This is a genomic window from Paenibacillus sp. Y859 (assembly GCF_056786405.1).
Genome location: NZ_JBXCIZ010000009.1, coordinates 1 through 57,671, shown reverse-complemented (window position 1 = coordinate 57,671; position 57,671 = coordinate 1). Strand labels below are relative to the sequence as shown.

The window sequence follows — 57,671 nt, the reverse complement described above, 5'->3', positions numbered from 1 at the left end:
ACCATTACTAGTATTGTATCTTGTTGTACAACGATACTTCGTTGAAAGTATTGAAAGAAGCGGTATTGTTGGATAAATAAAAAGTTTTAGGAGTGATGGTAATGGATACTAACAATAAATCAATGTATTATAATGTGCAGCCTACGCTTATTAATGATAAGGCTTCTGCATCTGCAAGAAGGTTAATGGATTATCTCTGTAGTGTATACGGTGAAAAGATACTTTCTGGTCAGCAGATCGGTGTTATTGGTCATCCTGAGATTGAAGTTATTCGGGAAACGACTGGTAAGTATCCCGCGGTGTATGGATTTGATTTTATGAATTACACACCTTCACGGGTTGAGCGTGGCTCAACCTGTGAAGATACCGATATTGCGATTCAGTGGTGGAGGGATGGAGGGATTGTCACTTTCTGTTGGCATTGGAATGCTCCAGTTGGCTTAATCGATTCTCCACCTGAACGGAGCTGGGATCGAGGATTTTATACCGAGGCTACGACCTTTAATTTTTCCGAAGCAATGGCAGATAAAGATTCTGAATTATTCCAACTCTTAGTTAGAGACATCGATGCGATAGCTCAGCAATTATTACGACTTCAAACTGAGGGCGTTCCTGTATTGTGGAGACCACTACATGAGGCGGTTGGTGGGTGGTTTTGGTGGGGAGCTCATGGAGCAGAGCCATGTATTGAATTATGGAAATATATGTACCATCGATTAACGGATTATTATGGATTGAATAATTTAATTTGGGTATGGAATGGTCAACATGGCGATTGGTATCCTGGTGATGAGTATGTAGATATTATTGGTGAAGATATCTATGCACCTGTACATGACTATAGCTCCCAGTTAGATCGCTTTCTTCAAGCCCGTTCTTATTCTAATAGTAATAAACTAATTACACTTTCGGAAAATGGCGTCATCCCCTCAATTTCAGAAATGATCAAGGACGATGCGTTATGGCTATGGAACTGTACATGGTATGGTGAATTTGTCTATCAACAGCAAGGTGATCAAATTAGCTATAGTGAAAAGTATACAGAGCGTAAGGATCTGATTGATTTTTATAATGATCCTAGAACAGTGACTCGAGATTTATTACCTAACTTTATAACCTTGTAAAGTAAATTGTTTATGAAAAGTTGAAGGAGATATAGAGATGATATTTCCATATTGGATAGAGAGAGAACCACTGACTGCTTTTCAACATCGTATTGCAGTCGGCACAGTTACTCTTGGATTTATAGGTGGATCAATTACAGATGCTAGACCACGCTCCAATTGGCCAGAATATGTCGTGCAATGGTTAGTTGCTCGGTATCCTAAAGTGAGATTTCGAATAGAGAATGCAGCAATAGGTGCTACAGGTAGTGATTTTAGTGTATTTAGAGTTCAACGCGATTTAATTGATCGTGGCTGTGATGTAGTCTTTATTGAATATGCTGTCAATGATGAGGAAATATCGACGGTGAAACGTAATCGAAGCAGAGAAGGACTCATTAGAAAACTGCTACAAGGGGATGTTAGGGATCTGATTCTAGTATATACATTTGATGATTCGATGATCATGCATATGGACAACGACAGCTATCCTCCATCAATTGAAGAGTTTGAGCAGCTAGCGAATTATTATCAATTACCATCCATTTGGGTAGGGAAGTACGGACTAGATCAAGTTAGATCAGGTAAACTATCAATGGAAGAATGGCTACCGGATGGAATTCATCCATCTAAAGTAGGTAGTCGTATGTATGCAGAGTGCGTTATTTCTTATTTACATGAGCAACTTCAAGCTAGCGACAAAATATCGAAGCTAACTAATCATGAAATTCCACATAATAGATTAATTGATCCAATGAATTCATTATGCTGGGAATGGGTTCATGAATTACCATTCTCACAAATAGTTACCAAGGGACGTTGGGTGGAACAACGCTGGCATGATTATGAATGGATTGATACTATTCTAGAAACTACGGAGATAGGTGCTACTCTAACCTTCGTATTTGAAGGAAGAGGACTAGTGCTTGCTTTTGATTTTGGTTATCAGTCTGCAGAATTCCATTATCGAATAGATAGTGGTGCATGGTTAGAGTCGAATCGTGATTGCCCAGATTGGGTAGGCGCAAGTGGATGGTATAGACTTTTTGATTGTGGAGATGATCTTCAGCCAGGGGAACATCGATTTGAGTTAGTCGTGCAGCACCGAGATACAGAAAGAACTCAAGAAACTTATTTTCGATTAGGAAAAGTAGGGATTATTACATGACTCAACCGAAAAATGTGAAGAAGCTAGGCATTGCTCTTATCGCGATATTATGTTTGACGTTAATACTTGTTATTATAACTGGGCAACGTCAACCAAAAGAGATCAAGGAAGTAGGATCAATCTTAATTTTTGAAGCGGAAAGAGGTGAAACAAGTGGCACTGAATTGATGACTTCTGCTTCGGGTTATTCGGGTGATGGCTATGTAACATCATTTACCGATGAGGATGATCACCTCGTCATACCGATTCATGTTGATCAAGAGCAAATGTATCAATTAGCGATTGGATACCGTGCTTCGGGTGGTTATAAAGAGTCTGAGCTTTATGTGAATGATGAACCGTTCGGTAAAGTTATTTTTGAAGAGAGCGCGGTGTTTACTGAAGTAAAGGCTACTCGTCTAGTTCTGAAAGCTGGCGATAATACGATAACGATACGCAGAGGCTGGGGATACTTTGATATTGATTACGTAGCTTTACAAACTATTGATATAGCAGACTTAGCAGCAGCTCCTCTTACCGAACAATTAAGTAATCCGAATGCTACACCAGAAGCTGTACAATTAATGGAATACATGAATGAACAAGCAGGCAAGTTCGTATTGTCTGGACAACAAAACTATACTCATATTATTGATATAGAAAATATGACTGGTAAACGTCCTGCTATTGTAGGTTTTGACTTTATTGAATATTCGCCTACTAGAGCTGCTTTTGGTTCACGATCATCAGAGGTTGAATCCGCTATTGCATGGCATAAGCAAGGGGGAATAGTTTCCTTCTTATGGCATTGGAATGCACCGACAGGTCTTATTAATGAACCAGGTAAAGAGTGGTGGAGAGGTTTCTATACTGACGCTGTTACTTTCAATTTGACAGATGCGTTAGCAGATAAGAATAGCGAGCAGTACCAATTATTGCTATCAGATATGGATGTTATCGCTGAGAAAATCAAAATTCTTAAAATTAATGATATACCGATACTATTTAGACCATTGCATGAAGCTGATGGAGGTTGGTTCTGGTGGGGAGCAAGTGGCCCAGAAGCAGCTGTTGAGTTGTATCGCATAATGTATGATCGCCTTGTCAATGTACATGAACTGGACAATCTTATCTGGGTATGGAATTCAGTAACTCCGAGCTGGTATCCTGGTGATGATGTCGTTGATATTGTTAGTTATGATAGTTATCCTGTAGCAGGTGATCATAGCGCCATTTCATCTTATTATGACAAACTTATCAAGCTAACAGGTGGTACGAAATATATTGCTATGATGGAAAATGGATCAATTCCTGATCCTGATGCCATGGTACAGTACGGAGCTAATTGGGGGTTGTTTATTACTTGGAACGGTGATTTCCTAATGGATGGTAAACATAACAGCAAGGATTTTCTCAATAAAGTATATAATGATCCTAGAGTAATAACGTTAGAGGATCTACCATGGTCTCCCTGAAAAAAAGGAGACTTTTTTTTGTGAATGTAATGGAAAAAAGATAGAGTTATTGACTATAAAGTTATGTGCTGTTATCATTTGTTATATAAAATGTTATAATAATTATAACAAAAATAACAAAAATACTTATGTGGTTTTATTCATTACATTAATTTCTGGACGACTATAATTGCACATTACTGGAGGATGTAACATGAGCCAAACAATGTTAATAGATTCATGGCGTTTTAAGTCAGAGAAGGATAATGAGTGGTTGCCTGCTAATGTTCCAGGTTGTGTGCACACTGATCTATTGCATAATGAACGTATTTCTAATCCATTCTATGGTACGAATGAGCATGATCTACAATGGATTGACAAACTCAACTGGGAATACGAGACGTATTTCACGCCATCAGCTGAATTTTTACAAGAAGAGCGTCAGGAGCTTCACTTCAAAGGCTTGGATACGTATGCAGATGTATTTGTGAATGAAAAGCTAGTGCTTTCAGCGGATAATATGTTCCGAGCTTGGAAAATTGATGTAACTGGCTTATTACATACGCAAGAGAATCATATTCGAATATTATTCCGTTCTCCGATTCAAGAGGATTTACCGAAATTACATGCGTTAGGCTATCCTTTACCTGCATCGAACGATCAATCTGAATTAGGTGGATTAGGTGAGGAGAAGGTGAGTATTTTTGCTCGTAAAGCTCCTTATCACTATGGTTGGGATTGGGGTCCGCGCTTTGTTACAAGCGGAATTTGGCGCGAAGTAGAATTAGTTAGTTGGTCAGGTGTTATTGTAAGAGATTTATTTATTGATCAACTATCGGTTACTGCGGAATCTGCTCTGCTGGCAGCAAAAGTAACGGTGTCCGTAGAACAGAGTGGCTCGTTACAATTGCAAGTTCAGTCAGATAATAACACTTGGGATTTACATATTGATGTCGAAGCAGGCGAGCATAATCTAACTCTTCCGATCGCAATTGATGAGCCGAAGCTATGGTGGAGTAATGGCTTAGGGGAACCTAATCGTTATCAGTTTAATGCTGTAGTCACTTTGCAAAGCGAAGGTAGTTCTCATTTGGCGCAAGAGACGGTTACTACAGGACTACGCACTGTCAAATTAATTCGTGATCGAGATGCGGTTGGCTCGGGCGCAACTTTCCACTTTGAGCTTAATGGAGTAGCTGTATTTGCCAAAGGAGCGAATCATATACCTAATGATAGCTTTATCTCGGAAGTTACTGAGGATCGTTACCGTGCCGAGATACAGTCTGCAGTAGAAGCGAATATGAATATGCTCCGTGTATGGGGCGGCGGCATTTACGAAGCGGATGCATTTTACGATTTATGTGATGAGTACGGCATTATGGTATGGCAGGACTTTATGTTTGCATGCAGTATGTACCCTGGCGATGAGGCATTTTTGCAAAGTGTTCGTGCAGAAGCAATTGATAATGTAAAGCGTCTACGTAATCACCCATCTATCGTACTATGGTGTGGGAACAATGAAATCGACTCTGCATGGGCGCATTATGATGAGGATGGAGGCTGGGGTTGGAAGAAGGATTATGAGCCAGCAATTCGTGAGAAAATATGGGCAGATTACGAGAAAATCTTCCATGAACTATTACCTGATGTTGTAGCAGAATTACACGCTACAATTGATTATTGGCCGTCATCTCCGATTGTATCTGTTAGTCACGATCAAGCGCAGCATGCACATCCGTTGACCAATGAAGGTGATGTACATTACTGGGGTGTATGGCATAATGTAGAACCATTCGAAAACTATCAAATTAAGCTTGGACGCTTTATGAGTGAATATGGATTCCAATCGTTCCCAGAGTATCGTACGATTCGTAGCTTTGCCGAAGAATCTGATCTAGCAATCGATACAAAAGTAATGATGGCTCATCAGAAAAATGGTGATGGAAATCGTCTCATTAAGGAATATATGGATATATATATGTCACAGCCTACTGATTTCAAAGGCTTCTTATACCTAAGTCAAGTACTTCAAGCAGATGCTATGCAAATGGCGATTGAAGCACATCGTAGAAAAATGCCATACTGCATGGGCTCCTTATACTGGCAAATGAATGACTGCTGGCCGGTTGCTTCATGGGCGGGAATTGACTACTATGGTCGCTGGAAAGCACTTAACTATTATGCTCGCCGCAGCTTTGCGAGTATACTACTATCGACACAGGTTGAGGATAGTGAGCTAGCGATCTACCTTGTATCTGATAAGCTCCAATCCGTTAGCGGAACATTACAAGTTCAATTACGTCATATGTCAGGTGAGGTATTGTACGAGGAGCAAGCTGTGGTCGCTCTTCCGGTAAATACATCACAAGTCGTTAAACGTCTAACGATCGCTGATTTACTGAAGGGATACAATGAAAATGAAGTATTTGTCGTTGCATCGTGGTCCGCTACTAGTGGAGAAGCGGCACAAGCAATCTACTATTTCGTGAAAAATCAAAAACTATTGCTGCAACAGCCAGAGATTAAAGTTAGCGAAACAGTAGAAGACGGGGCAACGATTATTACTTTACAATCAAAGGCATTAGCCAAACAAGTTGTTTTGACTTCGGAGGTTGATGGCATATGGTCTGATAATTATTTCGATCTTATTCCAGGTGTACCTTATACTGTAACGTTTACGACTTTGGATCGAACTGGTCATTTTGCTGGTAAAGTTGAAGTGAAATCAATGATCGATTTTATTGTGCAGGATGCTACAGTGTCTGCTCAGGTGTAACGATAAATAAAGTAGATTTTAATTTACAGCCCGTAAGCCCTGATTTGTTGGAGCTTACGGGCTTATTTGTGGAATTAACCTATCTTTTTACGGCCATCTAATCTGTCATATTCTGCTACAATTAAGTGAGAAACAGTGAATAGGAGATGATTATGACAAAAGCGATTTTTTTTGATGTAGACGACACACGTATTTCATATTTCATAAAGGACCGCGCAGCATGGATATCATGGGGCCTTAAACTTGCATCACTGATAGAAGAATACGATGAGGTTGATGTTCGTAGGATGGGATTCAACGAAAATTGGAATGATTTATTAATAAAGCGCTGATGGGGCTTTTTATTTCCTCCAAGATATTAAGGAGGCTAGTGAAGTGTTCAAAAATTGGTCTAACTAAAAGTAGTATGGTAAAGTTAGTTTTTTCGATGTTGAGCTGAAAACTAATGTTATATAACTATTTAGTAGTTACTTATTCACAAAACCCGTATTTTGTACATATGTCTGTGTCATTTTAAAAATAGTTCATCGTCCTTCTTGTTGTCTGCTGTCCAATGACATTATTGTTCCCATATTAATATCATTAATCTCCCTACAATGTTTGTTTCTAACCCTGATGGATTAGGACCTCTACTTCGGCTAAGGCACTATAAAGGGTAAAGTTACCGAGTGGATTTGAACCACTTAGATTGTGCGACTGTGAGGCGCACAATCTAAGAAGCCTGATTTCTCAGGCTTCTTTGGTTCTCCATCATTTTTTTGTCTATTCACGAGTGTGTATGTTCTCTTTTATAAATTTCTGCTTGTTCATCTAATTTCTTTAGCCCATACTTAATGGTGCCAAAAGATTGCCAGCCTTTGACCGCTCGTCCGCAAATCGCTAACATGGGGTCTTTACTATTGTCACTCCACTCATCATTGTACCAAAGATATAGTTTTTGGTTTACGATTGCGATTAGTGCACCATCTTCGCGAAGCGTAATGATGTTATACGCCCAGGTGTGATCGTCTTTCAGTGTTGGCGGACAAGCAATGGATCGCCATGCATCATCATCCACTCGCCAAATCGCCTTTCCCTTCGGGCTGTCGGCAGGAACCTCACTGTGCAATTTACTCAGCTCGACGATTCGCAGGTCCTGCCCGTCGTAGAAACAGAGTTGATTTCCACCAGTCGCAACAAACCCGCGTGCGGGACCCTTACCTTCTTGAAATTGCAAAGGCCCTTCATACTGGCCGTCACGCACGATCAGTTGAGGCTTGTCGCCTGATAGAAGGCCGTAGAATCGACCATTATCATCGACTGCGCTCACGATTCCAGTATGTTTAGCAAATATTTTTACATTACCTAAGAGGATCAGGCCCATTTGCGCAAAATCGGCTGTTGCACGAACAACCTCGGCCCCTCCTTCCATTGCGCGTCCATTCGAAAATGCGTTGACGGCATTGTAGATGGACTCGATTCCTCCCGTGAGGCCTTTCGTAAAAAGATCTGCGTTGGCGTACTCCGTGAGATCGCTGGTGTGGTCCTGAATGGTGTTTAACTGGCCTTCCGCTGTAACCATGGTCCCTTTGAGATTGGTTAGTATGGTTGACGTTGTCGAAGAAACCCAAAATGTCGATGTCTACCACATAATGAATCAACGCCTGATTGATGAGAAATTTAACTCTTGCAATGGCATGGCATGAATAGTTCTTCGCTTTCGCTCTTCATAAATCGGTTTAAGCCAATCCTTTTCCAGAGGGGTAAATTCATTTCCTTATTTTGTGAAAACGATGAAACCTACACTTAGGCATCTCGTTTACGGTAAAATACAATAGCTACTGTAATAAAGATCAGTGTCCATAACATTGAAATACCTGTCCCTTGCATTGGTGTAAGGACATTTATTTCATCAGAGGAAGGCGGCATATACATATAATATCCTGCCGTATCCGGAAAATAATTTAAATAATTTTTAATACTAGGTAGAAAAACTCTCGTCAATGGACTGACAATGAAATAATAACCAAGTAGTACCACTAAAGCAGGAGTGGTTCTTCTTAATAAAGCACCTATAGCTGCACTGAGAAGTGTAGTTAATGTTAGATAGCCTGTTGCACCTACTAATGTTACTATCATTGTGTCTATTTCAATCACTACTGCTGTGTCTCTCATCATAATAAAAGTATATAGTACACCTGATGCAGCAATAATAAACGCCACGGGAATGGTTATAATTGCCAATGCCAAATGCTTCGTGGATAATTGAAACCCACGCCAAGGTATCGTAGTTAAAGTAGTTCGAATCTGTCCACCTGTATACTCCGAACAAGTAGCTAAGATACCAAGAATAATGAACCCTGCTTGAAGATATACCATAGAAGCAAGTCCTATATTCAGTATATTTTGCATTTCTGCTGCCCCTTGAAGACCAACAGAAGTAAAAGCTGCGGCTAAAGCTAAGTTAAGAATGAATGTACCCATAAGAGTGAGCCAAATCAATGGTAATGTAACTAATTTATCCAGTTCAGAACCAAGGATTTGTGTTATCTTTCTACTAGATGAGACACTCATGATGCAACGTCCCTCCTATGGAATACAATAGCTGCAACAATGAAAATAACGACTACCCAGGCAAACATGACTAAACCGCCTGTGAACGGGGTGTGAAATCTGTCGAATAAACTGCCTGTGAACGTGTCGCTCGTAAACATAAACATATCAATGCCAGCCCTATCTGGTAAGTAAAACGCCAACTTTGTAACCCTATAAAGCAGGACACTAAATGATACAACGGATGAATTTATCATGAGCACAGTAAGCGGGATGATTCCATTCTTAGTTAGCAAAGTAATCCCAAATGCTAAAAGAGCAGTAAATGCCCAGTAACAAACCACGCCAATAAGTCTAGATGCTTCAAATGCAGGGGCGTACTCACCAAGAATAAGATGTGTTGCTGACGCAGTTGTCATCATAGCAACAATACAAAGCAGTATGCTGATCACTGTCACAGCGCCTGCTTTTGCCAGCAAAAAATGAAGTCGGGATGAAACAACAGTTAAACTTGTTGTAATCTGTTGTCCTCCACCAGATTCACTGCTCTCAGTCAAATACTCACTGCTGACAGCAAGCACACCAAGAATAATGACACCTTGTACACCAAAAGCTAATCCAGTATAGCCAACTTCCGATAGCCGTGTGCTAACTCCAGCTATAATTTCCTCTTTTTGTGCTATGATGTCCAAGGCAGCAAAGACCGCTGGGGCAAATGCTCCAATAAGAAAGGCAAGCCAAATGCTCGGCAGGGAGAACAGTTTAGATAATTCCGCGTTGAATGCTCTCATACAACATCACCTGCATGTTCAGAGGTCAGGGCAAAAAAGGCTTCCTCCAGCGTGGAATGGTTACCTATTACTTCTTCCAATGTTCCATCTGCAACGATTTTTCCATGCTTAATAATCACCACATCATCAACAGTCTCTGCAAGCTCTCCCATTAGATGACTGGATAGTAATACCGTGTTTCCAGACTCAGCACGTTCACGTAAAAATGTCCGAATCCAACGAATTCCTTCTGGGTCGAGCCCGTTTACGGGTTCATCTAAAACCAATATTTTTGGATCACCAAGAAGTGCAGCTGCTATTCCAAGTCTTCTCCCCATACCAAGGGAATAACTCCCAACACGTTTGCTAGCTACATTAGTAAGACCTACTATTTCCAGAACTTCCTCAACACGTGAGCGAGAGATTCCTGCGGCATGAGCAATCCAACGCAAATGCGCCCGTCCTGTTCGCATACGATGAGCTCCAAATCCATCAAGTGCGGCACCTACTGTTGCTAGAGGATTATGTAATTCTGCGAATGGCTTTCCATTAATTAGTGCACTTCCTGAGGTGGCACGATCTAATCCAAGCAGGATTCGAAGTGTAGAACTTTTACCTGCCCCATTTGGACCTAAAAAACCAGTTACTCTACCTGGTCTAGCTTTAAAACTAATACCTGATAAGATTTCTTGAGTTCCGCGATGTTTGACTAAGTTATTAATTGTAAGCAACCATAACACTTCCTTTCTGTTATGGTTCTAATTATATAGAAGCAAAGTTACATCTCGGTTATCATGTTGTTTAATTCTGGGTTACCTTTAGGTTAAGCTCTACCAATAGCTACTCTTGTGCCATTTTCATTTGATGTAAAGTCAGCTTTCAGCTTCATTTTTTTCAACATATAATTTGAAGTCGATAAACCAATCTCCGCCCCACGCGCATAGGAAGAGTTATCCATACCTGGACCTCTGTCTGTAACAATGATCAGTTCTTTTTCTACATCAACCACAATGTTTGCATATTTCCCCTCTGCTGCATGGCGAAGAATATTCTGAAATAAATTATCCAGAACCCGTGTCATCCATTTAGGATCTGCTTCCCAATAAAAAGTCTCCTCTGTCGGTAAATCAACATCGAGCTGAATTTCTTTTTCTTCAAATACAGGATACCACGCAGCAACAGAAGCTCTTACTAAACGTCCAATGTCTGTTGAAGTGGGCCCGAAAGGATGTTTCCCTGATGTAAGCAATGTATAGGAAAGTAAATCATCCATTAAATCTCCGACTCTTGTAATCGTATGGTTGATCTCTGTTAATGAGTCTTGTCCTTCTAAACTCATGGATTCTTTATTTAATCTGGTAACATGTCCTCTCAAAATGGTAAGTGGCGTTCGTAAGTCGTGAGATAAATTCGCAATGAGTCGATGTCGTAATAATTCCTCTTCACATTCTCGCTTGCGACTGTCTTCAAGCTGCTGAATCATCCAATTAAAAGAACTTCCTAACTGGTCAATTTCATCCATACGATCACTTTGAACAGATATTGGTTTAGGAAATGAATTATTATTAGCTGAAAATGACATGACTTCCTGTAAGCGGGTGAGACGATTACGAAGTCTCAAGAAGAAGAGCCAAGATATTACAACAAATGTGACAATAATAAAACCAAACAAAAGTAATGTAACGTAAAATTGATTTAACCTATTCGGATCTTCTTCATTGATACCGCCCGAAAAATCAATGAACGTAAAGATGAAAATAAGCACAATTGGAGGAAAAAAGATAAATAGAAAATGTCCTTTTAGGAAACGACGAAATAATGATCTAGTCTGTTTCATAGTTTCACCCGATAGCCTATTCCCTTCAACGTTTCAATAATCTCTGGGGAATCAGGATGACGTTCCAACTTTTGACGCAATCGATGGATATGCACCATTAATGTTTTATCACCAGTGATATAAGTTTCTTGCCAAATTGCTTCATAGATTTGTTCTTTTGGTAATACTTGATTAGGGTGGCGTAAGAAGTACATTAAAATTTGATGTTGTTTCCCTGTCAATATAATTTCTTCTCCTGTGATTTTGTCCAATACCATTTGGACTTCTGGATCTACTTCAATATGATTTCCTAATGAAATGCGTTCGGAATGTGTTCCACCACTTCGACGGAATAATACTTCTAATCTTGCAACTAATTCATCCGTATGGAATGGTTTCGTTAAATAGTCATCAGCAAATTGTAAACCATCTACCTTGTCATCTATCGATGTTCGAGCAGATAACAACAAAATGGGAACAGCAGGAGCTGCCTTTTTTAATCGTTTTCCCACAGTAAATCCGTCTAAACCGGGTAACATTATATCCAAAATAACGATTTCATACTGATGTACTTCTTTTTCGGCTCCTTCACCAGAAAGCAGCCACTGAACTGAAAATCCTCGCTGTTCCAATTCTTCTTTTACCCAACTACCTATTTTCTCATTATCTTCAATATATAATACGTTTCTTTTCAAGTAACATCCCTCTCTCTAAATTGATTGAGTTCACTATTAGTTTAAACTATGTCCTCAGTATCGTCCTGAAAACCCCATATTTTTAAAAATGAATATCTTTCTATAACATGACTAATCACTAATTGGCATATCTGAAATCGTTGCGTCATTGTTCAAAATATATAAGTGAACTTTATTATCTTCAAGGTTAACATAAGATATCGAATACATATATAATTCATTATTTTTCCATTCAATATATAAATAAGCTCCAATTTTTCTGTTAATCAGCCCATTTTTTCATTAAATAATGCTTGCACCTCTTCCTTTGTTAATCCCAACTTTAGTTTCTTTTTAATTTCTATCATTTTTTCAACTACTTTTCGATCTTTTATTTTAACTTCTTCAGCAATAGGATCAGCTACTACAGTCTCAGTAGCAGTTGTTATACCGATGGTTTTTAAAGCCTTATTCCACTGAACTTGTCCGCCAATTGCCTCCACAATTGCTTCTGCAGGTAATATAGTGGTGCCATTGATAATAACTGCAATCTGTTTCCATAATAAGTTTCCTAATAACATTATCTCTTTAAACAATCCTCATTTACTACTATTAAAGATAACTCCCTCTATGAAGAATCAATTTGGCACATTCGTTTTCTCTGCTAAATGTAAGCACCGCTACAATGTAGGTGACTTTATGTCAAAATCCCACAATGTGGGAAGATTAGTGCATTTTAGCGTGACATCAATTTGCCTACACAAAAATAAAAAAGCCTGATTTGGCAGGCTTCACAGATAATGCTTATGTAGGTAATTTAGTATCGTTGGACACTAAATTAATCATGTCGGAGGACAAGAACTTGGTCCCTTAGCTTAATGAAAACGGCAGCCGATTGTCTGGTCGGCTGCCGCAGTATCCTATGAACTCTATTATTTAACTAATCACTGGAAAACGAATCATAACGGTCGTACCACACCCTACCCCGCTGCTAATGTGGACAGAACCTTGATGTTGATCGACGATCCAACGCGCGATCGATAGCCCTAGACCCGCTCCATGATCCCCTCTATTTCTAGAGGAATCTCCCTTGTAAAAGCGACTAAATACGAGTGGCAATTCGTGTTCCGAAATACCCACTCCGTTATCCTTGACGGTTACGAGAACTGATTTCCCTTGCCTAAGACACTCAAGATCGATTTGCCCATCTGCCTGCGTAAATTTAATGGCATTGTCCAACAAAATCATGAACAACTGTATGAGACGATCCTCATCTCCATTCATGAGCAATTCCGAGCCTTCGACATGAAGCTGTAACCGCAACTGCTTGTAATCCATTATCGGTTCTATATTTTTTGCAATCTCTTTAATGATCCCGTCAACTCGCACAGGTTTGCATGAGATGACTTCCTCATGTGAATCGCCTCTTGCCAGAAGAAGTAGCCCGTCTACCATGTTGCTCATTCTTTTGGTTTCTTTCAGAATGGCTGAAATTGGAGCGCTTTCTTCCTCGATCCTATGATCGGGATGGCGTAACAATATTTGTGTTTGCCCTCGGACGACCGAAAGCGGACTCCTCAACTCGTGAGAGGCATCTGCAACGAATTGCTGCTGCTTGTCCCAAGCCTTCTGAATCGGAATGAGCGCCCGTCTAGCCAATGCGTAACCTACGATGATAGATATTAACGCACCGATACCGATTCCGATACTAATACTCCATAATAACCGATTCAAATAATACGCCTCGGCAGAAATTTCCGTATATATCTGAACTGTTTTCAAGGGCCTGTGTGACAGCTCCTCGGCGAATGGCAAATTTCCCTGATAGGGTCTGCTCACGAATCGATAGGTTTTCTTATCCACGCGTATTGACTCGGGTCCCATGTTGTTTTGTTTTTCCCGAAGCATCAAACTCAATTCGATAAATGGTCCTTTATAATAATAGCTTTGAATCAAGGTATCGTTGGAATTCCAATAAAATGGCATCATAAAACGTTCCGGTTCCTTCGAATCAATGTTAATAACTTGCTCCCCGCTACTTAGAGAAATTTGTTGCATATGGTCAATATTAAATACCAGCTGACGGTCAATGTCGGAATATATCCGATAATGCGCCAGCCCGTATAACGCTCCCCCCAGTATGATGAGCAAGCACAATACGACCGTGCTGTTCCATATCGTCATTCGTACTAACGTGCGTTTAATCATATCGGGGTCTGCTCTCCTTTTATTTGACGGACTTGATGTATTGATTCACTTGCTGCTCCAATATCGGAAATGGCATATTACCGTTTCGAAGAAGAACGGAATGAAAAGTTTTAATGTCGAAACGATCATTGAGCTCGCTTTCCGCTTTCTCTCGAAGGGATTGGAATTGATCATATCCGATGGCATAGCTCGTTAATAGTCCGGGAAAAGCAATGGTGCTGTCAATCAAGGGATCGTTCCCCGTTCCGATGACACTCACCAGATATTCATTAGCTTGTTCTCTTGTCCATCTCAGCCCATTAATACCCGTGTCGATAACGGTTCCAAGGTACAAAGAAAGCAAATGAATTTGTACCGTGTTCTGATCAAGCAAGCCCATCTCTACGCCTATAGATTCCGCATAGGTTGCCCATCCTTCTGTGAATCCGGGTAAATTAGTTATTTTACGGGCTAATGGAATTTCCGGTTGGTTGTATTGAATAGAAAATTGAAAATGATGTCCTGGAACGCCCTCATGCATCGCAAACATTTTAGCTTCCTCTTCGGAAAACCGTCCGGCGGGCGGGAAAAAAAATCTTCCATTCCTATCGCCATTAATAGAAGGGGGGAGATAAAACGCGCCTGCAATCGACAACGGAGCCGGATATAACCGCACATCCACGGGATTGTTGGGAATAAGCGCTTCTTCAAACCAATCGGACAATTGAGGCTTTATTTCCGACAAACTGCGGTTAACCGTTTGCAGTAATTCATCTCCTGCTACGTGTTGGTTTACAGCTGTAGTCTCTTGTGCTTTCCCCGGGACTGGGCTTCTTAGCTCCTTTACAATCTCTTCCGCTTTGCGTTTGGCGATCTCGTGAATTTCTAGAGGACTTAAGTCCGTGCCAGTGTAAAGTCTAAGCAGAGCAGAATAATACTCGCCGCCACCCGGCTGACTCCAAACCCCCTGACCCACGGATGCTTGCTTCAGAAGATCATTTTGGATCAAATCGGTAAGTTTGCCGTAAGAAGGTAGTACATGATCACTTAAAGTCTGTAGTAACGCCTTTTTCAGTTCCTGTTCTTTGGACGGTTTGAGCTTTATCTCCGATAATTTCTCTACATATGAAGTGTACAAATCCATTTTTTCCGGATTTTTTCTCTTCAAATTGTCATAACCCATGAGTATTTCATTCAAAAATTCAGAAGTGGGGAGGAGCCCTTTCTCTTGTTTGTCCTGAATTCTGTCTATGTAATGTGCGACCTTGTCCGAAAACCCATTCAGCGCAACAATATAATTTTCTGCATCTGCTTGGTTACGAATCGGATAGTTGTTAGTGAAAAACGACGAGAACCTGACTAGGGAAACATATCCGACTGTGTTCAAATCCGAATATTTGTTCAATTGTTGTGCCGCGCTTAGTTGCCATTTGACGATATCGTAGGTAAGCTTGTCTTCCGAGGAAAGCTTGGCAACGTCGTATGCATCCAACTTTTTCAAAAATTCTTCGGTATCATCGTTAATTTGTTGGTAATAGGCATCCGAGTAGTCGGAAAGCTTAGTGGGATCCCATCGAAGACCATTCACTTCTTCCGCACCATAATAAAGCTGAGACTCGGGGTCCTCATTCAGGGTGGCAACCGCCATCTTTTGAATTATGGTGCCGAAGTCCTCTGATTTATGTTGATCCGGCCATAACAAACCAGCTACAGTCAGCAAGACAAGTAATCCTGCTGCCAATAAAATAGTCAATCTGGTGTTCTTAAACATCTTTCTTACAAGGTTCATGTATTAATCTCCCCTTTGATAGATTATAGGAAGAGTATAAGAGATGAACCTTTGATTTTCCTTTGAAAAACTACTCGTTTATTTTTATTCTGAGTATGTAGCCCAAACCTCTTACGGTTTGGATATATTGATCGGCATGCCATGGAGACAGCTTCTTTCGAAGATAATGGACATAGAGCTCCACGATGCCAATTCCCGCTTCCGAATCGAGTCCCCAAATTCGGTAATAGATTTGCTCCTTCGTCACGATCTGCTCTTTATTCATGAGCAGGTACTCAAGCAACTCATATTCCTTTTCTGTTAACGTCAGCTCTTCTCCTGTGATCGTAATTGCTCGATTTCTAACTTGAATAGCAATCGGGCCATAGCTAATCTGCTCTTCTTGATTAATCTTGCCATAACGGCGCAGCAGCACTTTAACTCTGACGATCAGCTCTGGAATCTCGAATGGCTTCACCACATAATCGTCCGCTCCGATCGTTAACCCTTTTACCCGGTCGTGTAATCCGTCTTTTGCCGTCAGACAAAGAATCGGGGTATCCACTCTTTGCTTCCTCAGCTCTTGGATGATTGTAAAACCATCAACCTGAGGCAGCATAATATCCAAAATAATTAAATCGAACTCTCCGTTCAATGCGTGATGCAAGCCCTCTTCTCCGTTATGACACTCCGTAATCTTATGCCCTTCATCCTGCATAACTCTTGCAATTGTATACGAGATCCCAATATCGTCCTCTACGATCAACAGTTTCATAAGCTCCTCCATGGATGAACAAATATAGTGGTGTTGAACTAAACCGCTACGCGGTAGCTTTTTAAATCCTACAATCTCTCACTGCCAATTCCTAAACCTTCCTTTATCATCTAGTGAAAAAGGAGGTTATTTATTTATGCAAGATTTAATTCAATCTATGACATTTTCAATGGAGTTACGAGGGTTCGCCAAAGTCAATCTTGTAAGAACATAGTGTGATCCATCCTTTTGTTGAATTGTGAGAGAAATCTGCTTTAAGGAAATTATTCGATAGGGATATCAACATATCCTGCCTATACAAAAGTAAACAGGTTAATCCCGACTACCTTGTGAGAAGTATGCTTGTTTTTAGCAATCACTCGAAAGACGACTTGGTTCATTTCTCTTCTACTGGAAATAACTAAGTGACCCTTCTCAGCATGATCATACTCATCGTAGGGTACCCGAAATTCCCAGATGCAATTTACTGCTTTTTGCGCCAACCCATCAGTCGTTCCTTGGAAAAGAACTTGTCCGTTGTTTAGGACGGCTACCTTTTCACAGCTAGATTCGCTATCACTAATAATATGGGGAGATAGTATAATGGAATAATCCTTACTTAACCTCTCGATCACATTTTTCAACTTGCAGATCAATATCCTTTAATGCTTGAAAATTCCGATAGGATTTATTTAATCCTTCAATTTTTATATTAACCATATGCTTCTCTCCCTCAATAATCATGTGCATGTGTCTATGCTTAACACGAATAGAGGCAAGAAATTGTTTCATTCATAATTTTTTCTACTATAGAATAGGTCCCTTTCTCACATACGGGGTATCGCCCCCGTATACTGTGTTTTTTTCCATGTAACCTTCTAGCTACCTACCCGATCTAATATATGTAACGTTACAAACATTCTAATACTTTTAGTCAAGAAAGCAGGTGAACCCTTGTATAGAACTGCAAGGTCCATCGTCAACAAAGACGAAGATTGTGCAGATGCCCTGCAGGAGACGTTTGTGTTGAGATATATTTCACCTCAACCCGAATAACCTCACTTCGAACCTATCGATGGCTATTCGCTAATTCAATCTTTAACTCGTATAATCCCGCTGCTTGCCTATAATCTTGGTGTAAGCCGTCCACGGTTAGGAGTTATAACTCTCAGTTTCTGCGTATCTACAAGCTTACCATTTTCATAGAGTCTATAGATCGTCCCGTTATCTTAATATGAAAATCATGTCCCTCAGACAGGATATTTGACACAGACTTCCTTCAGATTCTACCTCACGATGATACCCTTGTCTTTACCGCCTTCTTCATTAGGGATTCATACTCTATAGATAGCTCCCATGTTGGATGCACTATAAAGCATAAGCTTGATAACTCAAGCTTATGCTTTCAGTTTGTTACCGTTGGCGGTTCACATCTCAAGTGTTCACACAGTTACATCTGTGTCACCCCATCACCCAACCACCAGTCGATACAATATATTATCTTGCCCTACATAGAGATTGAGTTCCCTAAGAGATTCACTATAGTTTCGACGCATTTGTGAGGAAATCCGATCTAACGACTGTCGAATATCACAATCTACTGCATCTGTCATGAATTATCCATCCCTGTCATCCGAATGGTATTTAGCAGACTAAAAGTATCACGGTGATATACAGGTGTCAATTCACCTTAGAGCTACCTCCTATTGGGGGCAGCTCTAAGGTTCAAAAAGTTTGAATTTGTCTGAAACTTATTTTTTGGCAAATCCTTGCTTGTTTAAATAGTCCATCATTTGAGGCTGAATACTTCTCTGGAGATGATCCTGGATGTGGGCACTCCATCCTTTTACTTTTTTTACGGTGAAAGGGGCACTCACCGGACGACTTTCATAATAGTTCAACATGGTTTCATCATAGATAGCTAATTTCTCTTGATCAAGTAATTGGTAATGATTTTCAAGTAACACCATGGATTGAGGCAGCTGAGGTCTCAACTCAGGTTTATCTCCAGCTGGATTACCGATGTATAACCCCACCAAAGGATCACATATTTCGGTAAATTCAATACGTCAGATAGTTCGTTAATTGCACCTGATCGCTGAGGAAACGATTTTTTAAGCATTAAAAATATTGACGTTCACCGGTCTGTGCTGATTTTTCGACGGCATCAAGTAACTGATGAAGCTTCACCGCATCCGCGAAAGTAGGTGTTAAGGCTGTGCCTTCTTGAATATCTTGGGCGAACTTACGATAAGCCTGAGCCATATTCAGAACAAAACCTGAATCACTTTTTAGAGAAGGTGGAGCCCAGTAATAGGAATCGGGAATAGTTAGTTCATGAAGCTCGTTGTCAGTAGTTCCTGCACCGCGTAATTGGTGTGATCCGAATTGAATGGATGCAGGCGCACTTAGCACGATTGTACCCTTATCTCCGAAAATTTCAAGCGTTAGTCCTGTCTGATGTTTGACTCCACCTTGAATATGAATACTGGCTACGGCACCACTCGTTAATTTTCCAGTAATCAGTATTTGATCATCTGTCGTCTTCTTGATGACTTTCTGAATATCCACCAATTCGACTTCAGGAAACTGCTGTGCTGTGAGGGCAGAAAGTTCGGTGAATTCCCCAAGCATGTAGGTAAATGCATCCAGATTATGTCCACCTACAATGGTCAGCAAGTTCCCTCCAATCTTCCGGTCAAACAAGTACGCAGTGGACTTGTCACCGACGCCACCCATACCATCAATGGAGATCTTTAGATTCGCAGACAATACGTTTCCAACATAACCTTCTGCCAATAAATCTTTCACATACTGAATGGCTGGGGCTTGTCTGGCCTGTAATCCAATCGCATTTGGCAATTGGCGGGACGTCACCCATTCCTGCATTTCAAGTGCTTCACCCGTATTTGATCCCAGTGGCCATTCACAATAGATCGGTTTTCCAGCAGGAGCAATGGCTTTAACGGCATTATAATGTTCCTTGACGTTAATACTGACGACGACCATGTCCACATCAGGATGTTGGGCCAAATCCTCCATGTTATCAAACCCGTGATCTGCGTGGAAGGCTTCTGCGCTCTTCATTGCACTCGCCATATTGCTTGTCCCCACTGCCGTAAGCTCAAACTCATCTAAATGCTCAATTGCTGGAATATGCGTGCCGCTTGCCCATCCGTTATTAATTGAAGCACCTATGACTCCTGTACGAATTTTTTTATTCATTGAAAAACATCTCCCTTATTTTGAATTTTAAATTCTGGTATGTTGAGCTTCCTCCTGTTTAAAAAGGAAGCCTCTCCTCTTGAGATCTTCATCCGATTGATTTAACAATTTCAACAATCACTTCTTGACACGTTAGAATTTGCTGAATGCAACCGGCTGATTCAGAAACACTTATGGTTCCATTGATCAGATCGCCATCTAACATTCCTATTTTGAACCCTTCTCCATAATATGTGTATGCTTCTTCATGCTTTCCTTGATTAATGAGTTCTAACGCTTTTTTGCCCGCTTCTGTTGGAATGGTTCTCAAATGTCCTATACCTGATTTAAATTCAATAAACTCTTCACTTTTCACCTTAATGATGGCTTTTTTTGTTTCTATACTAGCCGGATTTTCATTAGTCGCTATGAACCTTGTTCCCATATATACACCTTCTGCACCCATAGATAGTGCTGCTTTCGCTCCCCGGCCATCTATAATCCCTCCGGCAGCAATCACAGGTATTTTTACAAGTGAAGTTATCTGTGGAACAAGCGAAAGAGTACTAATTTTATAATCACTCATATGGCCACCAGCTTCATAACCTGTAACGATAAGTGCATCCACTCCTGATTTCTCAGCTTCTACAAGCTTTTCTACGGTTGGGCTTAAGTCTCTGTAGACTACCTTAATGTTATGTTCTTTAAGCCGTTTCAGTTCACGATCGACCACATGTTGTCCAATGGCAATAACGTATTTCACATCTTCTTTTATCAATACATCAAAAACTGCATTAGTAAATGGGTCTTCTATAGCCTCTCCCATTGGGAAAATGTAATTTACAGCAAATGGTTTATTCGTTAAGGCTTTAACCTTGCGAATTTCTTGGGTTAGTCGATCTGCCATATCTTCTGTACTCGTTGCTTTTTCGGTTTGGCCAGCATTTGGCCCCAATACGCCCATACCACCTGCATTGGATACTGCTGCAACAAATTCTGCAGAGGTTACCCATGTCATTGCTGCTGAAATAATAGGTGCTCAATTCCAAGTAGTTGTGTAATTCGGTTTTTCATAATAAAATCTCCTCTTGTTTGTTTTATTGTTTATTGCCTTTTATACCTGTTTTCAGGGTAAGGTAGCCCTAAATTCCCCCGAAGTGTATCCGCCTCATATTCCTTTCGAAATATGCCTTTATCTTGTAATATGGGAACAACCAATCGGATAAAGTCCTCAAATCCGGCTGGATGATCTTGTCTAATCAGCAAGATATCCATGATGCCTGCTCGATACCAATGTTCTATTGTTTCGGCAACCTTCTCCGCAGATCCCATTAATAGAGGTTTCGGCACTCGATAACCTTTAGGCATCCATGATTCGATTTCCCTTAGCTTGTCCAAGGCTTCTTTTTCCGTTTCACCAACGATGGGATTGTGAGAAGGCATCATCAGCAGGTCGTTTGGTGAACGCCCTTGATTTTGCACTTTACGTTTAAGGTCCGCAGTAAATCCCTTGAGATATTCAAAATCATCTCCAGGTGCCATGATGACTTCAGCATGCTGTGCAGCAATATTCATGAATTCCGGGGAGGTACCGGCTTGAAAGATGACCGGTCTGCCTTGTCGGGATCGACTAATATTTAAGGGTCCCTCCACTGAAAAGTAATTCCCGTTATAATGTAGCGGATGCATCTTATGCGGGTCATAGAATACCCCACTTTTCTTATCACGTATGAATGCATCGTCTTCGTACGAATCCCAGAGGCCTTCAACAATCTCTAGAAACTCTTTTTTCATGGGATAAAGATCTGCTTTCCTTAAATGGGACCGGCTGTAATTGGCTAATCCTCCGGGATTCGAGGTGATCGCATTCCACCCTGCTCTTCCCTTGCTAATCTTGTCGAGTGAGGCGATTTGTCTGGCAACCGTAAATGGATCAGCATATGAAGTCGCTATGGTTGCGGCCAAACCAATGGAGTGAGTTACCATACTCAATGCAGACAATATAGATACGCCCTCAAACATGCTTAGATAGTGAGGGATCATGCCAGGTCCAATATGACTTACGTCCGCTAAAAAGATGAGATCGAACTTTCCCTGTTCAAGTTGTATGGCTTTCTGTACGTAATACTCAATATTTTCACTGGCATCTGCTGGAATATCGGGGTGTCTCCAACCCGTGTAATTCCAACCAACGCCATCAATAATTCCTCCTAATTTAAGCTTTCTTTCTTCCATGGTTGAATGATCTCCTTTTCACGAGTTCACTTATTTCCCTGCGATAAACCTAATTCCTTAGCCAATAATTCATGCCCTTTCTTTCGGCTTTCTTGATTAGGATAAAAGTCTGCAATCATGATTTCATCCACTAGACTTGCTTTCGCAATTTGTTGAAGTTGCTCAGCAACCTGTCTAACACTTCCAATCACAAAGCGTTCTTTATTTCGTTCCCTAGCCAGCTCTTCTTGAGGAGTGTATTTGTGATATTTGGCTTCTTCAGGTGTAGGGAAAGTAAGTTTTCTCGTCCCTGTGCTCATCTGGGCCCACATAAACTCCGCCGGTCCTGCTATATATTTAGCCTCTTCTTCCGTCTCAGCTGTAATAACGATCGTCGCTAACATACTTTGGGGTTCACTTAAATAGGACGAAGGTTTAAAATTCGAACGGTAAGCTCTTAACATAGGAATAGCCAGTTGTGGTGCCAAATGAGCAGCAAAAACAAACCCTAATCCTTTTTCCAAGGCAAAATGTAATCCGCCCTCGCTAGATCCCAGCATAAACATATCTGGAACCATTGATTTATCTCCAGGAGGATTGATGTGACTAAACGGGTGGTTTTCTTTAAAGTTACGGTCAAAAAAGGAAAGCAGGTTATCTAATTGCTCTGGAAAATCATTAACCTCCATTAATTCCTGGGACCTTAGCAATGCCCACATGGTTCTGCCATCAGTACCTGAAGCCCTGCCAATCCCAAGGTCAACACGCCCTGGATATAATCCTTCGAGAAGAGTAAAGTTCTCCATAACTTTCAAGGGGCTGTGATTAGGCAACATGATCCCCCCGGAACCGACTCGTATGGTTTTGGTGTGAGCTGCTGCATGCAGGCTTAGCAAGTCTGGTGAAGTACTCATCAAGGTTGTTGTGTTATGGTGTTCAGTAAACCAATACCTGTTGAACCCCCACTGTTCTGCTAATTGAACCATTTCCGTTATATTTTGGAGACTTTGCCTAGCGTCAGATCCTTTATAAATATGAACAAAGTCTAGAATAGAAAGCTGTAGACTGTTTCCTGTATTCACTTATCAGCAACTCCTTTCTGTGTTAAATTTACTTAGCTTGCTAAATATATGTTTATAAAAATAGAGAGCCTATAATATATTACTCTCCATTTTTTGAATTAATTGTCTTAATATCAGCCGATCTTCCGTAGAAATGGAACGCAGTAATTTTTCCTGCTGCTCCCACCATTTAATCTCAACTGGTTTTTCTAATTCTTTGCCTTTATCTGTAAGGGAAATCCGCATAACCCGTGCATCTTGTTCATCTCGTTTACGGTATATGAATCCGTTCTGCTCCAGTGATTTAACCATATTGGTCACGGTAGGGGGTTCGCATTTTAAGTGTTCACATATTTGCATTTGTGTTACCCCATCGCCTAACCACAAACGATACAATAAATTATCTTGCCCGACATAAAGGTTAAGTTCCCTTAGAGATTCACCATAATTTCGACGCATTTGTGAGGAGATCCGATCTAACGACTGTCGAATATCACAATCCACTGCATGTGTCATGGACTAACCTCCACCATTCTAAATATATTTAGCCTACTAAATATGTCGCGGTAAAAAACGGATGTCAATTATAAATGGGAACTGCCCCTATTCAAGGGCAGTTTTTCCAGACTAAAGATCATTATACTCGACTTCGTTAAACTTATTTTTTGGCATATCCCTGCTTGTTCAAATAACCCATCGTTTTGGTCTGAATACTTCTCTGGAGATGATCCTGGATATGGTCACTCCATCCTTTTACTTTTTTCACTGTGAATGGAGCCTTAACCGGGCGGCTTTCATAATACTTCAACATGGTTTCATCATAGACGGCTAGTTTCTCTTGATCAAGTGGTTGATACTGATTATCTAGCAAGACCATGGATTGCGGTAACCGTGGCTTAAGCTCTGGTTTATCTCCCGCTGGAGTACCGATGCATAGTCCCACCAAAGGAATCACATACTTCGGCAAATGTAATAGGTCGGATAATTCGTTGATATTTGCTCTGACTGCACCAATAAACACACCGCCAAGTCCCATGGATTCAGCAGCGGTTAACGCATTTTGTGCCATCAGTCCCGCATCAAATGCTCCAATCAGGAGAAATTCAATATTCTCGATGTCCACATCCGGGGCAATTTGATGATTACGGTTGAAATCTGCACAGAAAATCCAAAACTCTGCTGCTTCTTCGATGTAGGGTTGATCCATGCAGAGGTGCATCACTTTTTTTCGCAGATCCGGATCTGTAATTCGAATAATGGACACAGCCTGCAGGAGACTGAACGATGAACTTTGATTAGCTGCTTTAAAGATTGCATTAACTTGTTCCTCTGTCAGTGGTTGATTTGTATAAGAACGAACAGATGTATGATTATGAAGCAATTCAAGGGTATTATTCATTTGTATCTTCTCCTTTATTCGTTATTACTATTTCAGCATTTCCGTATTGATAAGGAACCCCCATATTCTCGCGCAGTGTTTTCCCCTCATATTCCCTGTGGAACAAACCACGCTCCTGCAAAATTGGGATAACTAAGTCCACAAAATCAGAAACTCCATCATAAGATATATCAGGAACAACCGAGAAGCCGTCAACTGCACCGGCCAAAAACCATTCTTCCAAAAAGTCAGCAACTTGTACGGGGGTACCTGCAACTACCGGATGATAGTTAATGACACCATGGGCAAGAACATCCCGAATAGTTAGCCCTTGTTTTAGTAGCTTTAAAACTCTGGGTGAACGTGGATCCCGTGGATTGGCGTATGCATTCTTCAACAAGCCAATTGATAAAGGCTGATTAATATCGACAGAGTTCATAGATAGCGGTAAACCAATCATAGAACCAAGGTAACTAACCCTACTTGGAATCTCCTCAGGATTAAAACTCATAAGCTGTCTTCGCCGTTCCAAAGCTTCGTCATCAGTTGAACCTATGGAAAACATAAAACCTGCATACATCTTAATATCATCGGGATTTCTGCCAAAACGGGCAGCACTTTGACGAAGTGCTTGTCTGTGTTCACGGGCGGACTCTATATCATAAGGATTTGCATAGACACCAGAAGCGTACCTCCCAGCCAATTCCAATCCTTCATCCCCTCCGCCTGCTTGGAAAATAACGGGCTGACCCTGCTCTGAGGGAGGGATGGGCAAAGGACCACGAGATGCATAATATTGCCCTTCAAGGTTTATAGGTCGAATTTTGTCCATGTCGGCAAACTTTCCACCTTCTACATCTAATGTCCAAGCGTCTGATTCCCAACTCCCCCACAAGGCTTGGACAATTTGTATGGATTCATGAGCCATGTCATATCGTTCTTTGCGATTAGAAACCTCAGCACCAAAATTCGCCGCCGCTAATGGGTGGGATGAGGTGACCGCATTCCATCCTACACGGCCATGACTTATAACATCCAGTGCTTTGAACTGACGTGCGATGTTATATGGATAATTGAATGTCGTGGAGAGGGTAGCAACAAGCCCAATATGTTTCGTTTCTCTGGCTACAGCCATTAGTGCTAACATAGGATCCATAGGGAACATAGGAGTCTGAGGACCTAAGTCATTGTATAATGCAGGAGTATCCGCGATGAAGATCATTTGAAATTTCCCTTTTTCAGCTAATTTGGCTCGCTCCACATAACTATCTATATTGGTGTAAGCTGCTGGGTCGGTCCCAGGCATTCTCCAGGCGCTGAATTCAGCGCCATACCCGGAAACCATCTGTAGAGCCAACTGCATCTTCATGTATCTCTTCTCCTTTATTCAGGTTAGGTGAGTGTTGGATCACTTTTTTGTGGTACAATAATAATTAGTCTGCTAACTAAAAATTGAACAAAGTTATTCTGTTTAGTGGCATTGATACCATCATAAATTCATTTGCTTTATCTGCAAAGAGGGCAATATAAATGAACATAGTACAATTTTTTGTACCAATAGATAAGGAGTAACAACAAATGAGGGTCTGTAATGAAGGATTTGATAAAGAGTTTAAGGATGAAAAAGGGGAGTTGTACACGATTGCCTTTACTCAAAATGTTCTTTCAGGACGTTGGAAATATTTTATATTATGGTATCTAAAAGGTGAAACACGCCGTTATACGGATATAAAAAAATTTCTTGGAGGTTTGTCACAAGGCTCTCTCACCAAGCAACTTAAGGAGCTTGAGAACGATGGGGTTATTAAACGTGAGGTTTATCCGGAAGTTCCTCCACGGGTAGAGTATTCGTTAACGGACAAGGGAATCAAAATACTGCCGGTCCTTGAGAAAATGGAGGACTTCGGTAAAGAATACGGCTAAAAACCCGAGTTCGATGAGGGGTAGAACAAGAAGAAATCGTCCCCTAAGCAGGTTTCTCTGCAAATGGGACGACCTCTTATACAGTTTCGATCTTGACCCTGCTAAACTCCACAGCACCCTGACTGATCAACATGGCAAGCTTTCCTTGCTGAATGTCGTACATTCTGGCACTCAACGCCACATCACCGCCGACATAAATTTCGCAGATTGTCCGAAATCGACCAATCTCCAACGATTCCTGAATCACTGTTGCGCTATCATCACCCGGATATTGCTTTAATGAGCTTATGTTAAAATAACAAGTAATCAGAGAGCTGGATTGAAAAAACTCTATTTAAGTGAATATCAAATCAGCAATAAGACCATGTTCTTGCCCTCTTACTATTTCAAGGTTATCAAAAGTACATTGTAAAATTGCTTTTGTAGCTTCAGTTTCGTAACTCTTCCCCCAATATTTACGTCTTAATCTCCATCCAATCTCAAGGCCCCGATTACAAGCTTTGCTATCTCAGGAGTAAATTTTACAGCCTCTGGATCATTGAAATATATGGCTAGCTAATTTAACCGGAAAAGCAGTGTACACTTGCAAGTGCTACTCCAAAAGTCGATGTTTTCTTTAATTAAATTATAGATACAATCCTTTTTTTAATTCCATTTTTATTAAAACTATTATATAGAGGGGTCATTTTATGGCTTTTTTCAGCCAAATTTATAAGATATAAAGCATATTCTGATTTTGCTTCCTCTCCAAATAGTCGAATTTTGAATCAAATTGGCAATCGGACAAGAACTTGGTCCCGTAGCCAATCCCCTCCGATTCCGACACAAAAAATCAACTCGTTTCAAATGAGTTGTTTACTAACCATGTTTTGTAACAATAGAATTAATGTAATTCTTTAGTTCAAGATCCTCCGGAAAATCAATGACTATATGTGTTGGCATATTACTTCCCTTGACTGGCTGGATAGGCGCAGTGGCCTAAATTAAAGCAATCCTGTACTTGCACCTTCACTTTAAAGGGGTAAGGTGAAGATGCTGCTAATTACTGTATCCTGCATATATCAATGATTGTTACGGATTATTTCTGTTTCACGGATTTTAGAGCTTTAATGCTTCCAGCCTTTTTGCTCGCTCAAACGCTTTATGTAAAAACTCTTTAGCCGATAAATCCTCATAATCCTAAATTCTGGACTCTATTGTAGTTGAGCCTGAATAATCCGTTTCCACAATTTTTTTCGTGGTTGTAGACTAATCAATCGTGCCGTCAAAGGGTAACCCGTGTTCGCTATGACTTCCGTTATTATCATGTAAATGTACTACAATCAACCGAGAACCGTACTTGGATAATAAATCATTGCCCATTTCTCTTCATCTGTACCTTGCGCTTTGGCTGGATCATTAAATCTCCAATGTTCAAGTTTCACTTTTGGAGGCGTAATCGGGCATTTGTCAGTAGCATCGCCACATAAGGTAACGACTAGATCTGCGTTATTCAAAAGATTGGGATCAATCATATCCGAGGTTTGCATAGATATATCAATATCTACCTCATTCATAGCTTTTACAGCTTTAGGGTTTAAGCCATGGGCTTCAATGCCAGCACTATAAATATTCCAAGTCCCCCCTAAGTATTTCTTAGCCCAACCTACGGCCATCTTGCTCCGGCAAGAATTTCCTGTACATAAAAAGAAAATGGTACCGATCTTCCCATTCCCTATTCTCTAAATTCTTCATAACTCGTTAGAAAAAGACCCGGGAGTGAAATGAGGTTCCGACTTCCCGGGGATTTAGATAGGCAGTTAATAATTTATTTGGCGTAATATCCGCCGTCGATTGGCAGTTCAATTCCTGTAATATAGGAAGAATCATCCGAGGCCAGGAACAGCACGCCTTTGGCGATATCCTCAGCTGTACCGAGGCGCATCAACGGAGTCTGTGAGAAGAACCACGGCTTCAATTTGTTTTTATGGAAGTTACTTCAGCTCTTGTGTTCAATGAGAAACCAAATAAAATATATTTTTATCGTTATATCTAATAAATTTATTTTCTAAATATTCTATCTAACTAAGTTTCTTAAGAATGATAATTACTTTGACATCCGTAATAGGCCTGCACCAAAGTCAAAATAATAATTAGACTAATCCAGCGACCCAAGGTGATAACCGCAAGCTTACATCACTTGTGTTTATGAGATCACCAACCGTAAAACCCGTGAGGTTTTGAGCTCTAAAATTGATTGGGAAGGCATCATTTACACTTCCTGTTCCCGTAGTACTACCACCTATTGAAGACCCATTAATTTGATTGTACACAGCCAGATAATAAATATTATTACCTAACAGCGTAATAGGTGCAGTTAATGGCAGGATGAACAGACCTGGTGTAAAGGACATTGATACAGTAGTCACAGCAATAACCGAAGCTGTTGTTGAACTGACTGGTTGTAAAACAGCCATCTGAAACCTACCTGTATTACTACCTAATTGTGTAACAAAAGCTGCAAGTCTACTGATCGTTGAGTCTTGCCCATTAAAGGCAAGAGCGCCAATGGCTTGGTTGTTTCCAGAACCTTCGTTAAAATCAATTAGTGTGTCTATGTCTCCCATTTTTACGGTTTCAATAAATGGTGATCCATCACCCGTTACTCCAGTTAGTCCGGTTGGTCCTGTTGCTCCAGTTACGCCTGTAGCTCCGGTTACTCCAGTTGCCCCTGTTGCGCCAGTTGCTCCGGTTACTCCCGTTGGTCCTGTTACTCCAGTTGCCCCTGTTGCGCCAGTTGCTCCGGTTACTCCCGTTGGTCCTGTTGCTCCTGTAGCTCCTGTTGCGCCTGTTGGTCCGGTTGCTCCAGTTGCCCCTGTTGCTCCTGTTGCTCCAGTTATTCCCGTTGGTCCGGTTGGTCCTGTTGCTCCTGTTGCTCCAGTTACGCCTGTAGCTCCCGTTGGTCCTGTTGCTCCTGTTGCTCCTGTAGCTCCTGTAGCTCCTGTAGCTCCTGTAGCTCCAGTTGCGCCTGTTGGTCCTGTTGCCCCTGTTGCTCCTGTTGCGCCTGTTGCGCCAGTTACGCCTGTAGCTCCTGTCGCTCCCCCTGCGGCTCCCGTTTCTCCTGCGGCTCCTGTTTCTCCTGTTGCTCCCGTTGCTCCTGTTGCTCCTGTTGCTCCCGTTTCACCACTATCTCCTGTAGCTCCTGTTTCTCCTGTTGATCCCCCTGCAGGTCCTGTAGCTCCCGTTGCTCCTGTTTCTCCTGTTGCTCCCGTTGCTCCTGTTGCTCCCGTTGGTCCTGTTGCTCCTGTTGCTCCCGTTGCTCCAGTTGGTCCTGTTGCTCCTGTTGCTCCTGTTGGTCCTGTTGGTCCTGTTGGTCCTGTTGCTCCTGTTGGTCCTGTTGGTCCTGTTGCTCCCGTTGGTCCTGTTGCTCCAGTTGCTCCTGTTGCTCCTGTTGCTCCTGTTGCTCCAGTTACTCCTGTAGCTCCGGTTACTCCGGTTGCTCCTGTTGCTCCTGTTGCTCCAGTTGCGCCAGTTGCTCCTGTTGCTCCTGTTGCTCCTGTTGCTCCTGTTGCTCCTGTTGGTCCTGTTGCTCCTGTTGCGCCAGTTGCTCCTGTTGGTCCAGTTGCTCCAGTTGCTCCTGTTACGCCTGTCGCGCCTGTAGCTCCGGTTACTCCCGTTGCTCCTGTTACTCCGGTTACTCCTGTTGCTCCTGTTGCTCCCGTTGCTCCGGTTACTCCAGTTGCGCCTGTTGTTCCGGTAGCTCCGGTTGCTACTGTTGGTCCTGTAGCTCCCGTTGCTCCGGTTACTCCAGTTGCTCCGGTTGTTCCTGTTGCCCCTGTTGCCCCTGTTGCACCTGTTGCCCCTGTTGCCCCTGTTGCACCTGTTGCACCTGTAGCTCCAGTTGCTCCTGTTTCTCCAGTTTCTCCTCTAAACCCATGTGGTCCTCGCTTACCTCGCTTACCTCGCTTACCTCGCTTACCTCTAGATCCTCTTTCACAACACTTCTTGCTTTTCTTTTGATTATTTATCTTACAAATAATATCCTTATTAATGCAAATTCCGCTTCTTTTTAGACACTTAGTTCTTTTTTTATTGCTCCTATGGGGTTTATGTTTCTTCAGTTTCTTCTTACATAAACTACGATAACTTGACTTGCATTTCATGAGAATTCTCTTTTTTTTGTTTGAATAAATAGTCAACTTAGAACACCTCCATGTACCTATAATATGGGTTTTAGTAAACTTGGATTGGGTATAAACAACAATAATTACCACTACGGGTCGAAAAATTTGAAGTTTCTGAACTAACTTTGGAGCGAGCTGGTTTCAAAATTTCTTTGTGTATTCATGTACTAGATGTCGAATGAATTTACATCATTAAACTAAAATTTATAATACACACTGGAATAGTGACTTTTATTTCACGAATTCAATCATTACTATTTAATCATAGGAGATTCTAAAATGGCTGCTGTTACCACATTTATTTTAGCGACTGCTCATTTACAATCAAAACTAATTCACCGAAAGAAACAGTGGATGAAATCATACAATTATTGAAGATCAAGTGCCCTGTTGGAGATACAATTGTAAATCCAGTTAATCTTAAATTGGCAAACATCATTATCGAAAATTAATCGCTGCCTCAGCGTACTTTTTTCCGCTATGGCGATTTCTCGATAAAAGGGATGTGTTGTCGGAACATCCAAACAATAACTTATTTTCTTATTCTCTAATATTTACAAATTATTACATGTATGTTATGTTCGCTATGTAAGCGCATCCATGAAATGTTAGATGTCACAAATATTTATCAATTTAACATGGAAAGGAATGATGATTATGAAAAACTTGTTTAAAAAGGCAATCGCAATTATGCTGGCGTTTACCCTACTCCTTGGGTTGATGACAGCGCCAGTACATGCAGACATCCCACTTTTCACGATTGAAAGCGAGAACGCTCAGCTCACCTCCGATCTTCAAGTGGTGACTGAAATTTACGGACAACCTAAGCCTGGATTCTCCGGGAGCGGATTTGTCTGGATGCAGAATTCTGGCACAATAACCTTCACAGTGACTGTCCCAGAAACGGGCATGTATGCGATCTCCACCCGCTACATGCAAGAGCTCAGTCCTGATGGCAGACTTCAATATTTAACAGTCAACGGCGTTACCAAGGGCTCGTTTATGTTGCCCTACACGACCACATGGTCTGACTTTGAATTTGGATTTTATAAGCTGAATCAAGGAAGCAACACCATTCAACTGAAGGCTGGTTGGGGATTCGCTTATTTCGACACCTTCACTGTTGATTATGCCGATCTTGATCCTTTGGATGTGCAGCCTATTCTTACCGATCCTCAAGCAACACCAGAAACACAGATGTTGATGAATTATTTAACGGAGGTTTACGGCAACCATATTATCTCTGGACAGCAGGAGATTTATGGAAGTGGAAATGACGGCGATTATGAGTTAGAGTTTGATTGGATCTATAATTTAACCGGAAAATATCCAGCAATCCGCGGCTTCGATTTTATGAACTATAATCCGCTCTATGGCTGGGACGACGACACAACCGAACGGACCATCGAATGGGTGAATAACCGCGGTGGGATTGCCACAGCTGCCTGGCATATCAATGTGCCTCGCAATTTCACCACCTATCAGCTTGGGGAGTTTGTAGATTGGGAAGACGCCACCTACAAGCCGACGGAAACCAATTTTAATACTGCCAATGCGGTGGTTCCTGGTACGAAAGAATTTCAATACGTGATGATGACCATTGAGGATTTGGCAGAACAGCTGCTGATTCTCCAAGATAACAACGTGCCGGTTATTTTCCGTCCCTATCATGAGGCGGAAGGCAACGGCGGAATAAATGGTGAAGGCGCGTGGTTCTGGTGGGCTTCGGCAGGCGCAGAGGTATAAAAGCAGCTGTGGGATCTACTCTATACCGAACTTTCAGAGACATACGGCTTGCACAACTTGATCTGGACCTACAATAGCTACGTGTACAGCAATTCTCCTGCTTGGTATCCTGGAGATCATCAGGTTGATATTGTCGGCTATGATAAATACAATACGATCTACAACCGTGATGACGGTTTGTCCGGCGTACCCAATGAGGACGCCATTACCTCGACTTTCTATAAACTTGTTGATTTAACCGATGGCACTAAAATGGTAGCCATGACAGAGAACGACACCGTCCCAAGTGTACAGAATCTGATAGAGGAAAAAGCGGGATGGCTCTACTACTGCCCTTGGTATGGCGAGCATCTCATGAGTACCGCCTTTAATGATCCCGCTACCTTAACAACGCTTTATCAAAGTGATTACGTAATCACATTAGATGAGCTACCTGATCTAAAAGTCAACAATCCAGTCCCAAGCTCATCCATTACACCTACCAGCGTCGAATTTGACAAATACGCGGCCAATCAAAGTGACAAAGCCATCACCGTGAATTTTAACGGCAATACGTTATCCGCTATCCGATTAGGTACCAATGCATTAACCTCAACCCAGGACTACATCTTAAACGAAAATACATTGCTACTGAAAAAAGAATTTCTTGCTCAACTGCCGGTTGGAGAGCATTTGATCATCTTTGATTTTAATCAAGGACAAGATCCCGTATTAAAAGTTAAAATTGTCGATTCAACACCGAGCGCTGTGATTTCGCCAGTGAATGCGACATTTGATAAAGCATCGAATCTCGCACAGGATATCTCTATATCCCTTACTTTAAACGGACACCAGCTTGCAAGTATAACGAATGGAAATTACATTCTTATAGCGGATCAGGAATATACGACATCAAGCACTGCTATCGTTCTGCACAAATCCTATCTTTCCGCGCTGCCACTGGGCCAGAATACGATAATCTTTCATTTCAGCGGAGGAAATGACGCTGTGCTTACAGTAAATGTGGTGGACAACAGTGTTCCTGTACCCGCAGGAGAGTTGACAATCCAATCGTTTAACGGCAATACGAGTGCCTCCACCAACGGAATCTCACCCAAATTCAAAGTAATCAACAACGGTGATTCGGCGATTCAGTTAAGTGATGTCAACCTCCGGTACTACTATACAATTGACGGCGAACAACCACAGAATTTCTGGAGCGAATGGGCCAATATCGGGAGTGCGAATGTAACCGGCAATTTCGTTAAACTGGAGACTCCGGTTGCGGGAGCCGATTATGTTCTGGAAATTGGCTTTACGAGTTCGGCTGGAACGCTTAATCCTGGCCAAAGCGCAGAAATCCAAACGCGTTTCTCCAAAACCGACTGCTCCAATTACAATCAGGCTAACGATTACTCGTTTAAAGCATCCAGCAGTCAGTTCGCAGACAATGAACAGGTTACCGGGTATATGAACGATCAGCTTGTATGGGGGATTGAACCGTAAAGAGGTAAATAAAAAGGGTTGGATCGAGGGTTAACCCCCTGCTCCGACCCTTTTTATGTTTGCTGATGATGTGTCTGGTCGCAAGCTCTGCTTGCTCCTCGACCAAGCAACCCGCGTAATCCAGTTTATTTATCCTTATGACTTCGCGAAGTTCTTCAAAAATTAGTTTCAATCTTAAATGATCATATAATTACGGTATAGATCTTCAAAATTCTCGTATTTTTCTACTTCTCTTCCTACCCTTTCATACTCAGCCAAATATTCATCCATAACACCGAGAAAAGCCATTTTCAATCCAGGGAGATTATTGGCATCAAAATACTGCATCAGATCGAATTTTTTTATTCCTCTGTCCATTGTCATTTCGTCAAGATAATTCTGTGCACCCATTGTTACAAGAAATGCAAATGATTTATCGCTCGCATCAACACTCTTAATTATCTTGTTTCGGTAATTGCACCATAATTCCTCATATGTTCCCCGAAGATTGTCATAAGTTGGTATCGTATTTTCTACAAACTTTTCTAGCATGGTATCATATAGAAGAACAACGCTTCTCAATACATCGAGTGATGCTTTACGTATTTCATGAATTGAATTTGCGTCTATAACTGCCATATACAGTGTTTCAAAGTTCTCAGGAATATATTGATACGCAAGTATTTCTTCAAGACACCTCTTAATTCCCCTCTTAATGCATGTGTTGTTCATACTGACTAAGGCATTTACAAGATTATCTACCACACAAGCAGATGCGTACTTTACTGATCCAATATCGTTATATAACATAGATCCTGTATATTCTTGCTTGGCTATATCAATCCACTTTTCTGCTCTTGTAAGGCAGTCTTTCCCAATTGGCTTAGAAAGTTCATCAAGCGCCTTTTGCTTATAAACGTTGAATCTCTCCAAATACTCCGGCTTCGCGCAATAAAGTATTTTCATCTCCGTTAAGCTGGAAACACCAGGACCTTCCAGGTTTGCTTGCGCCTGTATTCTGGTTTCCCATGGAGTGCAGTATATGTCGTACCCAACATCATCCCAAATAAAGCAAGAAGAAATGTTCCACCCTTGATCTGTGTTGTTGATGATTATCAAGTCTAGGTCACTTTTTTCATGAAAATCTCCCGTACAAAAAGAACCGGTAAGTCCAATAATGGCTATATCGTCAGGAAAGTCTCTCTTAGCACGTTCAACAACCATGTTGATTAACTTTTCATTCTTATCCATCAACTTTTTCTTAATAGATTCATCCATTGTTTTCACTCCTAATATTGCATCTTTTATTTCCATAATCATCTCCCCCTCCATTCAATTTTAATGTACATCAAATAACGTTTGTATGAGAGGGATAAGTTGATTTAAGTCGTCTTTTACACAAAAAAGTCCGTTAAGCCAATCAATTTGATCGGCCGAACGGACTTGTCTAACGTTTTTGATAAACTATCTTTCTAATGCTATCTATGGATAAAAAATATTTCTCAGATAGTTCTTTGATTTGAATTCCTTTTCGATAGAAAGCTTGAATTTCTACATTTCTATTCGCAATCATAAGCTTGCTTTGGGTATTGTCTCCCCATTTTTTATGACTCTCTTTTGGTTTTGGTATATATATCAATTCACCTTGCACATATTCCTGAATTACAATAAGCAATTCTTCTGGAAAAATATCCTCTGCTTTTGAATACTTCAACTTGACTCACTCCCTTATTAGTAAATAAATAAGGTGCAAAGCCAGTCGGAAGAAAGTTATTTACCACAATGGTAATATTGTTTCCTTATCCTCTATACAAAGCATTACCATTTCTTCCGCTAACTTTGCATAGAGTTGAGCATGTAAGAATCCTACACCGATCGTTTCCAAAAGTCTCACCTCCGCAAATTAACTTCCATATTTTTCAACCAATAACGAAAATAATAGGATGTAAATTTTAACATATTTTTATCTTACTCAATAACCTGGTTTAATTCAAGGCATATTAATGGCTCTTGTGCACCAGTGGGAAGCGAAATAAAGTGCTAAATATAAAGTAGAAAAACAGATCGTTATCTGGACACTATGAACACTTTGATTCCAAATGATACGAATCCTGCGAAATGAGGAACAATTCGAAATCATTGTAATAAATAAGCTTGCTGAAGCAAGTGGCGTTCATCGCTTGCGAATCCCACGAACTCCATTCGCCGTTGACCGTCATCAGTTCCAGCATGTCCGCTATGCAAAAAGCCTTTTTCTCGCTTATGAGATGTTCTTAATCCAGCTCAGCATAGGTTCTTCCGAAGGTAGCCAGCCCAGCAGATTTCTTGCATGTACTGCACGTACTCGACTGTTGGATGCAATGGCAAATCGAGCCCAATCGCCCAGTTCTGCAATGGCTTCGTCGGCCGGCCAACTCATCGTTTTTCCTGAAAAGCCAAGTGCTTCACTGATGGATTTGGCAATATCCTGAAATGACTCTTCTCCATTCTCTGCGAAGAAGTATGACGCAGATGGTGCTTTTTCTAAAGCCAATCGATATAATTCCGCCAAATCCTTGATATGAACATTGGACCAGCAGTTCACACCTTTGCCGACATGAACGCCCGCTCTCACCGCTTTGGACTTGAGGATAACCTGAGGCAGTTGATCGCTTTCCGTCGGCAATCCAAGTGCATCGCCATAGATCATGGAAGGCACGATAACCACAGTTCTAACCCACTCATCTATTCCAGCTTTGCGAACCAAATTGTTGATAGCGACCCGGTCAGCGCGAATATCCATGGGAACAAACGGCGTCTCCTCGTCATAAATATTCTCGCTTTCAGAATCGCCCCGAGCATCATCTCCGACCACGCTGGAACCTGATGTATGCAGGAATGCTTTGCCAGTACCACGTAAGGCGGCGATAAAGGTCTCCACAGCCCCTCTGTGATCCGAATCGGCGGTATGAATGACCGCGTCACTCAACTTAGCATACTTGGTCAGCACTTCATTATCTTCTAATGTTCCAAACACGGGCTCAATACCGAGTTGCTTAAGCGCATCCACCTTCTTTGGATCACGCACCAGACCGTAGATATCATGTCCGGCATCAATCAGCACCTTCGCCACGGATCCGCCAATATAACCAGTAGCACCTGTCATGAATACTATCATTGTTTCTCTCCTCCTATATCTTTGTTAGTTACTCAGCTAGTGTATTCCCCCTCTATCTATAAAACCAATTATATTTTAATGGATTAACAATAAATATATTTATATATAATATAGATAAAGATCCCCCAACAGACACTGGCTGATCTTTATCCCTCTTCGTGTATGACCGCCATAATCTCGCGAATCTGGACGCCTCATCATTCAGATAGGTAGTTATCACACTAAGCCCGGTTCCATTACCTATAGCCTTCAATATCATATGTAAATTCGGAATGACATACTTCGAGATCGTCTGTGTCTGGTATTTCATATTCCTGAGGGGCCACAATCACAAATTCCTCATCCATTAATTTCAGGTACTCGATGCAGCCGGGGATGTATTTTTTCCGTATAGAACTCGTGTGCAGTGCCTATCTTGATCATGGTGAGCATCGGTAGTGAAGCCGTCCTGAAATTCACCGTTGTCTCCTCCAGCGACTCGATTAGTGGGGCCAACTGGGAGTATTACTCCTTCCCTCGTTCAGTGGGCAACATCTTCCGTGCCGTTCGAATAAAAAGCGCTTCACCCACTTCGGCCTCCAGGGAGGCCAGATGTTGGCTCATGGCCGGCTGTGTCAACATGCGGGTCTTTGCGGCTTCGGACACCGAGCTATTCTTATAAATGTTGCAGAAACTGCTTGCGGTAAGCGGACGCCACTCTGTAAATGAACCAACGAGATTAGCGGTTTAATCCGCCTTTATTTGCTCATACTTAATCTTCTAGCCTATTCTCTTCTAATGTGAAGAAAATGGGTTTTTGTGCATCATCACCTATACCAGTAATAGTGGCTGACGCAAATGAGCGTTATCTGGATCTACTTTCTATGTATATTACGGTAGATAGACAGTAGCATTTAGATCATCATCGTTCATAACACTGCAGGGCTAACCGTGAGGCCAGTCCTGTTCTATACGACAAACAATAGATTTAACTATTCTGATTTTTTACTCCCCACTCACATAATCCTTCCAAAACGGGTAATAAGGTTTCCGCTTTCTCTGTGAGACTGTACTCGACTTTTGGAGGTACTTGAGGGTATTCTATCCGTTTTACCATCCCATCTGCTTCCAATTCTTTAAGTTGTGAACTCAACATTTTATAAGTGATAGCTCCGACCTGTCTCTTAAGATCATTAAAGCGAACCGGCCCGTTTTCAGCCAGGAGGTAAATAATAACCATTTTCCATTTTCCTCCAATAACTGATAAAGTATATCCAAAAGGCGTATCTTGAATATTTTTAACTTTACCTATAAATTCAGCCATACTCATGTTTACACTACCCTTTCTGGAAGTACCTATCTAAAAAGTGCGTACTATTTTTTTGTATGTCTTTATTTTATACTAGCTTTACATTAAGTAAAGGGGAGAAAAAAATGACTAAACAAACAATACGCTTACTGATGCCACAATGGCAAGGGGGAAACAACCCTAACTACTCTTTTGGAGCTGAACTGCTTGCTTGGCTAGCCCCTGACAATGATCAGCCCCTTATTCATGTCCCTGTTCAGGCTTATGACGGAATTCCGCTTGAAAACGAGAACGGTACGTATGGAAGAAAACAGCTGCTTGAGCAATTAGAAGCTGCTCATCATATCATTGATGCTTATAAACCGGATCGTATTGTTATGTTTGGTGGTGACTGCTTAGTCGAACAAGCCCCATTCGCCTATTTAAACGAACGATATAATGGGGAATTAGGTTTGGTTTGGATCGATGCTCACAGCGATTTAGGAAGAATTGTCGGGTATGATTATGGGCATACCTTACCTCTCGGGAACTTGTTAGGAGAAGGCGATGAAGAGTTCGCCAAACATGTGAAAATTCCTCTAAAACCCGAAAATGTGTTTATTGCGGGTATAAATGAACAAACAGATCTAGATACAGAAATCATTCAACGACTAGGTATTAAAACTGCTGAAACCCAAGAGTTAATGAACAGCACTGAATCTATAAAGGATTGGATTAAACAAAGTAACATTAAGCACCTAGCGATTCACCTTGATCTAGATGTGCTTGACCCTAAGGCATTTCGTTCTTTATTATTCGCCAACCCTGAAGTACCATATGATCTTTCCGCTGCTGGAACCATGCAAATGCCCGGGCTCCTTAATCTGATTAAAGAGCTATCTGAAGAAACAGATGTAGTTGGATTAGGTATAACGGAGCATATACCGTGGGATTCTATCAACTTGAAGAAACTTCTTGGAGAAATACCTATTTTAAATAAGTAAAGTCATAAGGGAATGATAATAGAACAAGATTGTAAAAATGCATCCGGCAGACGATCGTAGAGCCACTGCTTCTGCTCCTCTCGTGCTGAATGGACTGAATCATCAGCATAATGAGCCCTGGGTCGCTCGTGATCTGATCATTGAGAATGTCCTACTCGGTTTAGGTGCATTTTGTGCGAAAGCAGATGGTTGTATTTCTTCTCCCGCTATGTGCAACTGGCTAACGATTAGGCTCAATCAGAAGCAAACGAAGGGTTCCATGACAACGTTATGTCGTGGAACCCTTCTCTACTGTTTCCTCAAACTCGACAACTCCGAGGTAGTGCTTGCTTGATGTATATAGCCATTTACAATATTTCGATATACCCTTCTGTTCCATGTACGCGAATTCGCTACCCAGACTACCAAAGATGCAATGTTTACTGCTCCATTTTTATTAAGCGGGTGGAATACTTTGCGGATTGTTAAACACATTATGTGGATCGTATTTCGCTTTTACTTTCTTCAATCTAGCGTAGTTCTTTCCATAATAGACCGGACCTGAGGGTTTAATGCCTTGGTCTGGAACGTTAATATAAGAGCCTACAATATATGGTTGAAGCTTCTTCCTAGTATTTCGAGTTAAGGCAATATTTCTCGCGGCATTAGAAGGCTTCACCCATGAGGTGTTCCATTCGACATAAAATTTAGCTTTCCGCCAGTAGAATGCTGTGGCTGTAGGTGCGATACGACTTATGGCGCCACCCCAGTTAAGGAAATAGAATCCAGCTGGAGTCCCTCCCTCTGCTTTTTCCAGAAATTCGCGCATGGATTTAAAGGCTTTATCCGGGAATGGATGTCTGCCAAAGCCGCTGGAGAACTGGTTACTGAACTTTTGGGGAAGCACTGGATCGGGAGCTAACATAAATTTCGTAGCTTCTGTGTATGGCAGGGAGCGGATGATTTTTTGAGTAGGTGTACCGACACTAAGAATAGGTTCCAACTGGCGGAGGGCATCGCTTTTTGATCCAAGGTACATACCCAACATACTTACATTCCCACCTTTTTTGGGTCCGACGCTTAATTCGCTGCCCAACTTGGTGCTGGCATTAGGGGCCCATACTTGCCACTTTTTCACGACTTTTTCGAACTGAGCCCATGGCCAAGTAACACGGAATACGGTAGCTCTGGCTGGAGCGCGCAGTACTTTGAATTTATATTTGGTATATACGCCAAAATTGCCGCCTCCGCCACCGCGGGAAGCCCACAGGAGATCGGCATTTTGTTTTTTGTTCGCCTTAATGATTCTCCCCTTAGCGTCAACCATTTCAAGTTCAAGAAGATTATCACTGATAAGGCCAATCGTCCTTTGCAATGGACCTATTCCTCCACCAAGCGTAATCCCGCCGATTCCAACCGTTGGACTGTCACCAAATGGAGCAATAAATCCTTGGCGTGCCAGCTTATCTACGATTCTTCCTACCCGATTACCTGTCTCAACAACAACCGTGCCACTAGTCTTATTCAACTTAATGTTCTTCATTTCGCTAACGTCGATGACAATGCCTCCATTGACTTGTGAAAGGTTACCCTCAAGGGCGTGCCTCCCGCTTCTCGGTCGAATAGGGACATTATTTTTGCGGCCCCATCTTATAGCATTTGCAACATCCTGTGTTCTTTGAGCGAAAACAAAAACTTTAGGAAATCTGTTGGTGTGTGGATCCCAATTCTTGCGAGCCGCTTCATAGCCAGGATCTCCCTTAAAAATTACGTGCCCTGTCAGTTTAATGTCTGATTTCACCGATCTATCCAACTCCTTATGAATGAATGAACATCATTTTTAATAATTAATACGAACAAATTAGGCAGGTTCCCTATAACGTATGATGGAAGTTAATGTAGGGTTTGGGCTAGTGCTGATAGTACAGTGAAGTATTTTTGCTCCAAGTGATAATCAGTGCTCGCAGAAAACAATGGAGTATGAGGAAGGAACGATGTGGTTGACAGCCATCATGTTACGCTACACCGCGCGCTAGGAGCTATGTGCGGTGCGAAAGGTGACGGAATGAAATGGAAGATGAAGAAGCGAAAGCTTGCCCTCTGATTTCAACCGCTTCAAGCTATATAGCTACCAAGTTATTGATCTCAGCTAAGGACAAGACTTAATTTCTTATAACAAAAAAGCCGCTAAATTAGCGACTTCTAATGGGACTATGTTTAACCGCTACATCCGTTCATTAATGGCAGTGGTTAGCGTGTTGGCCGTTCGATATGTAAATGTTATATTCTTTGAATAGGCGTGTCTTTAAAATCGGTTACGTATTTCAATCCGTAGCCATCATCCGATCCATTCCGATATGAACCATGTGTATTCTGGTGAACTTAATTTTAGAGCCCTACAGTTACTATCCAAATAGCATTATGGATTCTATCCACTATGATAAAACATTACATATATTATTACTTTCATTTTCAAGTATACTATAACGAGATTGACTATCTAAACAAATATAGAGGAGTAACTTCAGATCATGATCAAACGACTCACTGCACTATTTTCGATTCCCTCTTATGCCCTACTCTTTTTATGTATGTTACTTCAGGGCATGGGTCTTTCACTCAGCTCACCTTTTTTATCCATTTATTTCACGGAACAGCTTGGAGTATCTGTCGGAATGTTTGGTATTTTTCTAGCCGTTACGTTAATTGCCGGGATATGGATCAGTACGCTAATCGGGAGACGCTCTGACCTCGGTATGAATCGTAAAAACATTTACATTGTCTCTATGCTCTGCAATGCACTGGCTTTTAGTGGATACTTGCTCATTAAGGATTTTACGACCTTGTTCATCTATATGACTGTGTTTACTGCCCTCGGTGCACCAGGTATGCCTCAATTATTCGCTATTTCTAGAGAAGCAGTGACGAAGAGTAATTTTACTGATCATGCATTTGCAAATTCTACCTTGCGTTCTGCTTTCTCGCTTGGTTTCATTATTGGTCCATTAATCGGTACTATGCTAATCGCTGCTGTTGGGTTTAAGGGGATTTTCTCGGGTACGATCGGAGTGTTCATGCTTGCTCCCTTACTTATATTCCTGTTTCTCGAATCAAAAACAGATGAACAGAAAAGAAGTAATGCTAAAGTGGAAGTAAAAAGTCTTCCTCTGGGTAAGAACCATAATATTCTGCTTCCTTTCCTGATTCTGACACTCATGTACATAGCTCACTGGACAAGTAGCCTTAATACCGCCCTCTTTATTACAAACAATCTTGGGGGAACGACTCGCGATGTTGGTCTAGTCAGCAGTATTTGCGCTGCGCTTGAAATTCCCTTTATGATTACATTAGGAATACTCAGTGCAAAATACAGTAATAGAATCTTAATGATGTGTGGCTCCATTCTAGGAGGAGTGTATTACGTCGTTGTCATGATTTCAGACTCCATGTGGCAGATGCTTGCAGCCCAAATTCTGCTTGCCGTGTTTGTTTCCGTTATTTCTGCGATTGGTATTAGCTACATTCAGGATCTTCTTCCAAGCAAGCCTGGGTATGCATCTACGCTCTACTCTAATTCATCCACAATCGGTAGACTGGTTGGTAGCCTGGTTGGCGGGGGATTAGCCAGTATTGTAGGGTACCGGTATTCATTTGTATTCTGTTGTATACTCATGATTATTTCTCTAATCATGCTTGTGGTAAGCGGACGTCACACCGTAAATGAACCGCAGAAGTTATCGGTTTAATACACGAAAACTAAGAAGAAGACTGCCGGTAAATTTTACCGACAGTCTTTCTTTTCGAAGCAGTTCTATTATGTTAGGAGATAAATACTAATCCATTCTTTTATCCTTCAAAGAGGTAGGACTGTGCTAATGAACAAAAGGTTGCTGCATTGTCTAGTATGGCACTTTTGGCCAAGCTTGCATTGATTGAGAAAGCTTTAACTTCCAGCCCATTCTTGGTTGGAAATCAAATCAAAAAAAATGGTTTGCGCGAATACAGTCTCCAAACACCTCGGTTATGGCGGTCCCCTACTGACGGGTATTCCTCTATTTAACCGCTCACGCTTGAAACATCCAATGAACGGTTTGCTCGCACGCCCCCTGCCGAAACTGAACATATGAAACCGCGTACTATGACGGCTCATGAGTTTCCATCCAAACGTGCCACCCTGTTCGTGCATGATGATTGCAATCATTTCGTCAAGCGTATTTGGGGCTCGTGCGAAATAGTTGCGGAGATAATGTGTTGCTTCCGTAACCGTGTCGATTCTGTCAACAAGTTCACAGACTTGGTACGCGAGCGCTATATATTCCACATCACTTAGGGCATCTAAATTGAGTATTCCTGTTTTCATTTGCACCATGAGTCCGTCCAGTTCAACCTGCGCCGTTATCCTACCGTGAGCATCCTTTGCTCCTACGATGGACCCCATCAGCATGGAAGATACGGCAAGTGTGCAGACGATTACTGCAATTGCTGAAATAATTGTGTTACGCTTCCTCATTGTCTCACCCCCTTATGAATATCGATTTTAGTTCGAGTTGGAAGCCGCAGAGGTTTAAAAGCAATGCTTCCATCGTTGTAAATCAATCTTACTAATGCCATATAAACTGAATTTAAACCCACACAGAAAAAGAACAATTTTACCTCGACAGGTAAAATTGTTCTTTTTCTGTGTTGAGTGCGCAATAACCCCCCGGTTATGCCGTGGGAGTGAGACGGTATTAGCTTCAAGCACTTGAATGTTGTTTTGAATGCGCTATACGCTTGGTACCAGGCCTTTATCCGTGTAAAAGCGCACGGCGTGCTCTGTGAGTCCCGTTATCTGGGCGGCTTCTTTGACTCTGTGCATGTGAAATTCTCCAAGATGCTGGGTACCTTGAGAGTAAATCTATAAACCTTGTTCAACCGTAAGCTCATCATGCGTTTATCCTCATCTATAAGAAAGGACAGGGCGGTCGCCCCTGTCCTTTCTTCACTTGAATAGTAAGCCTAAGAATAGCAAAACTGCTGATATGGTGTAACGAAATCTAAACTCCTACCAATACAGTTAACACAGGACCACTGAGATTTCCATAGCTATCCTGCCCCTCTTCTATGAAAACAGCAGGATACCCTTGCACCTGCTCATTAATGTGTATCATTCAGCTAAAGTTTCCCGTGAGTTGAATCGTCACTTAGTGCCGAATCAAAAATGCTCTTGGCTAGTGGTTGGCTACTACCAGCCCTAGCAGCGGACTTCACCGCCTAGGTAATCGCTATGCGTTGCACACAACGAAAAAGCACTGCCGAATTGTCGGCAGTGCTTTTTCGTTGTTGCTTGGCGGCGTCCCACTCTCCCAGGACATTTCGGCCCAAGTACCATCGGCACTTGAGGGCTTAACAGTCGTGTTCGGGATGGGTACGGAAACCCCTTCGCCATCACCACCAAGCAAGCGTTGTGCAAAAAACGCTACCGCGAGAGATTCGCTGCACTTCTACCTCAGGCCAATCATCCTCGACTCTCAGCTATGCTCCCGAAGCCAAACAGTTGATTCTCTTCATGCCGTTGGCGGTGATGTTATGGGGGTTCACAAAATTAGATCACTGCTTTTTCTTCTGTGACCATGACGCCGACAGAGCTGAAGTCAATGAACTTTTTTTCGTCGGGTTGAACCTTTTGTAGGTAGTTTACTGATTTGAAGAATGCATCATGGTCGGCCCAACTGTTGAACCAGATTTCAGTGAGCCCATCATACGCGGGTTGCGGATAGCCCTCGGCGGCAACCGGGTGAGACACCACATATTTTCGGACATACTTCTTGGCCTCTGGGATCGAGGTAAATAGAGGAGCGTGGTTAAGTCGATGATATTCTACGAAGTTATCGAAACTCATCCCCTCGATCCGATTGATCATATATACGAATTTTATCATGTCGTTTTCCACCTTTCTGTAATAGAGGCACATTCATTGTGTCTGTTGGTCGGCATGACCTTACCGCGAGACACCCCGAACGCACCTTGTCTGATGTGACACACAGATACACAGGACATATCTGTTTCAATTACGCACCTTTATGCGCTTAGATTATCAGTCATCCCGAAACCCTCGCACAGCAGATTTTACTTCCTTGGTCATTTCCATGACACAAGGCAGCTAATAGGAATTTACTAAAACACATTTGAGAGTTGAACTCTCAAAACTGAACAACGAGTGAATTTTACTCCGTATAGTCTCTTTCTCATCACTCAGTTTTCAAAGATCAACTGCGCTTGTCGTTACAGCCTTCTGTTCGAACAAATTATTATATTTCTAGAAATATAGAAATATTAATCAAAAAAAATCAAGTCATCAGATAGGACGCATATTTTTCCGCCACTCTGCGGTTCAGGCTGTAGTAAATAAATGTTCCTTCTTTCCGCGATTGAAGTAATCCGCACTCCGACAACTGCTTCAAATGATGCGATAATGTCGAGTTAGCGACGTTTTTCAACTTATCTCCCAGCGAGGCACAACATTGGTCCGGTTCGCTCGCAAGGAGTTGGACGATATTAAGCCGCGTCGGCTCTCCCAGCGCTTTATATACTTTAACGGCTTCGCGCATCTCCGAATTGCCTTCCATGTACAGTCCCCTCGATTTCTAAAATATTTCTTTATTTCCAGAAGTATAGAAATATAATAATATATTTTTTCTTATTTGTAAATCCCCATCCGAAATTTTTTTTTGCGCGTTATGGATATAGCTATGGTAAATCATTGCTCCATCAAGTCAACCAGTTGCTCCGGCATTCCGACGAACTAGTAATGGCCTCCCACCACCGCCACATGCTGGCTAAGCTACTATTATGCTATCCTGCCCGTTCGTATTATGAGATCAACCAGTTCTTTCTGGTTGATCCTTTTTCATTTGCATAGAGGATATTGACGCTACAACTCAGGGAATTAGAAGTGGATGGGAATATTCTTTTCCTTCTAACAGTGAAAGACCTAAAGTTTCTCTTGCCTTTTTAATTGCTTTTACGTCTTCACCCTCTTTTATTAACTTACGTAGTTCTTCATTTATTAGATTTTCAACTAGTCCCGATTGTTGGGTTAACTGGTCCAAGGTATATTGCATTCCTTTTATGCGACCTTCTAATTTCCCCGGCAGCGTCAATGAAGCGACGCTCCTAAAGCATTACCATTCTGAATTTTTGATCCCTCAAACCGACTCAGAAAATGTGCGCACCACAACACTATATATTCAGAATCAACGTCATACAAACAGCTTCATAAGTTTTACATACAGCGGATTAACCATATACCCAGGTCGGGCTTAACGAATATCTTGTCCCTGTTTCTAAACGACGAATCCTCTCCATTTCTTCATCGGTCAGCTCAAAATCGAACATTTCGCTATTTCCTTGATCCTTCGTGGATTCGAGGACTTCGGGATCACAATAATATCGCGTTGTAGGTGCCATCGCAAAATTATTTGACCTATTGATCTTTTGTAATGATGAGCGATTTCAGAAAGCACCGGATGAAAGGTAATGCCAACTCGCTTACCTTGATTACCGTATTATCAGCTCTAAATGGAGAATATGCTTAATTCCAATATATTCGGAAGTCAGATTGTAGTGTCAGAAGCCACTTTAAAAGATATTGAGGCTAGTGGTATTTCTTCTTCCATAATGATTTCTCGGATCTTCCTGCTGATATGACCAATTTGTTCACGATCTTCAACTTGTAGCATGGTTAGTTGATCCAGCAAAGCATAATATGTTTCGTTATGTTCGAGGGCTTGTTAATATCCCACAGTTGTCACACAAAATCCTTCGGGTACTTGAATTTCTTCTGTTTCTGATAATTTTCCTAAATTCAACCCTTTTCCGCCAACAAGCAATAGCTGCGTATGTTCCACTTCCTGTAATTCGAGAACCAGCGGCCTCATTGAACATCTCTCCTAACCATTAATTTGCGAACAATATTTAATAAAAGCTTTAGTGGCATGTACATTTAGAGTGAAAAATCCATTATTTATGTAAATATATACATCATTATATGCAAAATGATAATATCATCGCGTCTGTTTATATGAAACATGTAAGAACCTGAAGTATCCATCAGGTCCTTTTTTCATTTTCTGCTATGATCAATAACTACTTAAGCCGCTCTATCCGTTCGCTTCCACAACACGGCAATGGTACCTTCCACGATCGTGAATTCCAGGTTGATGTGCAGGAATGGTTGGATAACCGGGAAATCGATGTAGGACTGCTTATTCCTTCGGATCAAACGACGGATTTGTTTCCTATTTACCGGGAAGCTATTTGAGACTGCTAAGAAGTTGTTCCCTTTTGAAGTAGAACGAAAGCCCTTGATTAACCTTTGATGATGATTGTGTTGTGCATGACGTCCGGCTCGGGGAGGACAGCACTTATCGCGGTCCATGCCGATATGAGTCGTTCCGATTTCATATGTATTCCCGCTAATCTTTGGATTTTAATAAGTATTCATGTGTCTCCTGGGCACAGTTCATGGATTTTGGTGATTAAGTTTTCTGAATTGGTACGGAACACTTGGTTCGAATCCGTCCAGGCTGACTTCAGAAAATACGAAGCATGAAACTGCCATCCCAGATGAGCTGGATTAAATTCCATTTGAATTTCGCGTCCCGGTCTTCCTCGGTATACTATAGAACCTGGCTTACGCCAGCTACCTATTCGGGTAATCTTGTCCGGATTCTGACCAGTGATATAGATAAACCTGTTATTATATGCAATGTCCTTCAAATGAAACTTTGGACATCCTACTGCAAATACTTGAATATGCTGAAAACCGTTTTTTTCTTCCAAATCAAGTCCTGCCCGATAGGCGATTACACCTCCGGCACTATGCCCGATAAGGATTACCTGATCCGAAACTGCTGCATGCTCGCGAATGATTTGCGATACGTTAGTTACCCGCTTAGACTGGGCATGAGTTAGGTCATAACCAACTTGGGTAATTTGTCTTGCCAGTAAAGGGATTAATGAGGAACCCGTAGTTTCGTTTGCAATTCCAAAGGGAAAGATCATCACAACTTTGACATCTCGATACCTTTTGGCAATCTCACTGGCAGCATCTTCAAAATTATTGAGATACGTTAGTACACCAGCTAAAAAACAAACCACCGTACGGCACTTTGATGTACATGTGCTATGGGAGGATACGTAAGTCTCGATCATGATCTCCTTGTCCCCTCCTTTTGATGAACTAATACTCCCGAAATAAACGGAAGGATACGTATATGACAACCTCTCTTTCCATATCTTTTGTAAAAATGATAAAGGTGTGAGAGCATGTTAAAATCAAAAAACAAAATCAATTCGTGCTCTATACAATTAAAGGATCAACCATTAAAAAGTTTTTAATCTTAGATTTAGCTACGGGTTCCGTTATTTATTGGGTGGTCAAAATTATTTATTCAAGCATGTTGCTTGCGTCTGTAGGAAGTATTATTGGAACGGAAGGAATTAAAATGATATCCAAGTTCCAAAATAAACCATTTAAATTTTAACTCTAAAATATAGATTACGACACTTGCTAGTATGATTTCAACTTCCTCAATATACGATGCCCGTTTAATTAAAACAAAAAAAGCATACAATCATGAATGATTGCATACTTTCGGTACATGCATCCCTATCTACTACTTATCCTTCCCTCCGACTGCGATGGCAAGTGTGGCGTAATAGGTTAGATTCTGCTGCGCCTCAGGAGATATATAATTGTTATGTTTATTCTTATATTTATCAAGATTCGTAACAACCTTCTTCATCGATTTAAGGATATTTTTATCTGAATCTTTATCTAAATCCCGCTTCATCTGCTTCATAAGTTGACTTAACTCCTTCTGGATAGCCCCCTTCAATTCTCCTGATAAACTATATTCCTCTACTAAAGCATCCATGATGTTTACATGAATTGAAACAGAGGGGGAGAATGGTACTTTAGACCAATCCATGTCGGATGCCAAGTAGAAACTTGGATAGGATGGCTGATTATAGCTTGTGTTCTGACGCGCAATTCCTGTACGATACTGCGCATCGTGCATTAAAGTATACAACTTATGATTCGTAACCTCGGTGCTTACATACATCCGGATAGCAGAACTATCGGTAGTACGGACTAACATTTCCTCTCTCCAATCACCATATAGATCAGCGACGAGTGATGGTGTTCCCTTCGTATGATTGTTCATTCTAGTATCGGTAGCTGTAAGAAGGACGCCTTTTGTCCAATCTTCAATCGTCGGTGTTACTTCTATTGCTCCATTGACAATCTGGGTCGTCATGTCTGCTGACCATTTAATGTTCATATTTGTACCCGGAATTTTCGTGTTGATCTGTTGCCCATTTGCCGTCCATAGTCCAACAGCCCACGTCTCAAGTCCACGCTGGAATGGATCAACATCGCCGATCATTCCACGACCCGTATCTTTACCTGTATAACCACCATAAATAACTTTGCCAGTCTTCGCATCACGTAAAGTATAACCATAAGGAGCCCAACTGCCCCCCTCATGTACCATAAATATCTCCTGTCCAGGACGGTCGGGGTCAATATCCACAACATGAAGCGCATCTCCATGGCCTAATCTAGCTATCGTACCAGGTGCTGCACTTTGAGGAGGCATAACATCCATCGAACTGTACAAAAGACTACCATCGTGATCAATTGTTGCAGAGCCGTATACAATTTCATCCTTACCATCGCCATCAACGTCTGCTACACTCAATGAGTGAGCCCCCTGCGTCGTAAGGGTTGCAAATTCTGGGTCTGTTCCATCCCTACCATGTGGCCCATCATTAAAGGGATTACTCATCGGAGTCCAGCCACTGTCTACAAACCAGTGTTCCTTGATTCGATTTCCATCCCAACTATATGTTACCATTGTCGTTCTAGTATAGTATCCCCGCGCAAATACTGCATAAGGTATTTCTCCATCCAAATAAGCTACACCTGCAAGAAAGCGATCTACTCGATTGCCTGGTTCGATACGCGCCATCGCATAATCTCCCCACATTAGACCATCGTCATGCCGCCCTGGCTTATATGGAGCTGTCTGCAACTCCTTACCCGTCGCACCCTCAAATACCGTAATATACTCTGGCCCATTGATAATAAAGCCTTCAAACTCTCTGAGTTTATTTTTATCACTTCGGCTCGGAGCATAGACGTCCATGAAATAATCCGTGAGGCTTTCCGCATCTGTTTTCGTAAGCGGGTAACTATACTTCTTCTCGATCCCGAAGCTTTCTTCGAGTGTGGCTGGCCAATGGCCATTCAGAACTTCTTCATGCTTATCCCAGTTCATGAATATTTCAACCATATGGTTGTAGTAGTCTTCACTACTCATCCTATAATCATCTTGATGACTATAACCAGCCTGAATATCCTCTTTTGGCATCGTGACATATTGCTCTGAACTTACATTCCCTGCGTTATCATACGTTATTGTTTTAGTACCAGGAGCTGTCTTGAGAATCATTTCTGATTTACCATCCCCATCATAGTCGTATACCATAAATTGAGTGTAGTGGGCCCCCGATCTTATATTTACACCCATATCAATTCTATATAGAAGGGTTCCATCTATTGTGTAACAATCAATATAAGTCTCACCGGTATATCCTTTCTGGGATACATCCTTAGAATTCGATGGCGCCCAGCTTACAAATAGTTCATATTGGCCATCTCCGTCCACATCTCCTACACTCATATCATTCGCAGAGTAAGTGAAACTTTCGCCTACAGGAGTCACACCGTCTGCTGGTTTCTGAAGTGGCATATCGTAGTAGCTATTTGCCCAAGGTGATATCATAGCACTTTGCTCTGCTTCCCTACCATTAATAACCGTGGATACAGAATACTTCGATTGCATCGTTCCAGTTGCATCTAAATAATTGGTACTATCCTTAACTGTGGCAATCTTGACGTTATCCCGATAAATATTGAAGTCTACGCCTGTCAATCCAGTCGTCGAGTGACCCGTTACTTCATGGGTTAATAATCTCCAACTCAGAAATATACCATCCGATGTTGAAGCCGCGATGAGTCCCCTGTCTAGGTTTTCTAATTGTATGCCCCCATTCATCTTTACATCTCGGTTTGGTTTAGCATTCACATTAGGTATACCAACCATGCTAACCAATAGAATTACTCCGAAAGATACCAATAAAAATTTACTAACGATGCTCTTCTTTCCCATTTTTCCTAATCACCTTCTCCTTCTTTTTTTCAGACAAGACATTCTCGTTCATTCTAAATTTTTAAATGCGCTTTCATTCGTCGCAAATTCACCTCCTATGATGTTCAGTTCAAATTCTGTTCACTCGTAATTCACTTCTATTATACCGTTCCTATACGGACGAAAATATTCAATAAACAGTTGTTTTCCATTAAAAGTCAGTGTATTTTCATGAATAACATTTGCGAAGCTACTAAAAGATTATCTATGGAGTTCTAATTATGTCCACCAATCTGAGAGTAGCAAAATAAAAGGCACCCCTAAGGAGTGCCTTAATATACGCTTTAGATCATCAGTTATCCGTTCAAGTCAACGGTATGGTTCAGATCTGATTCATCTGATCCTTTTCCCGTAATTTTCGAGAATAGCTGCTTCACCATCTTCGTTTTATTTCCCGTTTCCCAATATTCGGCCGACTCCGCTTTTATCTTTAACAAAACTAGATTCGGATCGTCGGGAGTAGTCTCCAGCAACTTCTCGTAAGCAATGTTCCAGAATTCTTTTATTTTGGCTGGACTAGATACCAACTCTGCTTCTCCTCGTAAAGACACGTAGGACTTATCTACATAAGCTACATTCACACTTGGATTTCGGAGGAGTTCCTGATATTTGTTAGTATCCTTTTTCGTCAAGAACCACAGGTCACCGTCAAATTCAACTTCCTGTGTCTTCATTGGACGTGACACCAATCCTTGCTCCGTTACCGTCGTGAGCATAGCTGTGTCGATCCCTTTAATCAGATCCCTGACTGTCTCAATCGCCTCTTTGTTTGACAATGAATGATTCGACATGTGTTCACCTCATTTCGTTTTTATCTTCTTTATATCTTTTCCAATCCATAATCTTATTATTAAAAACAAAGACACTGACCCATAGAAGGTCAGTGTCAAGCCAAAACTCATACGTATTCTCTTATTGGAAGTCTGTATACGGAATAACAAACTCCGGCATTCCTTCCGCATAGGAAGTGTACTCATTTTGTGTAAAGTAGATGACAACCCCATTGCGATTAAGGAAATAATCACGATCTGCCTCTATCGTCTGGAAAGGGGGATTCACAGGAAAATTGTGACTTTTAATCTGAGACTTAATCTTATTGTTAATAATCGATACGTACTTCTCATTATTTGCGACCTCTTTCAATGAGAGTATATTTCCAGTTACTAGGTCGAATGTATAAGGAATGCGTGCAGTATCCCCATGAGCTCCCCCAGAATAGATGTGGTAATTCACGTATAGGCTCAGTTTACCCTGTTCGTTATAAGTTACCGTATAATGACCATCGAAGCTCGGTTGTCGAATCGTGGCTTTGGGATTATCGGCTAAGATTTGTTTGTTACCTGCTACAACCCGATCCATTTGCTTCGAACCAGCCGAGATATTCTTATCAGCTTCGTTCTTCAAAAATGTATTTATTTTCTGCTGAACGGCAGTATTCTCATAACCCGAGATAACCGGATAATACACAAGCAATGACTTGCCGTCTCCATCTGCACCGACTACTTCTGAGTTAATCTTTAGCTTATTCTCTTGAATTGCATGAATTCCAATCATTTTGGTAGCTTGATCATAGGAAACAGCATAACCCATCCGCTCTAACACGAAGCGAAGCGGCAGGTAAGTAGTATTGTCTTGAAGAAACGGTTCAGCTCCAAAGATAAGCTGCTGCCCGTTAAGTGTTGTTGAATTATTCTTTAGGCCAATCTGTAGTAACCGATTTCTACCCTCAATGTTAACCATCTGGGTTGCCTTCACATAATTCGTACTAAGACCTAAACTGTCATTAAGGTGGCGCAACGCAATGTACGTTGTGTTATTCTTATTAATCGTATTAATATTCGTACGAGTTCCTTCAATGCTAAACGGTGTTGCTATCGTCTTAAACTTTGAAATGGTAGTTGCCGCAGATGCATGCTCAACAGGTAATGACATCGCCATAGGACCCGCCAAAAGAGTTGCTACAAGTGTAGCCGTTAGTAGATTTCTTTTCCCTTTATTCGTTTTCAATTTACAACATCCCTTTCTCGTGTTAGTTACTTCCATATAGAGGTATAATCATTAGTTACCCTCTATAAACGTTAGATAATCAAGAAAGGTTGCAAATTCTACATAAATTTATTAATTCCATTAATTATTTAGATAATGAATAAGTAATGAATCTGAGCCTCATCCATTTATTCCTTACCCTTTTCTCGGCATCGGGTGTAATGGCGCATGACGCAGCATCGGATACGTGGCGAATAAAGCAGCCAGACTCACTGCCCCAACGCATGAAGCGATCTCCATCGCACTCATCTTGAAATTCGACATCCAGTCGAACAAGGCCGTAATAGTGCCTCCATAATAAAGAAATATGCCTGCGATCATTACGATCATGAGCATGATAACGCTCCGTGTGAATCCTAACCGATACACGATGGCATAGCCGAAGAAAGAAAGACCGAAGCCAACCATCCCCACCATCAGATCGATCCACAAATAGGTGAAGAAATGGTACTCCCCCAAAAACAACCTCGCAGCATGCATAATACCTGCCTCTACCGAATTCAATTGATAGATCGTCAATAGCACGTATTGGCATAAGTTCAGACATAATATGCTAAATATAACGCCTATCAAACCAATGCCGTAGAAAGCTCTAAGGAATTGTTTCCGCGTACTACCCATCCCGATTGAGATCGCAAAGAGGGATTTGAATCCGAAGAGGCAGAAAAAAGGGATAAAGAAATAAGTCGGCCCGGATATCGAAGCAAGTGTATCCTTATCGAGATCAAAGACCAAGCCGACGATGATCCATACGATCGTTAACGGAACGGTAATGAACAGCAGCAAGAGTTTAGCAAAATACCAGCCCACATCCTCGTACATCAACCGAAATACCGCGCTCCTTGCGTTCATACGTATACCTCCGCATCTTCCGTTATATTTAGCAAATAATTTTGCAAGTCTACTTTCTCAATGGTAAGCCCATGAGCTTGCGCTTGCTCCTTCCATTGCTTCGAGTATGGAGCGTCAAGCATCACCCTGATTTTCGTTCCCATCGTGCTCTGCTCCAGAACTTTATGACCGTCAATAACGTTTATCACCGCGCTCCGTTCGCCAACCAACCATATACCTTGCTCGCGGAACTCGTCGATCGGTTGATGATGCAGCAACTTGCCCTTGTGCATAACGATCAACGATTCGCAGATTGCTTGGACTTCTTCAATATGATGACTCGAAATCAGAATTAGACGAGGTGAATCCTCATGGCTTTCTCTTAATGCCTCATACAACTTTCTCCGCATCCCGGCATCCAGACCGTTCGTCGGCTCATCGAGTATCGTTACGTCAGCATGGCTAGATAACCCGATAATAAACTGAAGTGCTGACTTCATCCCTTTGGACAGTTTGGATACTTTCTTCTTGGGGTCCAATCTAAAAGTTTCGATCAGATGGTCTGCCGTAGCTTGATCCCAGTTGGGATTGAAGTATCGACCGAAACGTAGTGCATCCTGTACCGTCCATATCGAGCTGAACGGATGATCCTCCTGCATGTAGCAAACATGCCGAACTGCCACAGGGTTACCGTAAGGTGCCAAGCCCATAACTTGAACCGTTCCGCTGTGAGGTCGTTGATGACCGGCCAGTAGTCTCATCAGCGTAGTTTTGCCAGCACCGTTGCGACCCCACAGCCCCGCGATCACCGGTTCCTTCTCCTCAAATGATACTTTTTCGAGAACGGGTACGTTATCGTACGAATATGCGACTTCGTTTACGTATAGCATCAATACTCCTCCTCCTGTATTAACTGAACGACCGATTCCTTGCTTAATCCGATTCTCTTCGCTTCTTCCAACAAGGGAAGGATGAACTGTTCTCGATAATGAAGCTGACGTTCCTTCAACAATTGAAGCTTCGCTCCACTCTTCACAAACATTCCTATCCCTCTTTGTTTATAAATAATCTCTGCATCCACTAAAGCCTGGAGACCCTTGCGTACTGTTGCACGATTGATGTTATAGAAGCCTGACAGTTCATTTTCGGAAGGGATTTGATCCTCTTCGTTCAATTCACCTCCCACGATTTCGTCCATCATCATTTGGGCAATCTGCTGAAATATTGGTTGGGATTCATCCAATGTCGGTTTCATCTAGTACCTCTTTTCTCTAAAACAATTGACGTTGATCAGTTGGTTACTCGTGTAATCAACTATACATGATTTAGCAATTATTGTCTATAACCACAGCGGTCCAAATAAACGAAAAAAACCTTCTACCTCATGAAGAGACAGAAGGATACCGAATGTGCCACGAATACGACCGAGCCCGAACCTTCGCTTGGTCACACCGAACTTACTCTCAATTATGTTTTGCTCAGACGCATCCATATAATAGCTTCGACGTATTACCCTAAAAGTTGATCCCCGTATTACAGTGTACATTAAGTGGACTCTGGTTTTGATATGACTTTATTCTGTAAGTAGAATAAACGGTTCTTTACTATTATCGGAAACTAGAAGTTGTTATTGACACAAAATTTAACATTAACTAGCTTTATTTCATAGCCTTTCAACTCGTACAACTCCGATATTAATGGAAGTAGCTGCTAGCAGCGTTCCAGGATGAAAAGTGTTCTTCCAAGCGTGGTTGGAGAAATTATATTGGTGCTGAAACCTCGTTCATTATAAATCACTTTGAACCGTTGATAATGACACGAGGACAGGACTGGAAAAATCCGAAGCTTCCTCACCTTTTGGATTGTGAAGACGGAACACGAAAGCGTCCCCTGTTTCTGACTGCCACACGATATAATCGTTAATCCCTTCACCACTCGAAACTTGAAGATAGATCTCGGCGGAACCCAGGGGATGTTCAACAAGCTCACCACTAAAATCGGATACTTCGCCGAACTCTTCCAATTCCTCTTTCCCTGCAGTTTTAAGCTGTGCTAGATCATAATTGGCAGGTAGCGATTCGATTTCGACATCGTATTCAGGATTACTGCTAAGAAACAGGCGCCCTTCGGCAGCATCTAAAGTAAATTTTTCGAATACGTATAAGGAAAATCCTTCACCTTGATGCAATGTAGCCGTATGTGCTTGGTTACCATCACCCATCATCAAATCAAAAGTTTCAGTCATGGGACGCGTCACTTCGGGAGTTTTCTCGTTCTCAGATGCAGGAGCCGTGACCGCTTGATTATCCGGTGTTGAAGTTTCAGGGTTGGCGTCAGGCTCAGTTGCTCCTGAGCATGCTGATAGAGATAGAACGATGACGAAAATCGAGATTTTCATGATAGCAGAATACTTTTGATACACGTTTGATCACGCCTTTCTATTATAAGATTATTTATACGTTATTACCCATGTAAGGGATTTGTGACGCAAACGATGAAAACTTGTGTACTGCTAAGCATTACATAATTATCGGACTCGCCTGTTGTCAGGTCATTAACACAAAAAAACCTTGTCGCCTCTCATAGGCAAATCAAGTGTTTGAAGTTAAAAAGTTGATCGTATGGTTATCGGAAGTCTGTGTACGGAATAACAAACTCCGGCATTCCTTCTGCATAGGAAGTATACTCATTTTGTGTGAAGTAAATAACAACTCCAACTGAATTAAGAAATGCTAAAACCGTAGTCCTTATATAGGAGTACGGTTTATTTATTCATAATTATGGGAATGAATCTCTATTGAACTACTCACCACTTAACCGACCTTACGGTCTGTTTGAAGTGGGAGATTCCTAAGAACACCAACCTAACGGTTCGTTTTTGATTAGGCGATCCCCGTCATTCCAACGGTTAGAAGTCTTATGGCTTCATTTTTAATATTGATTCCTGCGTTAATATCTCTTTGATGATGGGTATGGCACTCTGGGCAGTCCCA

57 protein-coding genes, 1 rRNA gene and 6 pseudogenes (1 of these 64 running past the window's edge) are annotated in these 57,671 nt (G+C 41.6%); 12 read left to right on the top strand and 52 right to left on the bottom strand.

All coding sequences use genetic code 11. The annotated features are described in order from the left end of the window. The 6 genes from AC1TO8_RS17315 to AC1TO8_RS17290 all read left to right on the top strand — a co-directional run. Positions 1-76: the end of a carbohydrate ABC transporter permease gene (locus AC1TO8_RS17315; RefSeq protein WP_482056953.1), read on the top strand. The gene continues 872 nt to the left of window position 1, outside the view; 76 of the gene's 948 nt are visible here — the last part of the coding sequence; the start codon falls outside the window, past its left edge; its stop codon occupies positions 74-76. 25 nt (positions 77-101) lie between these two features. Beyond that, a complete protein-coding gene (locus tag AC1TO8_RS17310; protein WP_482056875.1) occupies positions 102-1,124 on the top strand; it encodes a glycosyl hydrolase in 1,023 nt (340 codons plus the stop codon). A 37-nt stretch (positions 1,125-1,161) separates the two neighbouring features. Further along, positions 1,162-2,271 (top strand): SGNH/GDSL hydrolase family protein, encoded by a 1,110-nt coding sequence (locus tag AC1TO8_RS17305; RefSeq protein WP_482056874.1) that lies wholly within the window; start codon positions 1,162-1,164, stop codon positions 2,269-2,271. Continuing rightward, positions 2,268-3,725, top strand: coding sequence for a glycosyl hydrolase (locus tag AC1TO8_RS17300; RefSeq protein WP_482056873.1), 1,458 nt, complete (start codon positions 2,268-2,270; stop codon positions 3,723-3,725). Before AC1TO8_RS17305 ends, AC1TO8_RS17300 begins: the two co-directional genes overlap by 4 nt. Positions 3,726-3,918: 193 nt before the next feature. Next, the gene (locus tag AC1TO8_RS17295) at positions 3,919-6,480 is read left to right on the top strand and encodes a beta-mannosidase (protein ID WP_482056872.1); all 2,562 of its coding nucleotides are present in this window, start codon (positions 3,919-3,921) and stop codon (positions 6,478-6,480) included. A 152-nt stretch (positions 6,481-6,632) separates the two neighbouring features. Then, positions 6,633-6,812, top strand: a complete 180-nt coding sequence (locus AC1TO8_RS17290) for a hypothetical protein (protein WP_482056871.1) — start codon at positions 6,633-6,635, stop codon at positions 6,810-6,812. 434 nt (positions 6,813-7,246) lie between these two features. Here the strand turns inward: AC1TO8_RS17290 and AC1TO8_RS17285 are convergent, their stop codons facing one another. The 22 genes and pseudogenes from AC1TO8_RS17285 to AC1TO8_RS17180 form a co-directional block, all read right to left on the bottom strand. Further along, entirely contained in the window at positions 7,247-8,041 is a 795-nt protein-coding gene (locus AC1TO8_RS17285) for a hypothetical protein (RefSeq protein ID WP_482056870.1), read from the bottom strand. 19 nt (positions 8,042-8,060) lie between these two features. Next, positions 8,061-8,159 (bottom strand): annotated as a pseudogene (locus tag AC1TO8_RS17280) (reverse transcriptase domain-containing protein); the annotation flags it as partial. A gap of 106 nt (positions 8,160-8,265) precedes the next feature. Further along, complete coding sequence (locus AC1TO8_RS17275; protein ID WP_482056869.1) at positions 8,266-9,033, bottom strand: ABC transporter permease; 768 nt, start codon at positions 9,031-9,033, stop codon at positions 8,266-8,268. Further along, complete coding sequence (locus AC1TO8_RS17270; protein WP_482056868.1) at positions 9,030-9,803, bottom strand: ABC transporter permease; 774 nt, start codon at positions 9,801-9,803, stop codon at positions 9,030-9,032. The genes AC1TO8_RS17275 and AC1TO8_RS17270 overlap by 4 nt, the downstream gene beginning before the upstream one ends. Next, entirely contained in the window at positions 9,800-10,513 is a 714-nt protein-coding gene (locus AC1TO8_RS17265) for an ABC transporter ATP-binding protein (RefSeq protein ID WP_482056867.1), read from the bottom strand. The genes AC1TO8_RS17270 and AC1TO8_RS17265 overlap by 4 nt, the downstream gene beginning before the upstream one ends. Before the next feature lie 92 nt (positions 10,514-10,605). Further along, complete coding sequence (locus tag AC1TO8_RS17260; RefSeq protein ID WP_482056866.1) at positions 10,606-11,619, bottom strand: sensor histidine kinase; 1,014 nt, start codon at positions 11,617-11,619, stop codon at positions 10,606-10,608. Continuing rightward, on the bottom strand, positions 11,616-12,293 hold the full coding sequence (locus AC1TO8_RS17255; RefSeq protein ID WP_482056865.1) for a response regulator transcription factor: 678 nt from the start codon (positions 12,291-12,293) through the stop codon (positions 11,616-11,618). Before AC1TO8_RS17255 ends, AC1TO8_RS17260 begins: the two co-directional genes overlap by 4 nt. A 266-nt stretch (positions 12,294-12,559) precedes the next feature. Further along, positions 12,560-12,868: a stalk domain-containing protein gene (locus AC1TO8_RS17250; RefSeq protein WP_482056864.1), complete on the bottom strand. Its 309-nt coding sequence runs from the start codon at positions 12,866-12,868 to the stop codon at positions 12,560-12,562. A gap of 340 nt (positions 12,869-13,208) precedes the next feature. Beyond that, entirely contained in the window at positions 13,209-14,480 is a 1,272-nt protein-coding gene (locus tag AC1TO8_RS17245) for a sensor histidine kinase (RefSeq protein WP_482056863.1), read from the bottom strand. A 19-nt stretch (positions 14,481-14,499) separates the two neighbouring features. Beyond that, the gene (locus AC1TO8_RS17240; RefSeq protein ID WP_482056862.1) at positions 14,500-16,248 is read right to left on the bottom strand and encodes a DUF885 domain-containing protein; all 1,749 of its coding nucleotides are present in this window, start codon (positions 16,246-16,248) and stop codon (positions 14,500-14,502) included. A gap of 70 nt (positions 16,249-16,318) precedes the next feature. Further along, the gene (locus AC1TO8_RS17235; protein WP_482056861.1) at positions 16,319-17,002 is read right to left on the bottom strand and encodes a response regulator transcription factor; all 684 of its coding nucleotides are present in this window, start codon (positions 17,000-17,002) and stop codon (positions 16,319-16,321) included. A gap of 293 nt (positions 17,003-17,295) precedes the next feature. Beyond that, positions 17,296-17,616 (bottom strand): hypothetical protein, encoded by a 321-nt coding sequence (locus AC1TO8_RS17230; protein ID WP_482056860.1) that lies wholly within the window; start codon positions 17,614-17,616, stop codon positions 17,296-17,298. Next, entirely contained in the window at positions 17,597-17,773 is a 177-nt protein-coding gene (locus AC1TO8_RS17225; protein ID WP_482056859.1) for a hypothetical protein, read from the bottom strand. The genes AC1TO8_RS17230 and AC1TO8_RS17225 overlap by 20 nt, the downstream gene beginning before the upstream one ends. Positions 17,774-18,450: 677 nt before the next feature. Further along, the gene (locus AC1TO8_RS17220) at positions 18,451-18,594 is read right to left on the bottom strand and encodes a hypothetical protein (protein ID WP_482056858.1); all 144 of its coding nucleotides are present in this window, start codon (positions 18,592-18,594) and stop codon (positions 18,451-18,453) included. A 138-nt stretch (positions 18,595-18,732) separates the two neighbouring features. After that, a complete protein-coding gene (locus AC1TO8_RS17215; protein ID WP_482056857.1) occupies positions 18,733-19,017 on the bottom strand; it encodes a nitroreductase family protein in 285 nt (94 codons plus the stop codon). Between the two features lie 85 nt (positions 19,018-19,102). Next, positions 19,103-20,206 carry a Gfo/Idh/MocA family protein gene (locus tag AC1TO8_RS17210; RefSeq protein WP_482056856.1) on the bottom strand — a complete coding sequence of 368 codons (1,104 nt, stop codon included), beginning with the start codon at positions 20,204-20,206 and terminating at the stop codon, positions 19,103-19,105. Positions 20,207-20,294: 88 nt separating this feature from the next. Then, complete coding sequence (locus tag AC1TO8_RS17205) at positions 20,295-21,203, bottom strand: NAD(P)H-dependent flavin oxidoreductase (protein WP_482056855.1); 909 nt, start codon at positions 21,201-21,203, stop codon at positions 20,295-20,297. Between the two features lie 86 nt (positions 21,204-21,289). Beyond that, positions 21,290-22,420 carry an NtaA/DmoA family FMN-dependent monooxygenase gene (locus AC1TO8_RS17200; protein ID WP_482056854.1) on the bottom strand — a complete coding sequence of 377 codons (1,131 nt, stop codon included), beginning with the start codon at positions 22,418-22,420 and terminating at the stop codon, positions 21,290-21,292. Between the two features lie 26 nt (positions 22,421-22,446). Next, positions 22,447-23,481, bottom strand: coding sequence for an LLM class flavin-dependent oxidoreductase (locus tag AC1TO8_RS17195; RefSeq protein ID WP_482056853.1), 1,035 nt, complete (start codon positions 23,479-23,481; stop codon positions 22,447-22,449). Between the two features lie 69 nt (positions 23,482-23,550). Next, entirely contained in the window at positions 23,551-23,976 is a 426-nt protein-coding gene (locus tag AC1TO8_RS17190) for a MarR family winged helix-turn-helix transcriptional regulator (RefSeq protein ID WP_482056852.1), read from the bottom strand. Positions 23,977-24,118: 142 nt separating this feature from the next. After that, positions 24,119-24,859 (bottom strand): oxygen-insensitive NADPH nitroreductase, encoded by a 741-nt coding sequence (gene nfsA, locus AC1TO8_RS17185; protein ID WP_482056851.1) that lies wholly within the window; start codon positions 24,857-24,859, stop codon positions 24,119-24,121. Beyond that, the gene (locus tag AC1TO8_RS17180) at positions 24,852-26,207 is read right to left on the bottom strand and encodes an NtaA/DmoA family FMN-dependent monooxygenase (RefSeq protein WP_482056850.1); all 1,356 of its coding nucleotides are present in this window, start codon (positions 26,205-26,207) and stop codon (positions 24,852-24,854) included. The genes nfsA and AC1TO8_RS17180 overlap by 8 nt, the downstream gene beginning before the upstream one ends. Positions 26,208-26,416: 209 nt before the next feature. Here AC1TO8_RS17180 and AC1TO8_RS17175 point away from each other — a divergent pair, with 209 nt between their 5' ends. After that, positions 26,417-26,761 (top strand): winged helix-turn-helix transcriptional regulator, encoded by a 345-nt coding sequence (locus AC1TO8_RS17175; RefSeq protein WP_482056849.1) that lies wholly within the window; start codon positions 26,417-26,419, stop codon positions 26,759-26,761. Positions 26,762-27,095: 334 nt separating this feature from the next. Here AC1TO8_RS17175 and AC1TO8_RS17170 read toward each other — a convergent pair whose 3' ends face one another. The 5 genes and pseudogenes from AC1TO8_RS17170 to AC1TO8_RS17150 all read right to left on the bottom strand — a co-directional run bounded on the left by AC1TO8_RS17170 (position 27,096) and on the right by AC1TO8_RS17150 (position 31,363). Next, positions 27,096-27,239 (bottom strand): GNAT family N-acetyltransferase, encoded by a 144-nt coding sequence (locus AC1TO8_RS17170; protein ID WP_482056952.1) that lies wholly within the window; start codon positions 27,237-27,239, stop codon positions 27,096-27,098. An 844-nt stretch (positions 27,240-28,083) separates the two neighbouring features. After that, positions 28,084-28,464: an arsenate reductase (thioredoxin) gene (gene arsC / locus AC1TO8_RS17165; protein WP_482056951.1), complete on the bottom strand. Its 381-nt coding sequence runs from the start codon at positions 28,462-28,464 to the stop codon at positions 28,084-28,086. 104 nt (positions 28,465-28,568) lie between these two features. Continuing rightward, positions 28,569-28,715, bottom strand: a pseudogene (locus tag AC1TO8_RS17160) (SDR family oxidoreductase); the annotation flags it as partial. 178 nt (positions 28,716-28,893) lie between these two features. Next, positions 28,894-30,903: a hypothetical protein gene (locus tag AC1TO8_RS17155; RefSeq protein ID WP_482056848.1), complete on the bottom strand. Its 2,010-nt coding sequence runs from the start codon at positions 30,901-30,903 to the stop codon at positions 28,894-28,896. Positions 30,904-31,222: 319 nt separating this feature from the next. After that, complete coding sequence (locus tag AC1TO8_RS17150; protein WP_482056847.1) at positions 31,223-31,363, bottom strand: hypothetical protein; 141 nt, start codon at positions 31,361-31,363, stop codon at positions 31,223-31,225. A gap of 218 nt (positions 31,364-31,581) precedes the next feature. Between AC1TO8_RS17150 and AC1TO8_RS17145 the strand changes: the two are divergent. Beyond that, a pseudogene (locus AC1TO8_RS17145) lies at positions 31,582-34,155 on the top strand (glycosyl hydrolase). Between the two features lie 174 nt (positions 34,156-34,329). Here the strand turns inward: AC1TO8_RS17145 and AC1TO8_RS17140 are convergent. The 6 genes from AC1TO8_RS17140 to AC1TO8_RS17115 all read right to left on the bottom strand — a co-directional run bounded on the left by AC1TO8_RS17140 (position 34,330) and on the right by AC1TO8_RS17115 (position 38,600). After that, entirely contained in the window at positions 34,330-35,448 is a 1,119-nt protein-coding gene (locus tag AC1TO8_RS17140; RefSeq protein ID WP_482056846.1) for a nucleotidyltransferase domain-containing protein, read from the bottom strand. Positions 35,449-35,581: 133 nt separating this feature from the next. Further along, the gene (locus tag AC1TO8_RS17135) at positions 35,582-35,848 is read right to left on the bottom strand and encodes a CD3324 family protein (protein WP_482056845.1); all 267 of its coding nucleotides are present in this window, start codon (positions 35,846-35,848) and stop codon (positions 35,582-35,584) included. Positions 35,849-36,394: 546 nt separating this feature from the next. Continuing rightward, positions 36,395-37,291 (bottom strand): NAD-dependent epimerase/dehydratase family protein, encoded by an 897-nt coding sequence (locus AC1TO8_RS17130; protein ID WP_482056844.1) that lies wholly within the window; start codon positions 37,289-37,291, stop codon positions 36,395-36,397. Between the two features lie 52 nt (positions 37,292-37,343). Next, on the bottom strand, positions 37,344-37,601 hold the full coding sequence (locus tag AC1TO8_RS17125) for a hypothetical protein (RefSeq protein ID WP_482056843.1): 258 nt from the start codon (positions 37,599-37,601) through the stop codon (positions 37,344-37,346). Between the two features lie 194 nt (positions 37,602-37,795). Beyond that, positions 37,796-37,912, bottom strand: a complete 117-nt coding sequence (locus AC1TO8_RS17120; RefSeq protein ID WP_482056950.1) for a helix-turn-helix domain-containing protein — start codon at positions 37,910-37,912, stop codon at positions 37,796-37,798. Between the two features lie 346 nt (positions 37,913-38,258). Further along, positions 38,259-38,600 (bottom strand): winged helix-turn-helix transcriptional regulator, encoded by a 342-nt coding sequence (locus AC1TO8_RS17115; protein ID WP_482056842.1) that lies wholly within the window; start codon positions 38,598-38,600, stop codon positions 38,259-38,261. 104 nt (positions 38,601-38,704) lie between these two features. Between AC1TO8_RS17115 and AC1TO8_RS17110 the strand changes: the two genes are divergently transcribed. Both AC1TO8_RS17110 and AC1TO8_RS17105 read left to right on the top strand, forming a co-directional pair. After that, the gene (locus AC1TO8_RS17110; protein WP_482056841.1) at positions 38,705-39,562 is read left to right on the top strand and encodes an arginase family protein; all 858 of its coding nucleotides are present in this window, start codon (positions 38,705-38,707) and stop codon (positions 39,560-39,562) included. A 37-nt stretch (positions 39,563-39,599) separates the two neighbouring features. Next, positions 39,600-39,896: a hypothetical protein gene (locus AC1TO8_RS17105; RefSeq protein WP_482056840.1), complete on the top strand. Its 297-nt coding sequence runs from the start codon at positions 39,600-39,602 to the stop codon at positions 39,894-39,896. 102 nt (positions 39,897-39,998) lie between these two features. Here AC1TO8_RS17105 and AC1TO8_RS17100 read toward each other — a convergent pair whose 3' ends face one another. Both AC1TO8_RS17100 and AC1TO8_RS17095 read right to left on the bottom strand, forming a co-directional pair. After that, positions 39,999-41,342, bottom strand: a complete 1,344-nt coding sequence (locus AC1TO8_RS17100) for an FAD-binding oxidoreductase (RefSeq protein WP_482056839.1) — start codon at positions 41,340-41,342, stop codon at positions 39,999-40,001. 479 nt (positions 41,343-41,821) lie between these two features. Beyond that, positions 41,822-41,913 (bottom strand): annotated as a pseudogene (locus tag AC1TO8_RS17095) (DUF4260 family protein); the annotation flags it as partial. Between the two features lie 159 nt (positions 41,914-42,072). Between AC1TO8_RS17095 and AC1TO8_RS17090 the strand changes: the two are divergent. After that, positions 42,073-43,287, top strand: a complete 1,215-nt coding sequence (locus AC1TO8_RS17090) for a sugar efflux transporter (RefSeq protein ID WP_482056838.1) — start codon at positions 42,073-42,075, stop codon at positions 43,285-43,287. A 275-nt stretch (positions 43,288-43,562) separates the two neighbouring features. On the opposite strand, the gene AC1TO8_RS17085 is transcribed toward AC1TO8_RS17090, so the two are convergent. The 8 genes and pseudogenes from AC1TO8_RS17085 to AC1TO8_RS17050 form a co-directional block, all read right to left on the bottom strand. Beyond that, positions 43,563-44,051, bottom strand: a complete 489-nt coding sequence (locus AC1TO8_RS17085; RefSeq protein ID WP_482056837.1) for a hypothetical protein — start codon at positions 44,049-44,051, stop codon at positions 43,563-43,565. Positions 44,052-44,309: 258 nt separating this feature from the next. After that, positions 44,310-44,399, bottom strand: a pseudogene (locus tag AC1TO8_RS17080) (MerR family DNA-binding transcriptional regulator); the annotation flags it as partial. Between the two features lie 466 nt (positions 44,400-44,865). Further along, positions 44,866-44,979: ribosomal RNA gene (gene rrf, locus AC1TO8_RS17075) — 5S ribosomal RNA — on the bottom strand. Between the two features lie 146 nt (positions 44,980-45,125). Beyond that, positions 45,126-45,461 (bottom strand): EthD domain-containing protein, encoded by a 336-nt coding sequence (locus AC1TO8_RS17070; protein WP_482056836.1) that lies wholly within the window; start codon positions 45,459-45,461, stop codon positions 45,126-45,128. 409 nt (positions 45,462-45,870) lie between these two features. Further along, a complete protein-coding gene (locus AC1TO8_RS17065) occupies positions 45,871-46,149 on the bottom strand; it encodes an ArsR/SmtB family transcription factor (protein WP_482056835.1) in 279 nt (92 codons plus the stop codon). A 312-nt stretch (positions 46,150-46,461) separates the two neighbouring features. Next, positions 46,462-46,683, bottom strand: a complete 222-nt coding sequence (locus AC1TO8_RS17060) for a hypothetical protein (protein ID WP_482056834.1) — start codon at positions 46,681-46,683, stop codon at positions 46,462-46,464. A 216-nt stretch (positions 46,684-46,899) separates the two neighbouring features. Further along, positions 46,900-47,046, bottom strand: coding sequence for an aldo/keto reductase (locus tag AC1TO8_RS17055; protein ID WP_482056833.1), 147 nt, complete (start codon positions 47,044-47,046; stop codon positions 46,900-46,902). A gap of 135 nt (positions 47,047-47,181) precedes the next feature. Next, a pseudogene (locus AC1TO8_RS17050) lies at positions 47,182-47,460 on the bottom strand (PEP/pyruvate-binding domain-containing protein); the annotation flags it as partial. A 197-nt stretch (positions 47,461-47,657) separates the two neighbouring features. Between AC1TO8_RS17050 and AC1TO8_RS17045 the strand changes: the two are divergent. After that, positions 47,658-47,843 carry a hypothetical protein gene (locus AC1TO8_RS17045; RefSeq protein WP_482056832.1) on the top strand — a complete coding sequence of 62 codons (186 nt, stop codon included), beginning with the start codon at positions 47,658-47,660 and terminating at the stop codon, positions 47,841-47,843. A gap of 179 nt (positions 47,844-48,022) precedes the next feature. Here the strand turns inward: AC1TO8_RS17045 and AC1TO8_RS17040 are convergent, their stop codons facing one another. From AC1TO8_RS17040 to AC1TO8_RS17000, 9 genes are all read right to left on the bottom strand, one after another. Next, entirely contained in the window at positions 48,023-48,736 is a 714-nt protein-coding gene (locus tag AC1TO8_RS17040; RefSeq protein ID WP_482056831.1) for a lipase family protein, read from the bottom strand. Between the two features lie 464 nt (positions 48,737-49,200). Further along, positions 49,201-51,696 carry a rhamnogalacturonan lyase gene (locus tag AC1TO8_RS17035; RefSeq protein ID WP_482056949.1) on the bottom strand — a complete coding sequence of 832 codons (2,496 nt, stop codon included), beginning with the start codon at positions 51,694-51,696 and terminating at the stop codon, positions 49,201-49,203. A 401-nt stretch (positions 51,697-52,097) separates the two neighbouring features. Further along, on the bottom strand, positions 52,098-52,592 hold the full coding sequence (locus AC1TO8_RS17030) for a pyridoxamine 5'-phosphate oxidase family protein (RefSeq protein ID WP_482056830.1): 495 nt from the start codon (positions 52,590-52,592) through the stop codon (positions 52,098-52,100). Positions 52,593-52,713: 121 nt separating this feature from the next. After that, positions 52,714-53,808: a stalk domain-containing protein gene (locus AC1TO8_RS17025; protein WP_482056829.1), complete on the bottom strand. Its 1,095-nt coding sequence runs from the start codon at positions 53,806-53,808 to the stop codon at positions 52,714-52,716. 174 nt (positions 53,809-53,982) lie between these two features. After that, positions 53,983-54,699: a hypothetical protein gene (locus AC1TO8_RS17020; RefSeq protein ID WP_482056828.1), complete on the bottom strand. Its 717-nt coding sequence runs from the start codon at positions 54,697-54,699 to the stop codon at positions 53,983-53,985. Beyond that, the gene (locus tag AC1TO8_RS17015) at positions 54,696-55,568 is read right to left on the bottom strand and encodes an ABC transporter ATP-binding protein (protein ID WP_482056827.1); all 873 of its coding nucleotides are present in this window, start codon (positions 55,566-55,568) and stop codon (positions 54,696-54,698) included. The genes AC1TO8_RS17020 and AC1TO8_RS17015 overlap by 4 nt, the downstream gene beginning before the upstream one ends. Beyond that, the gene (locus AC1TO8_RS17010; RefSeq protein WP_482056826.1) at positions 55,568-55,933 is read right to left on the bottom strand and encodes a GntR family transcriptional regulator; all 366 of its coding nucleotides are present in this window, start codon (positions 55,931-55,933) and stop codon (positions 55,568-55,570) included. The genes AC1TO8_RS17015 and AC1TO8_RS17010 overlap by 1 nt, the downstream gene beginning before the upstream one ends. A gap of 531 nt (positions 55,934-56,464) precedes the next feature. Beyond that, positions 56,465-57,076, bottom strand: coding sequence for a hypothetical protein (locus tag AC1TO8_RS17005; protein ID WP_482056825.1), 612 nt, complete (start codon positions 57,074-57,076; stop codon positions 56,465-56,467). A 227-nt stretch (positions 57,077-57,303) separates the two neighbouring features. Then, the gene (locus AC1TO8_RS17000; RefSeq protein WP_482056948.1) at positions 57,304-57,429 is read right to left on the bottom strand and encodes a DUF3298 domain-containing protein; all 126 of its coding nucleotides are present in this window, start codon (positions 57,427-57,429) and stop codon (positions 57,304-57,306) included. Positions 57,430-57,671: the final 242 nt, after the last annotated feature.

Coding starts and splice junctions, on each gene's coding strand:
- AC1TO8_RS17310 (WP_482056875.1), top strand. CDS start 102: ATGGATACTAACAATAAATCAATGTATTATAATGTGCAGCCTACGCTT.
- AC1TO8_RS17305 (WP_482056874.1), top strand. CDS start 1,162: ATGATATTTCCATATTGGATAGAGAGAGAACCACTGACTGCTTTTCAA.
- AC1TO8_RS17300 (WP_482056873.1), top strand. CDS start 2,268: ATGACTCAACCGAAAAATGTGAAGAAGCTAGGCATTGCTCTTATCGCG.
- AC1TO8_RS17295 (WP_482056872.1), top strand. CDS start 3,919: ATGAGCCAAACAATGTTAATAGATTCATGGCGTTTTAAGTCAGAGAAG.
- AC1TO8_RS17290 (WP_482056871.1), top strand. CDS start 6,633: ATGACAAAAGCGATTTTTTTTGATGTAGACGACACACGTATTTCATAT.
- AC1TO8_RS17285 (WP_482056870.1), bottom strand. CDS start 8,041: ATGGTTACAGCGGAAGGCCAGTTAAACACCATTCAGGACCACACCAGC.
- AC1TO8_RS17275 (WP_482056869.1), bottom strand. CDS start 9,033: ATGAGTGTCTCATCTAGTAGAAAGATAACACAAATCCTTGGTTCTGAA.
- AC1TO8_RS17270 (WP_482056868.1), bottom strand. CDS start 9,803: ATGAGAGCATTCAACGCGGAATTATCTAAACTGTTCTCCCTGCCGAGC.
- AC1TO8_RS17260 (WP_482056866.1), bottom strand. CDS start 11,619: ATGAAACAGACTAGATCATTATTTCGTCGTTTCCTAAAAGGACATTTT.
- AC1TO8_RS17245 (WP_482056863.1), bottom strand. CDS start 14,480: ATGATTAAACGCACGTTAGTACGAATGACGATATGGAACAGCACGGTC.
- AC1TO8_RS17240 (WP_482056862.1), bottom strand. CDS start 16,248: ATGAACCTTGTAAGAAAGATGTTTAAGAACACCAGATTGACTATTTTA.
- AC1TO8_RS17235 (WP_482056861.1), bottom strand. CDS start 17,002: ATGAAACTGTTGATCGTAGAGGACGATATTGGGATCTCGTATACAATT.
- AC1TO8_RS17225 (WP_482056859.1), bottom strand. CDS start 17,773: ATGAAACAATTTCTTGCCTCTATTCGTGTTAAGCATAGACACATGCAC.
- AC1TO8_RS17220 (WP_482056858.1), bottom strand. CDS start 18,594: ATGACAGATGCAGTAGATTGTGATATTCGACAGTCGTTAGATCGGATT.
- AC1TO8_RS17210 (WP_482056856.1), bottom strand. CDS start 20,206: ATGAATAAAAAAATTCGTACAGGAGTCATAGGTGCTTCAATTAATAAC.
- AC1TO8_RS17205 (WP_482056855.1), bottom strand. CDS start 21,203: ATGACATGGGTAACCTCTGCAGAATTTGTTGCAGCAGTATCCAATGCA.
- AC1TO8_RS17200 (WP_482056854.1), bottom strand. CDS start 22,420: ATGGAAGAAAGAAAGCTTAAATTAGGAGGAATTATTGATGGCGTTGGT.
- AC1TO8_RS17190 (WP_482056852.1), bottom strand. CDS start 23,976: ATGACACATGCAGTGGATTGTGATATTCGACAGTCGTTAGATCGGATC.
- nfsA (WP_482056851.1), bottom strand. CDS start 24,859: ATGAATAATACCCTTGAATTGCTTCATAATCATACATCTGTTCGTTCT.
- AC1TO8_RS17180 (WP_482056850.1), bottom strand. CDS start 26,207: ATGAAGATGCAGTTGGCTCTACAGATGGTTTCCGGGTATGGCGCTGAA.
- AC1TO8_RS17175 (WP_482056849.1), top strand. CDS start 26,417: ATGAGGGTCTGTAATGAAGGATTTGATAAAGAGTTTAAGGATGAAAAA.
- AC1TO8_RS17155 (WP_482056848.1), bottom strand. CDS start 30,903: ATGAAATGCAAGTCAAGTTATCGTAGTTTATGTAAGAAGAAACTGAAG.
- AC1TO8_RS17150 (WP_482056847.1), bottom strand. CDS start 31,363: ATGATGTTTGCCAATTTAAGATTAACTGGATTTACAATTGTATCTCCA.
- AC1TO8_RS17140 (WP_482056846.1), bottom strand. CDS start 35,448: ATGGAAATAAAAGATGCAATATTAGGAGTGAAAACAATGGATGAATCT.
- AC1TO8_RS17130 (WP_482056844.1), bottom strand. CDS start 37,291: ATGATAGTATTCATGACAGGTGCTACTGGTTATATTGGCGGATCCGTG.
- AC1TO8_RS17125 (WP_482056843.1), bottom strand. CDS start 37,601: ATGAAATACCAGACACAGACGATCTCGAAGTATGTCATTCCGAATTTA.
- AC1TO8_RS17120 (WP_482056950.1), bottom strand. CDS start 37,912: ATGTTGACACAGCCGGCCATGAGCCAACATCTGGCCTCCCTGGAGGCC.
- AC1TO8_RS17115 (WP_482056842.1), bottom strand. CDS start 38,600: ATGAGTATGGCTGAATTTATAGGTAAAGTTAAAAATATTCAAGATACG.
- AC1TO8_RS17110 (WP_482056841.1), top strand. CDS start 38,705: ATGACTAAACAAACAATACGCTTACTGATGCCACAATGGCAAGGGGGA.
- AC1TO8_RS17105 (WP_482056840.1), top strand. CDS start 39,600: ATGCATCCGGCAGACGATCGTAGAGCCACTGCTTCTGCTCCTCTCGTG.
- AC1TO8_RS17090 (WP_482056838.1), top strand. CDS start 42,073: ATGATCAAACGACTCACTGCACTATTTTCGATTCCCTCTTATGCCCTA.
- AC1TO8_RS17085 (WP_482056837.1), bottom strand. CDS start 44,051: ATGAGGAAGCGTAACACAATTATTTCAGCAATTGCAGTAATCGTCTGC.
- AC1TO8_RS17070 (WP_482056836.1), bottom strand. CDS start 45,461: ATGATAAAATTCGTATATATGATCAATCGGATCGAGGGGATGAGTTTC.
- AC1TO8_RS17065 (WP_482056835.1), bottom strand. CDS start 46,149: ATGGAAGGCAATTCGGAGATGCGCGAAGCCGTTAAAGTATATAAAGCG.
- AC1TO8_RS17045 (WP_482056832.1), top strand. CDS start 47,658: ATGATCAATAACTACTTAAGCCGCTCTATCCGTTCGCTTCCACAACAC.
- AC1TO8_RS17040 (WP_482056831.1), bottom strand. CDS start 48,736: ATGATCGAGACTTACGTATCCTCCCATAGCACATGTACATCAAAGTGC.
- AC1TO8_RS17035 (WP_482056949.1), bottom strand. CDS start 51,696: ATGGTTGGTATACCTAATGTGAATGCTAAACCAAACCGAGATGTAAAG.
- AC1TO8_RS17030 (WP_482056830.1), bottom strand. CDS start 52,592: ATGTCGAATCATTCATTGTCAAACAAAGAGGCGATTGAGACAGTCAGG.
- AC1TO8_RS17020 (WP_482056828.1), bottom strand. CDS start 54,699: ATGAACGCAAGGAGCGCGGTATTTCGGTTGATGTACGAGGATGTGGGC.
- AC1TO8_RS17015 (WP_482056827.1), bottom strand. CDS start 55,568: ATGCTATACGTAAACGAAGTCGCATATTCGTACGATAACGTACCCGTT.
- AC1TO8_RS17010 (WP_482056826.1), bottom strand. CDS start 55,933: ATGAAACCGACATTGGATGAATCCCAACCAATATTTCAGCAGATTGCC.
- AC1TO8_RS17005 (WP_482056825.1), bottom strand. CDS start 57,076: ATGAAAATCTCGATTTTCGTCATCGTTCTATCTCTATCAGCATGCTCA.